Genomic DNA, 57,671 nt, shown 5'->3' with positions numbered 1-57,671 from the left:
AGGATACCCACCCGCGCACCCTCCGCCGCCAGCGCCAGCGCCAGATTCACCGCCGTCGTGGATTTACCCACACCGCCCTTGCCGGACGCTACCGCAATAATATTTTTTACACCGGCAACAGCTTGCTGCGCATTGGCAGCGGGGCTCGCCGAAATCACCCAATCCACATCCACCGACAGCTTCGTCACCCCCTCGACCCGACTCACCGCATGATGAATCGCAGTAGCCAACGTCTGAGCTACGCCCTCAGCGGGATAACCAAGATCGATACTGACCGCAACCTGATCACCCTCCACAGCAATACTATGAATGGCATTCAACTCACCTAGAGGACGCTGCAAGCTAGGCTCCAGCACACCTTCTACAGCGACGCGCAATGCAGCTGAATCGATATGGGTCATGGTAAAAGTCCTCGGAAGAATAACGGGCGGCAGTATAGTGCAATTGAGAAACAGAAATAAGTTGGGATTCTTTAAACAAAAAGGGCATCAATCGATGCCCTTTTTGTTGTGCAACTCATATATCAAAACACCGATCAGACCGTCGCTTCCAGCTCCGCCAAACGTGCCTTGTCCTTCTGGTGATCCTTCGCCAACAGCACATACACCGAAGGCAAAACGAACAGCGTAAAGACCGTACCGATCGCCATCCCGAACACCAACACCAGACCAATCGCATTACGCGCCTCTGCACCGGGTCCGGACGCAAAGATCAAGGGCGCGTGACCGGCGACTGTAGCGATACTGGTCATCAACACCGGACGCAGACGGATAACCGCCGCTTCGCGCACCGCTTCAATCTTGCTCATGCCCTGCTCTTGCATCTTGTTAGCGAACTCCACTACCAGAATGCCGTTGCGCGCAATCAGACCGACCAAAGTCACCAGACCGACCTGCGAATAAATATTCAGTGTGCTGCTGAAACCGTCGGTAAAGAACGGCATGGGCATGGGCATCTTGAAAAAGGTAAACAGCAGCGCGCCGAATATCGCCAATGGCACCGACCCAGCCAGAATCACGATCGGGTCGCGGAAGCTGTTGTACTGTGCCGCCAACACCAGAAAGATCATCAACAAGGCCAACATCAACGCCGGCAGGAACGTATTGCCCTCGCGGTCGAGCTGACGCGACTCGCCGGTGTAATCAATGCTGTAACCTTTTGGCAGAATCTTGGCCGCCTCTGCCTGTAAATATTCCAGGGTTTCACCCAAAGGTTTAATGGTCACACCACTGATCTTCACCGCGTTTAACTGCTGCATCCGATTAATGGTTCGCGGCGCGGTGACGTGGGTCATGGTAGCGATCTGATCCAGGCGAATCATCTGACCATCCGCACCGGTAATATAAAGTTTGTTCAAATCATCCGGCGTTAACCGTTCGACACGTTTAACCTGCGGAATCACTTTATAACTCTGCCCGGACATGTTGAACCGGTTGACATAACCGCCGCCCAACAGAGTACCCAAATCCTGGGTCACGGTTTGCAGGTTCAACCCCAGATCCGCCACTTTTTCACGATCAATACTCAGTTGATATTCCGGTTGATCTACCTTCATATCTATCAGCGTGAACGGGAAGGTGCCACTGGCATTCATCACCTGTTGCAATTGCACCGCATACCCATAGATCTCCTTCGAATCTGCGGTAGAGGCAATGACAAATTCCACCGGGAAATCACCACCACCGGGCAGCGGCGGTGGGGTAATCGGCAGAATGCGCACACCGGAAACATTCGCTAACTTTTGCTGCAGTTCCGGCATGATTTCAAATACGCTGCGATCACGTTCTTCCCAGGGTTTAGCCACCATGCCGGAGAAACCACCGGTAGGGAAATTTATCTGGAACGTAAAATCCGTCTCCGGTACTTCCATGAATATCTGGTTTACCAACTTGCCGTAATAGGAAGATTGATCGAGCGTAGAGTTGGCGGGTGCGTCCACAATACCGAAGATCACGCCCTGATCCTCCATAGGCGCTAACTCCTTGGCGGAAAACATATAGAGCGGGAAACACAACAAGGCAATACCCGCCCAGAACATATAGATGCCTGAACGGTTGTTGAGTGTGACATCCAGTTTTCTGCTGTAGAACTTTTGAAAACGATCAAAAATACCGGCCAAAGGCGCGGTGACTTTTTGATGCGGCTTAAGCATGCGAGAGCCCAGCATGGGTGACAAGGTAATGGCCACAATCGCCGAGATGGTCACCGCACCGGCCAGGGTAATGGCAAACTCGCGGAACAGGGTTCCGGTCAAGCCACCGATCAAACCAATGGGTACATAAACAGAAATCAGGGTGACCGTCATGGCAATAATCGGCCCGCCCAACTCCCGCGCAGCGGTAATGGCGGCCTGGAAAGGTTTCATACCCTCTTCGATATGACGTTCGATATTTTCCACCATCACAATCGCGTCATCCACCACCAGGCCCACGCTCAACACAATGGATAACAAGGTCAGTAAATTGAGCGAGAAGCCAAACACCTGCATGATGAACAAGGCACCCACCAGCGACAGCGGGATGGCAACAATCGGAATAAATACCGAGCGACTGAAACCCAGAAACAAAAAGAGCACCACAACAATAATCAGCAGGGTTTCTGACAGCGTCTTGATCACCTCAATGATCGCCGCATCAATATATTTGGTCGCATCATAAGCCACCACACCACTCAAACCCGTCGGCAATTCCGCCTGAATCGCTGCCATCTCTTTCGTAACGGCTTTCATTACCTCCAGCGAGTTGGCATTAGGGGCAACCCATACCCCCATAAATACGGCTGTCTCACCGCTGAAGTTAACTTCAGCGTCGTAGTTCTCAGCTCCTAGCACCACGTCAGCAATATCACTCAAACGTATGACACCCTCGCCGGTGTTGCGCACAATGAGCTGGCGAAAATCTTCGACATGTTTCAGATCTGTGTCAGCGCGCAAATTAACCTGGGTGTAAGCTCCGCGAGTCTGGCCGATAGCCGCCTGCACATTATTGCTCGCCAGCGCCTGGCGCACCTCCGAGGGAGTAACATTCAGCGCCGCCATCTTTTCCGACTTCAGCCAGATCCGCATGGCGAAGGTGCGTCCGCCGAGTACGTCGGCTCTTTGCACGCCGGCAATGGCCGTCAACCGGGGCTGTACGGACCGCGTCAAAAAGTCGGTGATCTGGTTCTGTTCGAGAATTTTGGAGCTGAAACTTAAGTATGCCGCCGCAAATTGACTGTCGGCGGATTCAATCGTGAGCGCCGGGACTTCCGCCTCCGGCGGCAAATCGCCGCGCACCTGGTTTACCTTGGCACTGATTTCTGTCATCGCACGCAAGGGATCGTAGTTCAGCTGTAAGTGAACATTAATAGTCGACATACCCATGGCGCTTTGTGAGGCGATGTAGTCAATCCCACCCGCCGAAGCAATGGCACGCTCAATCGGTGTGGTCACAAATCCACGCACCAGTTCTGCGTTAGCACCAACGTAGACGGTGTTGATGGTGATCATGGCAACATCACTACGTGGATATTGCCGTACTGACAGCGAGCTACCTGCCTGGATGCCCGCGATAAGAATCAGCAGGCTAACGACAATCGCAATTACCGGCCGCTGAATAAAAATATCTGTGAATTTCATAGATGAGGCTCACCACAGGGCCTGCGAGCTGCAGGCCGATAATCCTTGAAGCCGCACGAGTCAGGACACTCGTGCAAACCGTTCTTGATGTTCAACCCGTTGCGATCAACTGTCCGCTGGTGTCGGTTCCAGTTTAAATTCCGGCGCAGCAATATCACTCACCACCACTGACTGGCCATTAAACAACTTGAAAGCACCCGCACTGACAATCACGTCGCCTTCTTTCAAGCCATCGGCAATCTCAACGAAGTCACCGCGCGCTTTACCCAGACGAACAAATTGCTGGCGCGCCTTGAGGTTGCCGGATTCATCCTTCTCGACGATAAACACGGTATCCCCAAAAGGAGCATAGATAACTGACGTACCTGGCACGACGAGCACCGGCTCGGGGTTGGTAAGAACAACCCGCGTCTCTACCGCCATACCGGGAATAAGTTTGTTATCCGCATTCTCAAGGGATGACTGCACGGTTGCATTGCGGGTGAGGTGATTGATCTCGGCACCAATTGCTGTCACAACACCGTTCACCACAACGTCGGAACCATCACCTACGCGCACTTCAACATCCAGCCCCTTGCTCATGCGTACCAACCAGTGTTGCGGCACTGGAAAATTGACGCGGACACGATTGGTCGCTTGCAGGGAAACAATGTCAGCACCCACTTGCAGGTCCTGCCCCAGGTCGACCTGACGGATACCGAGACGACCGGCAAAGGGAGCGCGTACCACTTTCTTGGCCAGCGTCGCTTGCAGGTCATCCACATCGCCGCGGGCTGACTCAAGTTGCTGTACTGCCGTATCCAGCTCACTTTGTGACACTGTGTTTTTCTGGCGCAGCTGTAGCAGACGTTCGTGATTTGCCTGAGCCAGACGCAGACGTGCTGTCGCAGCACTCAATTGCGCGCGCTCGTTACTGGATTCCTGCTCCAGAAGTACTTCGCCAGCTTTCACATATTCACCAGAGGTAAATGCAATGCGTTGCACTTTGCCCGGAACTTCCGCCGCGATAGTAATACCTTCGTCCGCCTCAACCGTGCCGACAGCGGAATAAATATTCGGCCATTCCTGCATTTCTGCTGCGAAGGTACTGACCGACTCGGGTGGCGGCACAAACGATTCGCCCGCCTCTGCCATGGCCGCAAACTGGCTGATTTTAATACCGGCGATGATGACGAAAATGCAGAAAAGGGTCGCAACTGCGATACCAATTGATTTGACTTTACTCATAGGGAACAACCGTCCAGTGGAGAACAAAATTAATCTGAATTCAGAGGTGACCGTTTCAGAAAAACAGCCCGAAGATCAACCAGACCCTGGTTATCTCGGGGCTTAGCCATTGGTAACACCAACCGCTCAAAAAAGCAGCCGATTGTGGCATAGCCAAGGGTGAAACTGAAATTAACAAATGTCACAAAATGTAATGACCAGAAACGCCACAAACATCGGTAAAAAGCATGCACAGTAGCGAAATGAAAGTGCCGCCGATACAAGCCTCTACAGTCGGGCGGTGATGAATCATAGGGGTTTTTGGCCAGCTGTCCAACCAATATTTACAGCTATTGTTTAAGTTCTTATTAAGGGGCTTAAACATACCTGCAACATACTCGCTTCGACAGCCAGACCATTATCAACATATCTATGTCAGATACTGTCAGTAGGCTTTCAAAAATAGGGGTTTTTCTCCGTTCTGTCATTGCCTGACCAACCGCTATTTGCCAACCTGCTCGATGACGCGCACCCTTCGAATCCCCATGTAAGCTTCCAGGTTTTAGCTCTACATAAGCAGCGGCCTTAAAAACAACTCTTTTTATTACCTGAGCAGCGCCTGCTAGTTGGTGAGCCACACCCACCTCACAGAGAAAAACAGTCGGAGAATTCAGGGAAAGAAAGCCTTGATGACATGATTGGAGACGCAGGTCATTTCAGCGGTGGGACATAAGCAACGAGATAATCCAAGCCATGTCCTTGAACACGCTTGGTGCGCATACAAAATCACGCACGATCCTTTAGGTGTTTTTTTGTTCCGGACGTTCCGATAAAAACTTTTTCATTTTGATTGGCATCACGTTTCATTGGGCGCACAAAATCTATGTACGGGAGCGAACTGATATTTGATAACCAGAACTCTATTCTGGCCTCACATGCATAAACCAAAAGGAGTGCATTATGAGTGTAGGAACATTGTTATTAATTATTGTGATCTTGATGTTAGTGGGCGCCATACCCAGCTGGCCCCATAGCCGCTCCTGGGGATACGGTCCCAGCGGTATTTTAGGTGTTGTTTTGCTGGTGTTGTTGATTTTGTTGTTAATGGGGCGCATTTAGGGTACATCGAAGTAAACGGAATATTGTCTAACTCATCAACCGAGAGGGAAAAACTATGTCAAAGAAATTACTGACTTCATTATTTTTAATTAGCCTGGTTTCTATTTTTACTGGCTGCAATACCATTGAAGGTGCAGGTGAAGATCTCGAAAGTGGTGGCGAAGCCATCCAAAGAGAGTCGCGTGAAGCGCGCGATTAATCATCTCTGCTGCACAAAAAAGCCTCCGCATTGACGGAGGTTTTTTTTGGCTTCTCTTCTTTCGCTGGATTTACCTTGCCATCCACAATCGCTATAGTCACCCTCGTTATTGCCTGAAAATCTTCTCTTACCGATTGTGGATTATGTCAAACAAACCCTTTTCCCAGGCCTGTGAAAACAACAAAGCCCCCATACTCGCGGTATTGCTTCGGCATTTTCAGCAGGCTCGCCATGTACTGGAGATAGGCTCAGGCACCGGTCAGCACGCCGTTCATTTTTCGGCGGCCATGCCGCACCTTATCTGGCAGACGTCTGATCGCGAGGATTACCTTCCCGGCATTAATCTGTGGATCACAGAATACCCTCATACCAACCTTCGTCCGCCGCGCGTTCTCGATGTGACTCAAGCACACTGGCCAAGCGGTTTCGATGCGGTTTTCAGCGCGAACACAGCACACATTATGAGCTGGCCCAACGCGCGCCATATGATTCAGCAGGTTGGCCAGCGCCTGCCATCCGCCGGGCTTTTCGCTCTGTATGGCCCATTCAATTACCAGGGGCGCTATACCAGTGATAGCAATGCCCAGTTTGATCAACACCTGAAAGCCATGAATCCCGAACAAGGTATCCGCGATTTTGAAGCGGTGAATGAAGCAGCCGAAACTGCCGGATTGATGCTGTTGGAAGATAATGCTATGCCCGCCAACAATCGCTTGATCATCTGGCGTAAGCAATGATACGTATCAAGGTATTACGGCAACTACTGCTGATATTTATCGTTCATTATTTTCATTAACTTCGACTCATGCATTACCATGATTCCACTTGTCACCAATCCGGCGTATAGCTTTGACTTTGACAGCAAGCATCGCTTTCCCATGGAAAAATTTCGGTTGCTGCATGATTATTTGCAGGAGCGTGGTATCGCCACAGCCAGCAATACCTTTCGCCCGGGCAAAGCCAAACAAATCGTTCTGGAACTGGGGCATTCCCGGGATTATCTGGAACGTTTTATTCACAACCGACAGTCGCCACAGGAAATCCGGCGCATGGGTTTGCCCTGGAGTGAGGGCTTGATGCATCGCACACTGATCTCACCCAACGGCACCTTGCTCGCCGCGTCCCTCGCCTTGCAACACGGCATTGCCTGCCACCTGGCGGGTGGCACACATCACGCGCATTATGACTTTGCTTCCGGCTTTTGCATCCTGAATGATTTGGCCATTGCTGCGCGCGCCTTGATTGAGCAAGGCAAAGCAGAACGAATTTTGATTTTTGATTGTGATGTTCATCAGGGGGACGGCACGGCGAGTATTCTGAAAGAGCAGCCCAATATTTTTACCTGCTCGATTCATTGCGAAAAAAACTTTCCTGCACGCAAAGCCAAGAGTGATCTTGATGTGGAATTACCGATCGGATTAGGCGATCAGGATTATCTGGATGTTGTGGAAAAAATCCTGCATCGGCTACTAAACGAATTCAAACCGTCTTTAGTGATCTACGATGCCGGCGTTGACGTCTATGAAAAAGATCCGCTCGGGTTGCTTAACATTAGCCTGGAAGGCATACGCAACCGGGAATATCTGGTGCTTGAAATGTGCCAGAAAAAATCCATTCCGGTGGCTACGGTTATCGGTGGTGGTTATGACCGGGATAGATCAGCACTGGCCCGTCGCCACGCGTTAGTTGTGGAAGCCGCAACGGAAATTTTCCGCTAATTTTTATCCTGCGTTTATTGTTAAACACCCTCCTGCCAAACGCCGGTTTGAAGACTTTTTGGCGACCATTCTGTGAACGACCAACGCAGCGGTAGCGCGGCCGGACGATAAACCATGTGCTTCACATCGAGATGCCACAGCCGCTCAGCACCCTTGAATGTCGAAATAATGGAACCGGACAATACCAGTTCTGTTTGTCCGGTGAGTTGCAACAGATCCCCCGTTTCAAAATCAATAAACAGCAACCCCGCGCGGGGATTCACCATAAAATTGCCGAGTGTATTGAAATGAAAATTACCGGAAAAGTCTGGAATCGTAAGGCGATTTTGCTCCACCTGAACGAAACCGGCTCGGCCTCCCCGATGCGAAACATCCACTGAGCGTTTGCCGCTCACCGGATCATCGACATAACTCGCAACAAAAAGCGTATCGGCCTGGCGAATCATCCTGCGCGCAGTCTCATTCAATTCATCCGCAACAAATCGTGAAGGGCGTGATTGATGCTCGTCGCCAACCCAGGAATAATCACGCTTCTGAATGTATTGCGGACAATTACCAAAAGAATGCTCCACCGTCAGCTCAAAACCCTCTTCATCGAGCTGACTAACTACACCGTTGACACGATTACGCCGTCGCGTTTCAAGTTCGATACCTAACATGCCGAGCGCCATACCCTGCTGTATATTGTCACAGGCAGGATCTTCCGCAGGTGGCATCGCATTTACGCGCAAACGACGCGGCTCAGGTGAAACAGCAAAGCCAGGGTGACCGGTCAGGATGCTCGCCCAGGTATCACCTTGAGCATCGACACTACCCATCACCATAAATGGCAACTGCTGGAAAAATTCGCGGTGTTGATCAGGCATATAGTCCCTGATGACACGCGCACCTATCTGTTTCATCTTGTCGGAAACTCCGGCAAGGACGTGCAATTGGCGCTCGCCCGAGTGCCAGGGATCATGACGATCTTCATCGGTCGTTTTCATTGTTCACGCACTCATCAAACCAACAGGAGACTTTTTCATCGCGACAAAACCCGGCAAGGTTTCCACGCGATTCAACCAGGCGCGTACCTGCGGATACTCTTGTAAAGAAACATTGCCTTCCGGTGCGTGAGCGATGTAACTGTATCCGGCAATATCGGCGATGGTCGGTTGATCACCCACCAGAAATGCACTGCGCGATAACTCCAGGTTCATAACTGAAAGAAGCGCATGAGCGGAACTGATAACGTCCTCCGCATTAAAAGGAGCACCAAAAACGGTGATAAGACGCGCTCTTGCCGGACCAAATGCCAAAGGGCCTGCCGCTGCCGACAACCATCGCTGGACTTTTGCCGCACCCACCGCATCTTCCGGCAACCACTTGTCAGGCGCGTAGCGTTTGGCGAGATAAACCAGAATCGCGTTAGCGTCTGCCAGTATCACTCCGTTGTCATCAATGACAGGAACCTGACCAAAACTGTTCAGGTTGAGAAACTCGGGTTTTTTATGTGATCCGTTTGCCAGATCTACCTCAATGAACTCCACCGGGAGTCCCAGCAGCGACAACATCAGCTCAACGCGATGACAATGTCCAGACAACATGTGGCGATAAAGTTTGACAGGTTTGGTTGACATCATTGGCTCCTCAACAAGATGAATTGTCCGAGCCATTGTGGAAGACATTTCTGCTGTAGAGAATGATCAAATTCTGCAAAAGACTATTTCAATCTGTGCAACATATTTCGCAGCCGCCACAATCACGGTGAAAAATGTAACGCGGGATCAGCACGCAGACGGGCTACACAATAATCGACAAACGTGCGCACCCTGGCAGATACTTTCGCGCCGCCCTGATAAACCACATGTACCGGCAAAGCAGGCAGCTCATAATCCTGCAATACAATTTCCAACTCACCTCTCGCCACCTGTCGCGCTACTTGATAAGAGAGCACGCAGGTATAGCCCCAACCGGATATCGCCGCATTAATTGCCGCCTGATTTGCCGTGACCACCAAACGTGATTCCGGCAAGAACGCTGTTGTCCCTCCGTCCACCCTAAACTGCCATTTGGCGAGCAATGGACTATTGGAAATTAACGCCGCGAGCTGCTCACGCAGATCATCAGGATGTTGAGGGCGACCGTGACGTTCCAGAAATTCCGGCGCCGCACAAACCACGCGCCTCACGCTTCCGACACGCAAAGCGTAGAGCCCACTGTCGGGTAAGTGCCCGATACGCAGAGCCACATCTACACCTTCATCCATCATGTTAATCACCCGATCAACCATCAATGCCTTGATGCTGACCTGCGGATGTTCATTGAGATAATCGACCATCAACGGAGTTATATATAACTCACCGAACAAGACCGGCGCAGTGATAACCAATTGACCGCGTGCCAGGGCATAACTGCCGGAGGCGGACTCCTCGGCCTCGGTTAATTCAGCAAGGATACGGCGACAATCCTCCAGATAACGCTGCCCCGTTTCCGACACATAAACGCGCCGCGTCGTGCGCGATAACAATAATGCGCCCAAGCGCGCTTCCAGAGATGCCACCGCCCGCGTGATACTCGCAGCGGACATTCCCATGCGCCGGGCCGCGGCGGCGAAGCTTTCTTCTTCAGCGACGGCGATAAAAACCTGCATTTCCTGAAATCTGTCCAACAAGATTCTCCATCGTGATGATAATTAATGGTCGGGCGCCTTAACTGCCACCCCGGGTATCTGCACCGTATTTTTTCCACGTGTACCTCGCGTCTCGGCCAGGCCGGACCAACTGATATCTCATGGCAAAAATGCTATAGTGCGCCTCCTTTCAGCCAGCTGGATTGTGGGTTATCCCCTGCCAGTGCATGAGCTGACGATTTCAATCGCACCATCTTGTAAAATTCGTGATCTGCACACAACCTTGGATAGATACCCAGACCTATGACCCAAGCTCGTAAAATTCTTGTTACCAGTGCCCTGCCCTACGCCAACGGCTCGATTCACCTCGGCCATCTGGTGGAATATATCCAGACCGATATCTGGGTTCGCTTCCAGAAGCTGCGCGGTGAAGATTGTTTGTATGTCTGCGCCGACGATGCGCACGGCACCGCCATCATGTTGAAAGCTGAGCAGCTGGGTCACAGCCCTGAACAACAAATTGCCAATGTCAAAGCAGAGCACCAGCAGGATTTTGCTGATTTTCTGATTGGCTTTGATAATTACCACTCGACGCACAGTGAAGAAAATCGCGAACTGTCGACGATGATCTATCAACGCTTGCTGGCCAATGGTCACATCGCGACCCGCAGTATCACCCAGGCCTACGACCCGGAAAAAAATCTGTTTCTGGCAGATCGCTACATAAAAGGCACCTGCCCCAAATGTAAATCCGAAGACCAGTATGGTGACAATTGTGAAAAATGTGGTGCCACCTATTCGCCGATGGACTTGATCAACCCCAAGTCAGCGATCTCCGGCGCGACACCGGTTGCGAAAGATTCCGAGCATTTCTTCTTCACCCTGCCTGCGTTCAGCGACTTCCTTAAAGACTGGACCCGTGCCGGCCATTTGCAAGATGAAGTGGCAAACAAGATGGCGGAGTGGCTGGATGCCGGTTTGCAGGAGTGGGATATCTCCCGCGATGCGCCCTACTTCGGTTTTGAAATCCCCGATCAACCGGGTAAATATTTTTACGTCTGGCTGGATGCGCCTATTGGGTATATCGCCAGTCTGAAACATTACGGCGACCAACACGGCATTGATTGGCAGGACTACTGGAAGCCGGATTCCACGGCGGAGGTTTATCACTTTATCGGCAAGGATATCGTCAACTTCCACGCCCTCTTCTGGCCCGCCATGCTGCATTCGGCCAAGTTGCGTACCCCCACCAAAATCTGTGTGCACGGCTTCCTGACGGTTAATGGCACCAAGATGAGCAAATCGCGCGGCACCTTTATTAACGCGCGCACTTACCTCAATCACCTGAATCCGGAATATTTACGTTATTACTTTGCCGCCAAACTGACCAGCGCCGTGGATGATCTCGATTTAAATCTTGAGGATTTTATCCAGCGCGTCAACAGCGATCTGGTGGGCAAGGTGGTTAACATTGCCAGCCGTACTGCCAAGTTCATCAACAATGCGGGCGGCACCTTGTCGACCACGGTTGCTGACCCGGCCCTATGGGAAAAATTCGTGGATGCGGGAGCTGTTATCGCAGCGCATTACGAAGCGCGGGACTTCAGCAAAGCCATGCGTGAAATCATGGCGCTGGCTGACGCTGCGAACGAATACATCGCCACCCAGGAGCCCTGGAAGCTGGCCAAACAACCCGGTCAGGAGCAATACACACTGGATGTCTGCACCCTGGGCATCAACATGTTCCGCGCCCTGCTGACTTACCTCAAACCTGTGCTACCGGCATTAACTGCCAAGGCCGAGGAATTCCTGGGTGAAACCCTGAGCTGGACGGCGCCGGTGCGTTTCCGTGGTGGTGATCAGATCAACGCCTTTGTTCCTTTATTAACCCGCGTTGAAAAAGACAAGGTGGACGCCATGCTCGAAGCCAGCAAAGAAGCCCTCGCCAGCGCCGCACCGAAAGCCAGTGGCCCTCTGGCGGATGACCCGATTGCGGACGAGATTGAGTTTGGCGATTTCGCCAGGGTGGATCTGCGCATCGCGTTGATCGCCAACGCCGAACACGTGGAAGGTTCTGACAAACTCTTGCGCCTGACCCTGGATTTGGGCGGGGAGACGCGCAACGTCTTCTCCGGTATTAAAGCTGCCTATAAACCGGAAGACCTGGTAGGCAAGCTCACCGTGGTGGTTGCCAACCTCAAACCGCGCAAGATGAAGTTCGGTATGAGCGAAGGCATGGTACTGGCCGCAGGCCCCGGAGGCAGCGACTTATACCTGCTTGAACCCCACAGCGGCGCCAAACCCGGCCAACGCGTAATGTAATACCACAACCCGGTAAACGCATTATCGCCACAGGTTTCAAGCATATTCCCAAATAAACGGCGTTTTGGATTGATCCCGCGCCGTTGCTTTACGATAATGCGCCCCTGAAATTTCAGGCGTCAGCCGACAGGTAGAGAATCCATGACCGAATTTGCCGTCATCATGCTCGGCACCATCCTGGTGAACAACTTTGTGCTGGTCCAGTTCCTGGGGCTGTGCCCGTTTATGGGTGTGTCCAACAAACTGGAATCGGCCATCGGTATGGCCGGCGCTACTACCTTTGTGATGACGCTCGCCTCCATCTGTACCTACCTGGTCTTCACCTGGATTCTCGCGCCTTTGGGCCTGGATTACCTGCGCACTATCTCCTTTATATTGGTGATTGCGGCGGTCGTGCAGTTCACCAAGATGTTTATGGAAAAAACCAGCCCATTGCTGTACCGCATCCTCGGGGTATTCCTGCCGCTGATTACGGTGAACTGCGCGGTGTTGGGCGTGGCCTTGTTGAATATCAACAAAACCCACAGTTTCTGGGAATCCACCCTCTACGGATTCGGTGGAGCGGTGGGATTTTCCATCGTATTGATCCTGTTCTCTGCCATGCGCGAACGCCTGGCGGTGGCCGATGTGCCCGTGCCCTTTAAAGGCGCCGCTATCGGCATGATCACTGCCGGGTTAATGTCCCTCGCCTTTATGGGCTTCAGTGGCCTTGTCTAAGCCGGAGATGTAGCACCGATTATGTTTGAACTCATTATCCAGAACCCCATCCTCGCTGCGCTGATCGCCTTGATCGGCTTGGCCGCGTTGTTTGGCGCAATCCTGGGTTTTGCGGCGGTGAAGTTCAAAGTTGAAGGCGACCCTATCGTCGACCAGATCGACAATCTGCTGCCGCAAACCCAGTGCGGCCAATGTGGCTATCCCGGCTGCCGGCCCTACGCCCAGGCTATTGCCGGCGGTGATGCCATCAATAAGTGCCCACCCGGCGGCCAAACCACCATCAACGCCCTGGCGGATCTGCTGGCTGTCCCCGCGCCCACCCTCGACGAAGAACACGGCGAGGAATCCGAAGTCAAGAAAGTGGCGTTTATCCGCGAAGACGAGTGCATCGGCTGCACCAAATGCATCCAGGCTTGCCCGATGGATGCCATCCTCGGTGCCGCCAAGCAGATGCATACCGTGATTGCCGATGAGTGCACTGGCTGCGACTTGTGTGTGGAGCCCTGCCCCGTAGATTGTATTGACATGATTCCGGTGGAAACCGGCGTTAAAGAGTGGAAGTGGGAGTTGCCCGCCATCAACGCCAACATCATCGCCACCGACCGCGATTCGCAGGATCAGCCCACAGGTAAAGCCGCTTAATGACCAGCCTGATCAAAATCCGGGAAATCCCCGGCGGAATTCACCCGCCTGAGCATAAAGCACAATCCTTGCGTTTGCCGCTGGGCTCGGTGCCGCTGCCGCCACAGTTGGTAGTACCGGTCAGCCAGCATATCGGCGAACCGGCCACACCGGTGGTTAATGTGGGTGAGCGCGTACTGACCGGACAGCTGATTGCTGCCGCCAATGGCGTCTTCAGTGCCAATATCCACGCGCCAAGTTCCGGCACTGTAGTGGCGATTGAAGATCGCGTCCTGACACACCCGTCGGGGATGAGCGACACCTGCATTGTGATCGAGACGGATGGCAAGGATGAATGGGTGCCATTGAGTCCCTGCGAGGATTACCACGCACTGGATAAGACGGCCCTGCAAGACAAAATCCGCCTGGCCGGGGTAGCTGGTCTGGGTGGTGCCGGCTTTCCGACAGCGGTAAAACTCAACCCGCGCTCTACGGAAGTGATTGATACCCTGATCATCAATGGCGCCGAGTGCGAGCCCTATATCACCGCCGATGACATCCTGATGCAGACCCGCGCCGAGGAAATCATCGCGGGAACCCTGATGGTCAGCCATTTGCTGCACGAGCCCAAAGACCTGATCATCGGGCTGGAAGACAATAAACCCCAAGCCCTGGCGGCCCTGCAAAAAGCGGCGCAAGGTACACGCATACAAGTGGTGGCCTTTCCGACCAAGTACCCCTCGGGTGGCGCCAAGCAGATCATCCAGATTTTGACCGGGCGGGAAATTCCTACCGACCACCATTCCGCCTACATCGGCGTTATTTGCCTCAACGTCGGCACTGTCGCGGCAGCCTGGCGTGCGGTGCGTTATGGCGAACCGCTGATTTCGCGGGTTACCACGGTAGTCGGTGAAGCGCTGGAGATGCAGCGCAACGTGGAAGTCCGCATCGGCACGCCGATTGACTATCTGCTTGCGCAACACGGTTTTGATACGAAGAAGGCCTCGCGCCTGATCATGGGCGGCCCGATGATGGGCTTTACCTTGCCAATCCCCAGCGTGCCGGTCATTAAAACCACCAACTGCATCCTCGCCCCCACAAAAAAAGAATTGCCTCCTCCACCGCCGGCGCAAGCCTGTATTCGTTGCGGCCTGTGCGCAGATGCCTGCCCCGCCAGTTTGTTACCGCAGCAACTGTTCTGGTATGCGCAAGCGGAAGATATGGAAAAACTGCAAGCGCACAACCTGTTCGATTGCATCGAGTGCGGTGCCTGTTCTTATGTGTGTCCGAGTAATATTCCACTGGTGCAATATTACCGCGCGGCCAAAGGCACGATTCGCCAGCACGAACTGGAGAAAGAAAAATCTGATCGCTCACGCCGTCGGTTTGAATTCCGTCAGCAACGTATCGCAAAAGAAGAAGCGGAAAAAGAAGCTAAACGTCTAGCACGCAAACAGGCCGCTGAAGAAGCAAAACAAAAGCTCGCCGAAAAAGCCGTCGCACCGGCGCCGCAAACTGCTGTTGTCGCCGAGGCCGTAGCCAAAGCTCGCGCCGTGCAGCAAACACCGGAAGAACAAAAAGCCAAACTTGAGCGTATGCTTGCCGCGGCACAAAACAGCCTTGAGCATGCGCGCCAGCCATTAGTACCCAATGAAGAAGGCGCGGTGATTACGCCGGAGCAATTGGAAAAACAACAGGCGCGGATCAAGCAAGCCGAATTAAAAGTCAGTGAGGCTGAGAAAAAACTCGCTGATTTTATGGCGACACAAGACGCTACGCCGGCAACCACGCCCGCCAGTGCCGAAGACCCGGTGGCCGCCGCCATCGCCCGTGCGCAAGCGAAATTAACCATGGCACCGGACGAAAAGTTACGCACGACACTTGAGTCGCTGCAATCGCGTCTTGCCAAAGCGCAGGAAAAGGCCGCCGCTGCCAAAGCCGAAGGCAGCGCTACCGCTGATGCACTGCAGCAAGGCGTAGAAAAACTGCACCAAAAAATTGCCGAAACAGAAGCCGAACTCGCACAACTGACCGCAACAGCAAAGCCGGCAACAGAGATCAGCACACCGCCAGTAGAGCAAAGTGCGGCAGACATCGCCATTGAAAAAGCCAAGGCCAAAGCGGCGGCGCTGGCGAGTATGAGCGATGCAGAAAAACGCGCAGAACAACTGAAATCCCTGGAAACCCGTTTGCAAAAAGCGCGCGAACGTCTGGCCAAAGCCGAAGCGGATAATGATCCGAATATCGAAGCCTTCCGCACCGGCGTCGTAAAACTCGAAGAAAAGCACAAAGACCTGCAAGACGCGTAAACACGTAGGTCGGATTAGCCACAGGCGTAATCCGACAATGACCCAAGATTCAGATCATGCATCGAGATTATTAATGGCGTTTTTGAAAGTTACCTCGCCCCATGCCCACAAAGGGCACTCAACCGGCCATTTAATGCGGCTGGTGATCCTCGCTACCCTGCCGGGCTTTCTCGCGCTAGTGTGGTTTTTTGGGGTGGGTGTAGTGTTTAACGTGTTATTGGCCTGTCTGGCCTGCGTCGCGTTTGAAGCGCTGGCGATAAAACTGCGCGGTCGCCCGGTGATGTTTTATCTGCGCGATTACAGCGCGCTGGTCACCGGGGTTTTACTCGGCCTTTCCCTGCCGCCTTATTGTCCCTGGTGGATTGTGGTTGTCGGCAGTCTCTGCGCCATCATTCTCGCCAAACAACTCTATGGCGGTATGGGTTTCAACCCCTTCAATCCAGCGATGGTGGGTTACGTCATACTGCTGATTTCATTTCCGGTAGAGATGACGCAATGGGCCGCCCCCTCGACCATGCTGGAGGCCGGGGAGGCCCTGCCGGGTGTTATCGATAGCTTGCAAAAAATCTGGTTGGGCACACCGATCGATGGCTATACCGCTGCAACGCCGCTCGATGTCATGAAACAAAATAGCAGCTTGCTGGTTGCTGATGTTTACGCCAATGAACCGGCGTTTAACACCGGAACCCTCGCAGGTGCAGGTTGGGAGTGGGTCAATATCGGCTTTTTGATCGGCGGCATTTTTCTCTTAACCCAGCGCGTATTTACCTGGCACGCGCCGGTCAGCATGCTCGTTGCACTGACGCTGATGGCGGCACTCTTTCACGACGGTGGCAGTTCCAGCAGTGGCGGTTCACCCCTGTTTCATTTGTTGTCCGGCGCCACCATGTTGGGTGCGTTTTTTATCGTAACTGATCCAGTCAGCTCTGCGGTCAGTAAAAAAGGACGGATCATCTACGGCGCCGCTATCGGTATGCTGGTGTTTGTCATTCGCCATTGGGGTAATTATCCCGACGCGGTGGCCTTCGCCGTGCTGTTGCTGAATTTTGCCGCGCCCTTTATCGATTACTACACCTTGCCGCGCACCTATGGCCACACCAAAGCCCGCCGCGCGACCGAGAAGGAGGAATAGATGTTAGGTGCCTCCATCAGCAAAAACAGTTTGTTGCTCGCCATCTTTGCGCTAATAGCAGCCGGCGGCCTGGCTCTGACCAACGAAGGCACCAAGGCGCGTATTCAAAAAGCTGAGCGGGCCGCGCAACAAAAAGCCCTGTTTGAAATTGTGCCGCGCTCACACCATGACAATGATCTGCTGCTGGACACAGTTCCGGTACCGGAGAATGCCTGGCACCTTTTAGGATTGAAAAAAGGCGGTGACATTCATATCGCCCGGCAAAATGGCCAGGTAGTAGCGATGATCATCCCCGCCGTTGCGCCGGATGGTTACAGCGGCGATATCCGCATGATCGTCGGTGTAAACCGGGATGGCTCTGTGGCCGGTGTGCGAGTATTGGCTCACAATGAAACGCCGGGGCTGGGCGATAAAGTGGACTTGAAAAAAAGCGACTGGATTTTATCCTTTAACGGTAAATCCCTGACGGCGCCCGCTCCGGCAGACTGGGCGGTCAAAAAAGACGGCGGCGAATTTGATCAATTCACTGGCGCTACCATTACGCCGCGGGCGGTGGTCAATCAGGTGCGTCGCGTACTGGAATTTGTCGCGACCGAGGATGAAATCTTATCTCTCGGCGCTAAAGCTGAAACGACCAGCAGTGAAACTGCTACCGACACACCAACATCACAGGAACACCCCCATGAGTGACTCCGTCAATTACAAAGAGATCACCCAAAAAGGACTCTGGGGCAACAACCCCGCGCTGGTGCAATTGCTGGGCTTGTGCCCGCTGCTGGCGGTCAGTGGTTCAGTGGTCAATGGCCTCGGTCTCGGTCTCGCCACACTGTTGGTACTTACTTCCTCCAACACAATAGTGTCGCTGATTCGCACCAAGGTCAGTGATGCCGTGCGCCTGCCGGCATTCGTCATGATCATTGCGTCATTAACGACCTGTATTGAATTATTGATGAAGGCGTTTACTTACGAGCTGTATCAAATCCTCGGCATCTTTATTCCTTTGATTGTGACCAACTGTGCGGTGCTCGGCCGCGCGGATGCATTCGCCAGCAAGAACCGTTTACTGCCCTCTATAGTCGATGGTTTCACCATGGGGTTGGGTTTTGCGCTGGTGCTGGTCGCGATTGGTGCGATTCGGGAATTACTGGGCAACGGCACCTTGTTTGTCGATATGCATTTACTCTTTGGTGACATTGCCCGCGATTGGACACTGAATGTGTTCGGCAGTAGCTACCCCGGTTTCTTACTCGCAGTTCTGCCACCCGGCGCCTTTATTGTGACCGGTTTTCTGATTGCGCTGAAAAATCTTATCGACGGTGAAATCAAACGGCGTGCCGAAGCGCGTAAAGCCAAACCGGTTAAAGGCAGCAAGCGCGTGCGCACAACCGGCAGCATTGCCTGATTAACCAGAACCTATCTCAATCACAAGAGGGAATCGTCATGCAGTACGAAGAAGAAATCATGCAAATTGTGAATGTCTACGTTATACCCTGGGGCATTAACATCCTGGTCGCTTTACTGATTTTTTTAATCGGTCGTATCGTAGTAGGCGTTATCAGTTCTCTTATCGGCAAAGCACTTTCTCACACCAAGTGGGATACGATCCTGGTGGAGTTTGTTCAACAACTCGTACGCGCCATATTGCTGATTTTTGTCATCGTAGCCGTACTTGATCAACTCGGTGTCAATACCACGTCAGTGATCGCCGTGCTCGGTGCCGCAGGCTTGGCTATTGGTCTGGCACTCCAGGGGTCGCTGCAAAATTTTGCTGCCGGCTTTATGCTCTTGGTATTTCGCCCGTTTAAATCCGGCGACTTTGTGGAAGCTGCCGGCACCATGGGTGTGGTAGAAAAAATCCATATCTTCTCCACCATCATGCGCACTGGCGACAATAAAGAAGTGATTGTTCCTAACGGCGCTATTTACAGCGGTAACATCATCAACTATTCCGCGCGGCAGACCCGCCGTATCGACATGATATTCGGCATTGGCTACGGCGACGATATCAAGAAAGCGCGCGATGTTATTACGGCAGTGGTAAGTGCTGACGAGCGCGTTCTGAGTGAACCGGAGACGGTGATTGCTGTATCCGAGCTGGGCGCCAGCAGTGTGAATTTTGTGGTGCGTCCCTGGGTAAGGACAGATGATTACTGGCCGGTAAAGTTTGATTTAACAGAGAAGATCAAATTGGCATTTGATGAGAATGGTATTTCTATTCCCTTCCCACAAATGGATGTGCATTGGATCAAGCCTGTTGAGGAAGCGGACTCAAAGAAGGAAGAATAGATCTGTTGCGTTTGTCGGATTACGCCGTTGGCTAATCCGACCTGCGAATCGAATACAAAAAAGCCGCGCGGTGCGCGGCTTTTTATTTACTCGGTATCGTAACCGGAATCATCAAACGCCGGTTGCTCGGGTTCTGCACCACCCAGTGCCGGCAGTAACGCCAACAACATCTCTGGTGGTATTTCAGTATTACCGACTTTCACTACACCATTTTTCAAGGTGGCGTGCATCACGTATTGATCGCCGTCCTGGGTAATGTAGGTATCCATGTATTGGCCAACCATCATCACCAGCGGTGTTTGCATCACAATGGATTCGGAGACATTAATCTTCAGATCACTGTTGACCAGCAGCAGATAATCCAGCGGATCAACAATGCTGTTTATCGTACGGCCATCCGCCAGTGACTGGTAATCTGCTACCCAATCCATCTTCGCGCTACCACCCATAAAGTCGGCGCCCATTGCCAGCTTGAATTGCAATCCTTCCTGCAACGCGATGTTCATCAGCTCTGTCATGGCTTCACTGTTGTTCGCCATGGCCGTTTCCGGATCGGCTTGCATGGTTTTGGCAATCTCGGCCCATTTTCGAATCGCCGCCGGGTCCAGTTGATTAAGCGTGATGTCGTAATGAAGTGCAGTAATTTCCAGCGGACCATTCACCTTGGCAGCGGACAAGCTGACAAAAGTGTCGATCTTTCCATTCACCAGTTTTTGTGTTTGCACAACTTTAATTTGTTCGACGGAACCGCTCACCATGGCAGCGTTGCGGAAGGTAATACTGTCCATCGCCATATTCATGTTGGAAATGTTGACCAGCTCCGAAATATTTTTCACATCGAAATTACCCGTCAACGGCGTCGTGGTGATGTGTGTGCCATCGGCCATTGCAATATCCATTGCACCCACGTCAACAGAACCGGTCATATCCATGGATGTGTATGTTCCATTAACGGTGAGGTTGATACCGTCAACGCTCAATACGTCGCCTTCATCGCTGTAATTAATGGCCGGCACGGTCCAGGTTGAGGTGTAACTGTTGTTGAAATGTCCCAGGGTGACGATTTCGCCAATGCTTTCACCAAAGATGGCCGCCAGTTTCTGATCTGCCTCGGCATCACCAGTAACAATTTCCAATGTCGACACAGAGGAAAACAGTCCTACGCCCACTTTCCCCAGAAATAATAAGGGCCCATGTTGTACGCGAGACTTGCTGGACAAGCTAAAACCGCCAATCGGCAGCCCCATAGTCGAGTAGGTCGCGGTAAATTCCACCTCGCTAAAGAATACGCCGCGCTCATAGCGAGTAAGCTCCAGCTGAACACCCTGCGCTTCAGATTGCTGCTGGCTCAAGGCAAATTGTTGGCGAATATTTTTCTCGCCCTGATAACCGGTATAAAAGGAGGCGCCGGCATACAAAGCGATAACAATTAGAATTCCTGCAAGTTTTTTCATCATCATTCCTTTCGGTGAAGTGAGCGAAAATAGGTTCAAGGATGGGTATTTACCCTTAGGGCCTGGCGCAATTTTACGCCAGCGACGGCGAGACGTTATACCGGAAAAGACCGAAGGGGAAAAGCCATTACCTGAGCGGGAGATGTTTTTTGTGACCCGCTGAACCACGACCGACAAAGGTTACTCGTTCGAGCCAGAAGCGGCCCCATGGCCTACACTCAGATTAGCCTTGACGGTGCCCTGCACTGCTCTTACCCTAATCAGCCTTTTGACCCAGAGTTACCTCGACCATGACTTATTGTGTTGCTATTACTGTTGACGCCGGTTTGGTGTTCTGTTCTGACTCGCGCACCAATGCCGGCGTCGACCAAGTCAGCACCTACAGCAAGATGTACCGCTTCGGCGTTGACGGGCAACGCCAGTTTGTCATCCTCTCTGCCGGAAACCTCGCCACGACCCAGGCGGTTATTTCGCGGATCAAGAAAGACATCAAGGAATTAGCCCCGATCAATCTGGGCAATGTACAGACCATGGACGACGCCGCCGACTATGTCGGTGAGATCAATCGCTCGGAACAGGAAAAGCACAACGCTGGCAACGTAGCCACCTTTGAAGCCAGCTTTATCCTCGGCGGACAGATCTTTGGCGACAAACCGCGCCTGATGCTGGTTTACCCCCAAGGCAACCACATCACCACCTCCACCGACACGCCCTACCTGCAAATCGGTGAAAGCAAATACGGCAAGCCCATCCTGGATCGCATCCTCCAGCCGCAAACCACGCTGGATACAGCAGCCCTCTGCGCCCTGGTGTCCATGGATTCCACCATGCGTTCCAACCTCACCGTCGCGCCTCCCATCGAAATCATGATGTACCAGACGGACAGCTTTGTGTTGCAGCACAACCGTTTTGATGAAGATGATGAGTATTTGCGCGAATTAAAACGTTCCTGGGATGCGCGTATTGCGGAAGCGTTTTTACAATTGCCGGCGGTAAATTGGCCACTGCAAATGAATGATGGGTATGTTCAAAATTAAGACGTGTTCCAATCTGCATGAGGCTGGCTGACGGAGTAGCTTGTGAGACACGCCGTGAATCCATCCCTGGAGGCTCAGCACCGACATCCTGTCGGTGATGGTCTCACAAGCTACTCCGCCAACCAGCCAGACCGTGCCATCTATTACATTTTTAACCAGCGTTTTTTGGACGGGCTTATGGCAAATCCTTCGGATCAAACCATAACTCTGCCCTATCCAGCGGCGTCTCCTCAGACAAGGTCGGGTTGTCGATATAAAACACTTTGCGGTTTTTCATATTGGCCTTTTCGATCACATCTTTCACTTCCGGCGCATTCATAAAAGCTTCATCAAAACTGCCATCGGCGATCGCGCGGTTAAATCCGGTTTCAATATCATGGGCCAATTCCGGATTATTCTTCGAAACAAATAAATAAAACGGCATCTTGTAAGCGACTATCAAATTCTTTTCCACTGCCAGCTCAAGCTCCGGCCGTTGGGCAAGCTCACCAAAGGGTTCATGCACGCCGCGCGGGAAGGCGTCAAAGCGTCCGCCTTCAACCATATAAAACAAACTGGGATATTTATTGGCTTTTATAACGGTAAAGCCATTGGCTTCAAGGATGTTAGTATCTGCCCAGGTCCTACCCTGACCGAAGGTTAATTGTTTCAGATCCTCCAGTGTTTCCACCCGATCAAATTTTGCCTGATCATGTTTGTTGATGATCAGGATGCGATAACCCAGCAAACCTTTAAACAACGGAATACGAATCGGCAAGACGGTGGCTTCCATCTTCGCATCGGATGACGTCCAGGCAAGGTCGAGGTTTCCGCCAATGCGAACTTCTTCATTCACGCGCGCCTGAGTCATGTCATTGGTGCTGATCTCGATGCGGTAGGGCTTGTCGATATAGCGCAAGGCCAGGCGCAGCATACTGATGGCATAACCGGCATTGGGGTCGCTGAAGTTGTTGACACGAATAACCTTTTCGTCGGCGCTGACAGTGGTACAGATCAGCGCAATAAGGAGCATATAACTGACTTTTCTTATCATGTGTCCTGCCTTCTTTTATTGGTATAGGTGTTAAGTGCATAGAAAATGCCCGCTGCGGACAACAACGAGTTTTTTCAATAATTGTAGTATACAAGTGCGCAGGATGTCGTCTGGATGGGCATTAAAGGATATGTCATTCAGATGCGTTATCGGACCGGTCGTAAGCTGTCGGATTACGCCGTTGGCTAATCCGACCTACGGCGAGTGGTGTGGTTATTGCTTGGTTGTTGCTAAATGTTAAGCGCGTAAGCTGCAAATGTGTTTATGCTGTGTTTGGTATAGCCGTGTTTCACTTTGCTGCGTTGCGCAATGGCCAGCATTGGTCAACGCTTAGCGTCGGTGGATATCATCAATATTTCATTGATAAGGTGTTTACTGCACCAGAATAAAGCAGGGAAGAGCCGAACATCAATTATCCAGCCCGTTCCGGGTAACCCTTGTGTTGAGCATAAAGGAAAATCTGTATGGCCATCCGCGTGGCAATTCATCACGAAACAGAATACACATTTGATCGGCTGACAACCTTATTTCCCCATGTGCTGCGCCTGCGCCCGGCGCCCCACAGCCGCGCAAAAATCCACAGCTATTCGCTCAAGGTCGAACCGGCAGAGCACTTCATCAACTGGCAGCAAGATCCCTTCGGCAATTTCCAGGCGCGCCTGGTCTTTCCCGAACAAACCAAACAACTGAAATTCACCGTCGAAGTGATTGCGGACATGACCTCCATCAATCCCTTCGATTTTTTTGTGGAGGAATACGCCGAGTTTTATCCCTTTGCCTACGACGAGCAGTTAAGGCGCGAGTTGGTGCCTTATCTGGAGGTGACCGAATCCGGTCCAAAACTGACGGCTTTGCGCGAAGAGATTTACGATCAGTTAACGGCCAAGGCTCGCGCGGAGACGCCCTGGCTTATCAATGACTTCCTGGTAGCGGTTAATCAACGCCTGCAAGCCGATATTGGCTATGGTGTGCGGCTTGAGCCGGGTATTCAAACCTGCGAGGAAACCCTGACGCTGGCCAAGGGCTCCTGTCGGGATACGGCCTGGCTGCTGGTTCAGCTGATGCGTCATCTGGGGCTGGCCGCACGTTTTGCCTCTGGCTACCTGGTACAGCTGACGTCCGATGTCAAAGCGCTCGATGGCCCCAGTGGACCGGAGCAGGATTTCACCGATCTGCATGCCTGGGCGGAGGTGTTTATCCCCGGCGCCGGCTGGATCGGATTGGACCCCACCTCAGGTTTGCTGACCGCTGAAGGGCATATTCCCCTGGCCTGTACCCCGGACCCGATATCTGCCGCACCGGTCACCGGCGCCACCAGCAAAAGCGAAGTGACGTTCAGTTATCACAATGAAGTCTTCCGCATCCTGGAAGACCCGCGCGTAACAAAGCCCTATACCGAAGAACAATGGACCACCATCAATGCGCTGGGCGCGCTGATCGACCAGAAACTGGAACAGCAGGATGTGCGCCTGACCACCGGCGGTGAACCGACCTTCGTATCGATCGATGATATGGAGTCCGCCCAATGGAATACCGATGCTCTGGGCGCCGATAAACTCAAACTGGCCAAAGACCTGCTGCTGCGTATGCGCAAGACCTTCGCCCCCGGCAGTCTGCTGCATTATGGCCAGGGCAAGTGGTATCCGGGCGAGGAAATACCGCGTTGGGCGCTGGGTTGTTTCTGGCGCACCGATGGCCAGCCTTTCTGGCGCGACGACCGCTACCTGGCAAGAGTTGATAAGGATTACGGTGTTGATCATCAGGATGCGCAGCAATTTGCCGGCGCTTTTTGTGAGCGGCTCGGTGTCAACGCCGAACACCTGATGCCTGCTTATGAAGATACGCTCTACTACCTGTGGACCGAGCAGCAATTGCCGCCGGATGTTGATCCCACCAAAGCCGACCTGAAAGACAGCCTTGAACGGCGGCGCCTCGCCAAACTGCTAACGCGCGGACTCAATTTGCCCACCGGCTTTGTATTGCCTATCGAATGGCATTTTCCCCAACTGCGCTGGATTACCGGCCGCTGGCAATTGCGCACTGATCATCTATTACTGATCCCCGGCGACTCACCGCTAGGCTTACGCCTGCCGCTTGGTTCGGTGGAGTCACCCAGGTATGACGATGACCGCTACCAACCGGAGGCCGATCCTTTGGCGGAACGAGCGCCCTTGGCCAAGGCCGGGCAGGCCTACGTCAAAACCGGCGGAGCGACGCCAAAAAAACAAGCGTTCGCCAACACCCTGGAAGCAGGTTACGCCATCCGCACAGCCCTGTGCTTTGAAACTCGCGAAGGCCGGCTGCATGTTTTTATGCCGCCGCTGACCTACCTCGAACACTATGTGGCCCTGATCGAAGCCATTGAAGACACCGCCGCCGCCCTGGACATACCGGTAGTGATCGAAGGTTATGAACCACCTAAAGACTATCGCCTGAAGAAGTTCCTGATTACGCCGGACCCCGGTGTTATCGAAGTGAATATTCATCCGGTTTCCAATTGGCCGGAGCTGGTTACCAACACCGAAGCGCTGTATGAGGATGCGCGTCAAGCGCGACTCGCCACGGAGAAATTCATGCTCGATGGCCGCCATTCCGGAACCGGCGGCGGCAACCATGTGACCTTCGGCGGCCCTACGCCCGCCGACAGCCCATTTTTGCGGCGGCCTGATCTGCTGCGCAGCCTGGTCACCTTCTGGCAGCACCACCCTGGATTGTCCTATTTATTTTCCGGCTTGTTTATTGGCCCCACCAGCCAATCGCCGCGGGTGGACGAAGGGCGCGATGAAGCCTTGTATGAACTGGAAATCGCTTTCAATCACATGCCCGATGGCATCGTCGATCAGCCTTGGCTGGTAGATCGGCTGATGCGCAACCTGCTGATTGATATCACCGGCAACACCCACCGCGCTGAGTTCTGCATCGACAAACTCTATGCACCCGGCACCGCCAGCGGTCGCCAGGGTCTGCTGGAATTTCGCGGGTTCGAGATGCCGCCCCACGCCCGTATGTCACTGGTACAGATCCTGCTGCTGCGCGCCCTGATCAGTCGTTTCTGGGAGAAACCCTATCATCAGCCGCTGGTACGCTGGGGCACCCTGCTGCATGACAAATTCATGTTGCCGCACTACGTGTGGGAAGACCTGCGCGATGTAGTGAACGACCTCAATCAGCAGGGTTATCCCTTCCAGCTGGAATGGCTGGCGGCGTTTGAAGAGTTTCGCTTCCCTCACTACGGACGGGTACAACTGGACGATATCGCCATTGAATTGCGCTGGGCTATAGAGCCCTGGCATGTGTTGGGCGAAGAAGTTACCAGCTTCGGCACCGCGCGCTACGTGGACTCCTCCGTCGAGCGCTTGCAGGTCAAGGTAACCGGACTCACGCCGGGGCGGTACCTGCTGGCCTGCAATGGCCGACGGGTCTGCCTGAATGCTACTGGCAAGCAGGGTGAATTTGTCGGCGGGGTCCGCTATCGTGCCTGGCAGCCGCCTTCGGCGTTGCACCCCACCATCGGGATACACTCGCCCTTGACGTTCGACCTGATCGATACCTGGAACGGCAAAAGCATCGGGGGTTGTTCTTACCATGTCAGCCACCCCGGCGGACGCAGCTATGAACGCTTTCCGGTGAATGCCAATGAAGCGGAATCCCGGCGCGGCAACCGTTTCTTTGACTTTGGCCACACACCGGGCCCGTTACCGACGACACCGGCAGGGAAAATCTTGCGCGAGTTCTTTGAACATAAACACCCACCGCGCCCTATGGCACCGCCGCCAGAAGAGCCTGCTGGTGAATACCCGTACACACTGGATTTGCGACGCTGACGGTGAGTTGGCCTATGTTGGCTAACGCGCGCTGCTGTGTCGGTTCTGACTACATGGCTGAATCTGTAGCCTGGCCTTGGGTCGAATCGCTACTGCTTGCTCCAAAGGTATTGGGCAAGCATCGATTAACATGCCACAATTCCGCCTACAACATGTATAAAAAGCATACAATGCGAATTGTAACGCCACCGCCGGACAAGCCACATCCAGGTCACTTTATTCATGAATCCGTCAGAGCCGATGAAAGCTGTCACTCACAGCCTTGATTATCCCTTCCTCAACCATGGGGTAGATGAAGCCTATTCGCCGCGCGGCGACATTCGCTCGCATTGGCGCTACCTGCTGGAAAGCATGCAAACCCTCGGCCTGGAAGGGATTGAAGAGCGGCAGATTAAGGCCCAACGCATCCTGCGTGACGACGGCGCTACCTACAAGGTTTATAACGATCCCGCCAATAACCAGACCTGGCAGCTCAATCCAATTCCCCTGCTGATCGACAGTGAAGAATGGAGCCAGGTAGAAAGTGCCCTGGTGGAGCGCGCTGAATTATTCAATCTGATACTTGAAGACGTGTACGGGCCGCGTTCTTTAATAAAACAACGCGTGATTCCGCCAGAGCTGATTTATTCCCACGCTGGCTTTCTGCGGGCGTGCCATGGATTGAAGCTGAAAGGCGAACACCAAATGATCCTGCACGGTGTAGACCTGGTACGCGGACCTGATGGCGCCATGAAGGTCATGGCCGATCGTACCCAGGCACCGTCCGGTGCCGGTTATGCGCTGGAGAATCGCACAGTGATGAGTCGCGTGTTTCCCAGCCTGTTCCGCGATAGCCACGTCCACCGCCTCTCATTATTCTTTGCCCGCCTGCGCCAAAAGCTGCAAGACATTAACCCGAACGGCGGCATCGCGCGCATCGTTGTGTTAACGCCCGGCGCCTACAATGAAACCTATTTTGAACACGCGTACCTCGCCAACTATCTCGGGTTTAATCTGGTTCAGGGCGGTGATCTGACGGTGCGCGACGGTTTTGTGTGGATGAAATCACTGGACGGATTAAAGCGTGTGGATGTGATTCTGCGCCGTGTCGACGATGTGTATTGCGACCCGGTGGAATTAAAAGGCGATTCACAATTGGGTGTCCCCGGCTTACTCGACGCCGCGCGTATGGGCAACGTCGCCATCGCCAATCCACTGGGCTCAAGCGTATTGGAAAATCCAGCGTGGCTGGGTTATCTCCCGGCCATTGCGCGGCATTTACTGGGTCGTGATTTGCAAATGGATTCGGTAAAAACCTGGTGGTGTGGCAATGAGGAAGATCTGGATTACGTGTGCGAAAACCTGCACACGTTACTGATCAAACCCACCTATCGCCGGCCGGGATTATATGAAGTCTACGGTGCAGAACTGGACGAAAAAAAATTGCAGGCGTGGAAAAATCGCATCCGCAAAAATCCGCTGCAATACGTTGCCCAGGAATATATTCCCTGTGCCTATACGCCCACCTGGCATCAAGGTGCTATCCAGCCGCGCGCCACTATCCTGCGCACCTTTGCTGTGGCAAGCGAATCTTCTTACGCGGTATTGCCCGGCGGTTTAACCCGCGTCAATCTCGATTCCACCGAAAAAATTATTTCTAACCAGCGCGGCTCGGTATCAAAGGACACCTGGGTACTGGCCACTGAACCGGAAAAGCTGGTCACCTTGCGCAGCAGCGAAAAATACCAGCCCCAGGAAACCACCAGCGAGCTACCCAGTCGTGTGGTGGAAAATTTATTCTGGATGGGCCGCTATGCCGAGCGGGCAGAATCCGCATTGCGCTTGTTGCGCACGGTGTTTATACAACTGAATAAATCCGAGAGTTTGCCCGATCCGGTGTATCGCTCACTGCTGAGTGCAGTGACCCACGTTACCTATACCTATCCCGGTTTTGCCGCCGAAAATCCCACACTGTTCAGTGATCCGGAACCGGAGATGTTATCCATCCTGCTCGACATGAATCGCGCCGGCAGTGTCGCCCACAGCCTAACGGCGATGATCAACGCGGCTGAGCAAGTCAAGGAACAACTCTCCAGCGATACCCAACGGGTTATCAATGACATTGGCGATGAGCTGCAAGCACTCAATAAGGCATTAACACCCGGCGCCCTTTCCGCTCCGGAAGAAGCGCTTGATCCGCTGGTCACTACCCTGCTGGCCCTCGCCGGTTTAATTCATGAAAGCATGTTGCGCGGCCATGGTTGGCATTTCATCAAGATGGGTCGGCGTATCGAACGCGCCTTGCAGATCGTGAGTTTATTGCGCGCCCTGCTGGTTCCAAAATTCGATGAGTCACCGCAAGACATGCTAATCGAGTCCGCCCTGCAATGCGGCGAAGCCTTGATTCCCTACCGCCGCCGTTACCAAACTGGCATCACCATGGAAAATGGTCTGGAGATGCTGGTGCTCAACAGCAAGAATCCCCGTTCGTTGATTTACCAACTGGAGCAGTTGGAATATCACTTTACCGAGTTGCCCAATACCCATGGCGTACTCACGCGGGAACGCAAGTTATTGCTTGAAGCGACCACAGCCCTGAAGTTAAGTGATGTGACCAACCTGGCCGAAAGTAACAGCGCTATCCGGCAACCGTTGGATCAGTTACTCGCGCGCATTCAATATCTGGTCGGTGCTGCCGGCAAAGAAATCAGCCAGCGCTATTTTGATCACACCCAAAGCCCGCAACTGCTGGTAAAAAATACTGAATGGCAGGATCACCTGTGAAATTTATCGTTCGCCATGTGACCAAATATTCCTACGAGCAACCGGTCAGCAGTTGTCACAATATTGCGTACATGGTGCCGCGCAATACCGCGAGCCAACAACTGGATACCATCGCGATTGCCATATCGCCCACCGCTTCGGTGAGCAATACACGCACCGATTATTTCGGCAATCAACTCTATCAATTTTCCATTGAGCAGGATCATTCGGAGCTGGAAGTGGAAGTCACCAGCCACATTCGTGTGGATGAAATGCCGATTAACCGCAACCTCGACTTCGGCAATACCTGCGCTTACAGCAAACAACGTTTGCATCAAAGTGCTGACCCGGAATGCCTCACGGCGCGCGAGTTTTTGCTGGACTCACCGATGATTCAGCAACACGCCGACCTGGCCCACTATGCCGCCGCGTTTTTTCCTGACGACCGCCCTTTTTTATCTGCGGTAATGGAATTGACGGAAAAGATTTACACCGATTTTACTTACGATCCTGGCTTCTCCGATGTCGCCACACCGCTGAGCGATGTACTGAAACATAAACGCGGTGTCTGCCAGGACTTCGCGCACTTTGCCATCGGTTGCCTGCGCTCGTTGGGCTACCCTGCACGTTACGTCAGCGGCTATCTCGAAACCCTCCCACCACCAGGGCAGGAAAAGCTCGTGGGCGCTGATGCGACCCACGCCTGGTTTGGCGTTTTTTCGCCCGGTGAGGGCTGGTTTGAGTTCGACCCCACCAATAACAAGATGGCGAGTGAGCAACACATCACTACCGCCTGGGGCCGCGACTATTCCGATGTGACGCCGCTCAAAGGCGTTATCTTCGGCGGCGGTAAACAACATACCCTCTCCGTCTCTGTCGACGTTCAACGCCTCGCCGATTAGAATCGCAACCCTGTTCTTCAGTCCCTCACAATGAGACGTTTATGACTCAACCGCTGACCCACCTGGGCGATATGCCTATTGATATTTTTTTGCGCGACTACTGGCAGAAAAAACCCTTGCTGATTCGCAATGCTCTGCCGGATTTTGTATCGCCCCTGGATGGCGACGAGTTGGCCGGCCTGGCCCTGGAAGAAGAGGTGGAATCGCGCCTGGTTGTGGAACATGGCAAGACGCCCTGGGAGTTACGTCATGGTCCTTTCGATGAAAAAACTTTTGCCATATTGCCCGAATCCCACTGGACACTGCTGGTGCAAGCAGTTGATCAATGGGTTCCGGAAGTTCATGAACTTCTGCAGCATTTTCGCTTTATCCCTAACTGGCGCCTCGATGACATCATGATCAGCTATGCGCCGGATCAGGGGAGTGTCGGCCCCCACTTTGATTATTACGATGTGTTTTTATTGCAGGGCGCGGGCAAACGTCATTGGCGTATCGGTCAAATGTGTGATGTTACTTCAGAGCGCGTAGCGGGTACGCCGCTGAATATTCTTAAACACTTTGATGTCGCTGACGAATGGATACTGGAACCGGGTGACATGCTGTACATTCCGCCGGGCGTCGCGCACTGGGGTATTGCCGACGGAGAATGTATCACCTACTCCATCGGCTTTCGCGCGCCCAGCCAGGCCGATATTGTCTGCGAACTGACACAGGATATCGCCAGCCGGTTAACCAACGATCAGCGCTTTCGTGATCCCGATTTAAAAGCCCAGAATAACCCCGGCGAAATCAGTCACGCTGCAGTGGAAAACCTCAAAGACATTCTGCTCGCCCAACTGACCGACGAGAACCTGGCTCATTGGTTTGGCAAGCACATGACCGAACGAAAATATGTTGAAGAAACAGACAGTGAAGAAACGGTCGACAACGACGATTGGCGGGCGGCCATGCGCGAAGAGGAACTCCTGCTCTGGCGTCATCCTGCCGCGCGGTTTGCTTACCATGTCCTGGCGGATAAAACGCTGTTATTTGTGGATGGGCAATCTTTTAGGTGTTCACGGGAGCTGGCCGAAACGCTGTGTCAGATAACAGAAATTGATTGGCCCACCCTGGAACCTTTGCTGGACGACCCACTCAATCTTCCCGTTATGACCGCGTTGATTAACCAGGAAAGCCTGTTACTCGATGAATAAAGCAGCTTGCAAACACCAGCAGGTTTTCTGGTCCGACGCGGAAGCGGTTTTGCGTCATATCCGCACGCGCGTATTCATGGACGAGCAACAGGTTTCCGCCGCAGATGAGTGGGATGGTCAGGATGAAACCGCCATTCATTTTCTGACATCACTGGATAACGGTCAGGCCATTGCAACAGCACGGGTGCTGGTTGAAGCCGATGCGGCAGGCGAATCGCTCTATCATATCGGCCGGGTTGCGGTGTTAAGGGATTATCGCCGAGAGGGTGTTGGCCGCGCATTGATGGCTTATGTTATTGATTGGTGTCTTCAACAATCATCTTCAGCGCGGTTGTACCTCCACGCACAAACCTCGCGCACCGCGTTTTATCAATATCTTGGTTTTGTGCCCCAGGGCACAGAGTTTATGGATGCCGGAATTCCCCATATCACCATGTGGTATCGTCCCGCCCAGTAGCATGGGAGTTTTATCATGAGCCAGACTTCTTCTGTCAGTGATCAATTAATTCTGCTGGAAAATTGCACGGATTTTCAGGAGCACGCCTTGAGCCTGGCGCAGGACGCGCGCCGTCAGATTGCCATCCTCAGTACGGATCTGGATATTGCGGTGTATGACCGTGATGAATTTGTGAGCGCAATATCTCAATTGGTTCGCAACAGCCGCTTCGCTCAAGTGCAAATTCTGGTCAAAAATACCAAGCCTTTAATTGAACGGGGCCATAAACTGGCGCGGCTGTCGCAACGATTATCCAGTAAGGTTCTGTTGCGCAAGCTAACCATCCAGCCAGAAAATGCCGATATGGGTTTTATGTTGCGCGATAACGATGGCTTATTGTTCAAGAACGATGACCTGGTCTTTCGCGGCTTCGCTAATTATGCAGCGGCGGTCGAAGTGAAACGTTTGCGCGAAACCTTTGACTACCTGTGGCAATACGCAGAACCTGAACCCGATCTCCAACTGCTGCACATTTAATGGCTAAAAACAGCGTTTTTTTCGAGGAAAACGCTACTTTCTTGTTGCCGATTCAATTTTTATACTATATATATAGCGTCAACCTTTGTGGTGGGCGCTTTAAGCCTATAAAAACAGGGGTTTTTGAAGACGCTGTCGATAAAACTTTCTGTTTAAACAATGGTCAGGTATTCAATTCAACCCCTCGTTGCATGCAGTTAACCGCTGTATGTTTTACTTGAATAATTAAAAGGAAACCAATATGGCCGCTAAAAAACCAGCCGCAAAACCAGCCAAAGCCGCAGCCAAGCCTGTTGCTAAAAAAGCACCTGCTAAAGCGCCCGTCAAAAAAGTTGCTGCTAAAGCTGCTCCTGCTGTTGTTAAGCCCATTGCAGAGCGCCAGAACAAAACCCAGATGCTGACTCAAATTGCTGATGCAACTGAGCTGAGCAAAAAGCAAGTGCAGTCCGTATTGGACGAGCTGACCAATATCATTGAAGGTCACGTTAAGAAAAAAGGTGTGGGCGAATTCGTTCTGCCAGGTCTGCTGAAGATCACCACTGTGAAAAAGCCGGCGACCAAAGCGCGTAAGGGCATCAACCCTTTCACTGGCGAAGAAGTGATGTTCAAAGCCAAGCCAGCCAGCACTTCTGTTAAAGTGCGTCCGCTGAAAAAACTGAAAGAGATGGCGCTTTAATATCAGCCTGATTTTGGTTAATAAAAAACCCCGCAATGCGGGGTTTTTTATTTATGGCCAGTAGTGTTGTTTGAAAGGCACTTCGTCGTCCGTTTGTCATTAGGGCCTTGGTTTCGAAACCCTCAATTCAGGGATGAATTGAGGGAGCTACAGGGATGTATTCATGCGTTTTCGAAACCAAGTCCCTAACGACAAACGGATCACATAGAGGGGCGGATAATCTCAAAGCCTTCGCCCACTAACGCATTTTGTATACGTTTGATGCGATCTTGCAGTTGTTCAGGGGTGTAATCCAATATATTGGCCTTACCCCAGATCGGCTGTGGCCAGGCAGGATCGTCGGAGAAACGGGCGATGTGATGAACGTGCAGTTGGCGCACTACATTGCCTAAGGCCGCTACGTTCATTTTATGGGCATCGAAGAGACTGGTCATGACTTCTGACAAGCGGCAGGATTCGCGTATCAGTTGCAGTTGGTCTTCTTCGCTGAGATGGTGGATTTCGTATACATCCTCCCGTTCGGGGACGAGGATGCACCAGGGATAGTTGGCATCTTTGCTCAGTAATAACAGAGATAACGTAAAGCGCCCGATGATGACAGAATCCTGCGCGAGTCTGGGGTGAAGTTCAAACATAGCAATTACCTTTTAGCAAAATCGGAATCCTGCCGCCGCATAAATCGACGAATCTGTGAAGATGCCTTCTGTACCGCGCGCATCAAGCACCGTAGAATAAGCGCCTTTGATCCCGAGTGTCACGATGAATTGAGCAGCCGCCTTATGGCATAGACAGGTATCTGTGTGCCAGGTTCGCTGCGCGTCGGGGTCCAACATTCACCTCCCAGTATAGTCATTGAAATAAGAAGCCACGTTTATGCGCGCTACCCGTTTTTTAATTGCCACGCTCAAAGAAACGCCCGCCGATGCAGAAGTGATCAGCCATCAATTGATGCTGCGCGCAGGCATGATTCGTAAACTTGCCTCCGGACTCTACACCTGGTTGCCCTTGGGCTTGCGCGTGCTGCGCAAGGTAGAGCGCATCATTCGCGAGGAGATGGACAAGTCCGGCGCGCAGGAGGTGCTGATGCCAGTGGTTCAGCCCAGCGAGCTGTGGATTGAATCAGGCCGTTGGGAGCAATATGGTCCTGAGCTGTTGCGGATTAATGATCGCCACGACCGCGCCTTCTGCCTCGGCCCAACACACGAAGAAGTCATCACCGATTTGATTCGCAACGAGCTGAACAGCTATAAGCAGTTACCGGCGAATTTTTATCAGATACAGACCAAATTCCGCGATGAAATCCGGCCCCGTTTCGGTGTGATGCGTTCGCGTGAATTTATTATGAAGGACGCTTATTCTTTCCATGCGACCCAGGAATCCTTGCAGGATACTTACGATGTGATGCATCGCACTTACTGCAATATCTTCAGCCGCATCGGATTACAATTTCGGCCAGTACTCGCCGATACCGGTTCGATTGGTGGCGCTTTCTCCCACGAATTCCACGTACTCGCCGCCAGCGGTGAAGATGCAATCGCGTTTAGCAGCGGCAGCGATTACGCCGCGAATATTGAAAAAGCCGAGGCGTTGCCACCGGCATCTGCACGGCCAGCACCCAGCCAGTTATTGCATGAAGTCGCTACACTTCAACAACATACTATCGATGAAGTCAGCGCTTTCCTCAAAGTCTCCCCGTCACAGGTTGTCAAAACCCTGATCGTATTGGGCGAAGCAGAAGCCGGTAAAGAGCAACCCCTGGTCGCGCTGGTATTGCGTGGTGATCATGAGCTCAACGATATCAAGGCTGAAAAATTAACTGGCGTCGCGGCACCGCTCACCTTTGCGCCGGAAGCGCGTATCAAGGCAGAGCTTGGAGTTGGTTTAGGCTCGATCGGCCCGGTGGGTTTGCAAATTCCGGTCATTGTGGACCACGCCGCCGCGCATCTGGCTGATTTCGTATGCGGTGCCAATAAAGATGGTTTCCATTTAACCGGGGTGAATTGGGAGCGCGATCTTCACGTGCCCATGGTGGCAGATATTCGCAATGTGGTGGCCGGTGACGCCAGCCCGGACGGTATGGGTACGCTGGATATCAAACGCGGTATTGAGGTGGGCCATATCTTCCAACTCGGCACCAAATATTCTGAAGCGCTCAAAGCGCGCGTGTTGGATGAAAACGGTAAAGAACAAACCATGATCATGGGTTGTTACGGTATCGGTGTGACGCGTGTCGTCGCCGCGGCTATTGAACAGAATTTTGATGAGAACGGCATTATCTGGCCCGATGCTATCGCGCCTTTCCATGTGGCGCTGATTCCCATCAACATCAGCAAGTCACCGGCGGTCGCGCAAAAATGCGAAGCACTGTATACAGAATTACAAGCTGCCGGCATTGACGTTTTGTTTATGGATGATGAAAAAGCGCGCCTGGGTGTGATGCTGGCCAATACCGAATTAATGGGTATTCCGCACCGCATCGTAGTGGGAGATCGCGGCCTGGAAAGTGGCACCCTGGAGTACAAAGGTCGTCGCGATGCAGATAAACAGGAAATACCCGCCGGTGAAGTCGTAAGCTTCCTGACGAATAAAATCAAGCAGGATTAACGTTGTTTATAAACAGGTTCATCAATACAGATGAACCTGTTTTCTTTCAACAATTATTCCGCAGAAAAATTGTCAAGCTGCATGAATTGCTCCGGCAATAACACCTGATGAGTAATCCGCGCGGCCAATATCGCTCCGTTAAACCAATGCACTTCGTTCATCCGCGCACCGATTGATGTCTTACCGGTTTTGGCAATAGGCAGGTAATCAACCTCCGCCGACAATTCTTTCTTTCCGTTTACAAACGCTGTGAATTGGCGATCCTTATAGGTGATTGCCGCGTGAGTCCATTGTTCCATAGGATGAACCAGACTCGAATCGATCAGCGTGTATTGCGACACCTCGGATTTAATATAAGTGTCCAGATACCACTGACGTTGATCATTCAAACGCAACTCTATAGTAATGCGGCGGTTGGGATTCTCCGGTGCTTCAATATGAAAGAAACGCGGCTCAAGGTTTTCGGGATAGGCGTCGTTGGGTTTAAAGATAATCTCCACAGTAAATTCGCTCGCACCGTCCAGTGGATTATCATCCACCAACAAGCGATCACCATCGCCATCAAACATCACGGCCGTGCCGTAGACGGAGTCCACCAATTGCGGATTGCCTTGTGTTACTACCGGCAGGCCCGCAATCTGCTCAAGAGAATCAATACGCCATAGATATTGTTGCGGCTGGTTGGCGCAACCTGTGCCTACCAGCAAAATACAAAATAGCAATGTTTTTATCGTGGTTGATCTCATAGCTTTCTCTCTTTTTTGTTTTGATTTTCTTTGATGGTGCTTTTTGTGATTAATCGGACTTTGATTTGTCATCGTTATAATAATCCCGATGAGCCTGGTCGAGCTTGCGGCTGACATCACCGGGCGAACCGGTTTTACGAGCCAACAAACTATAGGCCACCGGCACGACAAATAATGTCAGAAACGTGGCCAACAACACGCCAAATATCACCACAATACCAATAACAAATCGGGTTTCCGAACCGGCGCCGCTGGAGATCACCAAAGGCACAGCTCCCGCCACCGCCGTTAAGCTGGTCATTAAAATCGGACGCAATCGCGCTGAAGAAGCCTCCAATAACGCCTGATGAAATTCTACACCGCGATCACGCAACTGGTTAACAAATTCCACAATCAAAATGCCGTTCTTGGCTGCCAGCCCGATCAACATGATCAAACCGATTTGCGAATATAAATTAAACGAGTTGCCTGTGATGTACAGCCCCAACATACCACCGAGAATCGCCAGGGGTACCGTCAGCATGATGACAAACGGGTGAATATAACTCTCGAATTGTGCTGCCAACACCAGAAACGTAATCAGGATACCGAGCAAAAAGATAAACATGACCGAACTGCCGGCGGTTTGAAAATCCCTCGATAAACCTTTGTAATCCACAACCGCAGAATCCGGCAAATGTTCTCGCACCAGACCATTTAGGTAGTCCAGCGCTTCACCCAGCGCCAGCTCTTCGGAAAGGTTTGCCTCTATTGTTAACGAGCGGACTCGATTGTAGCGATTCAAGCGGCTGGCATCGGCCATCTCACGCAACTGCACCAGATTTGCCAGGGGGATCAATTCACCAGAGTGCTCCGAGCGCACGTACATGTTTTGCAAGCTGGTGGTAGTACGCTGCTCATCGCGTTCACCTTGCAGGATCAAATCGTATTCTTCACCATCATCAATGTAAGTTGTAACCCGGCGCGAACCCAACATGGTTTCCAGTGTCCGACCGATGTTGTTGACGCTCACGCCTAAATCCGCTGCACGGTTGGTGTCGATAATGACTTCGACCTGCGGCTTGGTTTCCTTGTAATCCCAGTCGATGCTTTCGAGGCCGGGGTTACTGGCTTCGATTTTTTCTAACATGATATCGCGCCACTCGGCCAACTCATTATAAGAGCCACCACCGATAACAAATTGCACCGGTTTTTGTGTCTGCGAACCGAACCCCTGACGCATTACCGGCGCCGCTGTCACGCCGGGTAAATCGCTGAGCTTCGCGCGGATTTCATCCATCACCACAAATGCGCTGCGTCGCAGACTCCAATCGTTCATCACAGCAATGATAATCCCGCTGTTAAAATTTTCTGCCGTGCCAAAGGAGCGCGGCGAGCGCACCATCAAACGACTTATTTCATTGGTATCCACATACACCATCATGCGTTTTTCAATTTCGTTCATGTACTCTTCCATGTAGGAAAAGCTAGCACCTTCCGGTCCGTTGACCATGACAAAAAATGTACCCCGGTCTTCACGAGGCGCGTATTCGGAAGGAATTAAGCGCGATAGCATAAAAGTCGCAAATAATAATCCAGCAAAAATCACTACCACGAGCTTGCTGCGATTCAGGCAGGCGTTGATCGAACGCGTGTAGTAGTGACGCAGGCACATGGTCCATTCGTTGATTTTATCGACCAGTTTATTTTTATGGTCGTTACGTTTAAGAAACTGGGACGCCAGCATGGGCGAAAGCGTCAAGGCGATGAGCGATGAAAATGCCACAGAGGCCGCCATGGTTATCGCAAATTCGGAAAACAGGCGGCCGATATCACCCTTCAGGAAAACAATCGGCACAAAGATCGCAATCAACACCAGGGTGGTTGCAATAACGGCAAAGCCCACTTCGCGCGTACCGTCGAACGCCGCCAGTAACGGCGGTTTATTTTTTTCTTCCATATGGCGAACAATATTTTCCAGCACCACAATTGCATCATCCACCACCAGTCCGATAGCCAGTACCAGTGCCAACAGCGTTAACATGTTGACCGAGAAACCCAGCACAGCAAGCACCGTAAATGTTGCAATGATAGAAACCGGTACAGCCACCGCCGGCACAAGCATGGCACGCACACTGCCGAGAAACAGATAGATAACCAATACCACCAGAAAAATGGCGATGCCCAGCGTGAGATACACTTCTTCGATCGCGCGTTCAACAAAGATAGAACTGTCATAGCTGTCTTCAATGCCCATGCCATCCGGCAAGTTAGCGACGATGCGATCACGCTCTGCTTTTACACCGCGCGCTACATCAATGGTGTTGGCAGTGGATTGTTTACTGATACCAATCCCGACTTGATTGACGCCATTACCGCGAAACATATTGCGGTCTTCTTCCGTTCCTTTTTCAACCCGCGCTACATCACCCAGACGAATCAGGTAACCATCTTCACCGCGCTGCAACACCAACTGGGAAAAATCCTCAGCGGTGAGATAATTGCGGGCCATGCGCACCGTAAACTGTCGCTCCTCAGATTCGATACTGCCCGCCGGCAGCTCAACATTTTCTGCGCGCAAGGCATCTTCAACATCATTAACGGTCAGGTGGCGCGCCGCCAGTTCACGACGATCCAGCCAGATACGCATGGCGTAACGTTTTTCACCACCAATCCTCACGCGCGCCACACCATCCACCACAGAGAAACGGTCTACCAGATATCGCTGTGCATAATCAGAGAGTTCCGGCGTGGTCATATTGTCACTGGTAAAGTTAAACCACAGGATGACGTCTTCATCTGAACTCACCTTTTCAACTTCCGGTGGTTCAGCTTCGATGGGTAAATTACCCAACACACGGGATACACGGTCACGAATATCGTTTGCCGCCGCGTCCATATCCTGCCCGACATCGAACTGCACCACGATGTTGGAGCGACCATTTTCACTGCTGGATTCAATGTAACGAATGCCCTCCACGCCGGAGATGCGATCTTCAATAACTTTGGTGATACGTGTTTCAACAATGCTGGCTGCAGCCCCGGGATAATCCGTGCGAATCGACACCACTGGCGGATCGATATCAGGGTATTCGCGTAGTGTCAGGCGCTCGAAAGCCACCAAACCAAAGGCGATGAGAAGAATGGAAATAACGGAAGCAAAAACCGGGCGTTTGATCGAGACATCGGAGAGTAGCATGTGGGTTACCCTCAGGATTTAGTTGAATCGATCAGTTCAGATAAACTTTCCTCACCGGTTTCTTCGGCGGTGATATTGATCAGCGTACCAGCGCGAATTTTTTGTAAGCCATGGGTTACCACTTTTTCGTCGGCGTCCAATCCATTGAGGATTTCCACAAAACCGCGCAGGCGTTGACCAATAGTGACCTGACGACGCTCTACCGTAAACGTTTCACCCTGGGGCTGAACCACAAACACAAAATTATCACTTCCCAAAGGGACCAGCGCCGCTTCAGATATCACCAACGCTTCTCGCTTGTTGGCATAGAGGTTAATACTCATCAGCATGCCCTGCTTTAACTCGCGATCATCATTGGGCAACAGGGCTCGTACAGTAATCGCACGGGTCACGGGATCAATCTGATTATCGATGCTGTAGATCTTACCTTCGAATACCTTATCGCCCAGCGCACGGCTCTTGGCCATGATAGGTAAATCAACTTGTAAACTGCGCAGATAAATCGCCGGCACCGTAAAATCAAGTTTCATACGGCTGTCGTCATTGATGGTGGTGATTAAATCTCCGGGGGAAACCAGGGCGCCGACGCTGATATTGCGCAGGCCAACGACGCCGCTGAACGGCGCATCGAGATGCAGGTCTTGCAAACGCGCATCAATAGCAAGGTAACGTGCGTGAGCCGATTCGTATTCACGCATGCGCTGATCAAGCAAGGATTGGGAAGCAGCCCTGGTTTCAACCAGAGAGCGAACCCGCTCCATTTGCTTGCGTGCTTCTTCCATATTGAAACGCGCTTCATCTAACAGTGCCCGCTCCTCGGCGTTAGTCATTTCCACTAACACCTGGCCTTTTTTTACACGCTGGCCGTCATCAAAATTAATATTCGTCACTGTCTTGGTAACGTTGGACGTTAAGCGAATGGATTCATTGGCCCGCAAAGTACCCAGGGCTTCAATGCGACTTTCGAGCGGTTGTGATGTGACGGCCTGAACAATGACATCGACTGCTTTCGTGGTTTGTGCCATCAGGGGTGGGACTAACATCATCAGTGAGCCAAATAAAATAGCTCCCGGCAGGTGCAATCGCATCATCACTTTCTCTCTTATTACCCGATCTGCCTTAGGGCAGGAATCATTTTTGGCGCAGACTCTATCACATCTTTCAGCATGAAATATAAAACATCCATGCCAACCATTTACGCGGTTAAAAGTGGAAAGATTGGGCTGAGAGAGACGACGCCATGCGTTAACGCTGGTTTATCTCGAAAGATTACGCTGATGATGAGACAAGCGATAAGCAGTTAACAATTGTTTACAGTGATATAACACTTGTTAACCGGTTGAAGAGACGGGAGGCCATTGGCCCGATAAACAAACATTTATTCAGTAGCTTTAATTGCCGAGGAGATTTGCGGTTGCGTGAAACCCCGGTATTGAAGAAATCGCATCTGACGCGCCTTTTCTTTCATATCCTGCGGCTCAGAAATACCAAAACGTTTATGCCTTTCCGCAACAGCCAGCTCAAACCAATCCTGGTCGGAAGAATCAAGATATAGATTAATCAAGGTTTCGCTGATACCTTTTTCTTTCAACTCCAAAGCTATGCGTATCGGCCCTTTACCTTGACGTTTGCGCATGATTATAAAAGCTTCTGTATAACGTTCATCGCTTTGAAGATTCTCAGCGGTTAATACAGCGATAACGGCAGCGACATCAGCCCCCTCAAAACGTGGCGCAAGCTTCCGGCGCAATTCATGTGCGGAATGTTCGCGCATTGCCAGCAAGTTCATGGCAGCCAACCTGATATCGGAAGTCGTCTTGTTATCAGCCACGAGAGGCTCGTCCTTATTACATCATTCAAAAAAATGGCCGCAAAGCGGCCATGGGTTTACAAATTTTTCACATTACATTGGTGGAAATTTACTGATAATTTCAACAACCGCGCTGGTCAAAATTTCTCGTTGCTCTTGGGGGGTTAAGCCGCTGCGCAGACGTTTTTCCGATACACCCCGCCAAATAGGCTTTTCCGTTTTCGCATCAACGATATCAACGATCAAACTCCCTTGGTTGTACACGCGAGCCGAGCCGGTGGTGCCGTAAAACAGCGGTGCTGGATAGTAATAACGGTAACCTCTGCCATAGTAGCCATAACCGTAGAGACGATCATAGGTTCCCGGGTCCAGTTTTTCTTCAATAACAATATGATAGTTCACCAGAAAATCAGGTTTGGTATCAGCCGGTGGCTGCTGATAACGCTGACCTAACTCCCGGTCAATAACGGAATGTATATGGCTAAATGTAAAAGGAGAAATGAGGATTTCATCCTTCGTTTCCTGCCGGGCTTCTGCTACGTGGTAGGTTTTCAGGGTAGAAAAGTCATAACCCGAAAGATAATCAGTGACAACATACGGTTTACTTGAGCATGCACCCAATATGGCGAGCGTCAGAAACAAACCAATCAGGTTACTAAAGCGAATCATTTCACACCTCTACTTTACTTTCGGCTTATAGGTTTTAACGGAGTAATGATGAAATCTGATACGCAGCATACCCACCACATTGTCAGCGCGCAACTTATCACTATTTATCGCTTCGCCCCGCTATTCCACCTGAAAATCTGCATAGCCATGTAATCGACAGTAGCTGGATAAAAATTCGACTCTGCCTCAATAGTGAAGTTCAGCCGCACTCAAGGGAGATTCTGAAAGGAACGACGGAAACCAGGCCATCCAAAGCCCGATTTCCGTCACAGACGATTTAAGACATTTCTACTTCATCTTCTGAGTCAGCGCTGGTGCCGAGCGACAACTGCGGTGTGTTAAGGAGTTCGGCCCGAACCTTCTGCTCCAGCTCTTTGGCGATCTCCGGATTTTCCTGCAGAAATTTCATGACATTGTTTTTACCCTGGCCAATCTTATTGCCCTGGTAGCTATACCAGGCTCCTGCCTTGTCAACCATGCCAAGCTTGACTCCATAGTCGACAATCTCACCCATACGGTTGATGCCGCTGCCGTACAGGATCTGGAATTCCGCCTGCTTGAAGGGTGGAGCAACCTTGTTCTTCACCACTTTTACGCGCGTTTCGGAACCGATCACTTCTTCGCCTTCTTTTACAGCACCAATACGGCGAATATCCAGACGCACTGAAGCATAAAATTTCAGCGCATTACCACCAGTAGTGGTTTCCGGGTTACCAAACATAACACCGATCTTCATCCGGATCTGGTTGATGAAGATCACCAGACAGTTAGCATTTTTGATATTACCGGTGATTTTACGCAAGGCTTGTGACATCAAACGCGCCTGCAAACCGACGTGGTGATCACCCATTTCGCCTTCAATTTCCGCACGGGGCGTCAGTGCAGCTACAGAGTCCACAACCAATACATCCACCGCACCGGAGCGCACCAGCATATCGGTCACTTCCAGAGCCTGCTCGCCGGTGTCCGGCTGGGAAATAATCAGGTCTTCCACTTTAACGCCAAGCTTGGCGGCATAAATCGGATCAAGCGCGTGCTCCGCGTCGATAAAAGCGCAGTTACCGCCTTGCCTTTGAGCTTCGGCGATAACCTGTAAAGTCAGGGTTGTTTTACCGGAAGATTCCGGCCCATAAATTTCAATAATCCGGCCTTTGGGCAAACCACCGATTCCCAGTGCTACATCCAGCCCCAGTGAACCCGTAGAAATCGCTGGAATGGCAACCTGCTCCCGGTCGCCCATGCGCATCACAGTACCCTTACCAAATTGACGTTCGATTTGACTCAGGGCTGCTTGTAGCGCCTTTTCTTTATTCGCATCCATCCGACACCTCAACTTAAATGAAAAAATGATCTGAATTTGTGTGGCTTGTTTTGCCAATCTTTTACTTACTACTGGCGAAAGCATACACCAAAAAGCTGTATACGCAAACAGTACTGTTAATTTATTCAGGTTTTTTTGATTGCTCGCCCAACAGCGCCAACAGCCCTTCCAAAGCAATAACAACAGCCTGTTGCTGAATCTGATTGCGATCACCGTCAAGCTGATAGCAGCTTGTTATTGGCTGACCTTTGGCAATCGCCCATGCGAACCAGACCGTGCCGACCGGCTTTTCTGCACTGCCGCCACCCGGCCCGGCGATGCCGCTGACCGCAACCGCAATGTCAGCCCCCGTTAGCGATAAGGTTCCGGCAGCCATTTGGCGCACGACATTTTCACTGACGGCTCCTTCATTCGATAAGGTCTCGCTATCCACACCGAGCAGATGCTGCTTCGCGGCATTGGCATAGGTAACCAGACCATACTCAAACCAGTTAGAGCTGCCGGGAATGGCGGTAATAGCCGCCGCTATACCACCACCCGTGCATGATTCCGCTGTGGCTACACGCCATTGGCGCAGCTGTAGCGCGTCACCCAATTCAGCCGCCAACTGCAGCAGGGGCTTATGATCTGTCATCGGTAAACTCCGCTTAACCTTCGGGAAAGTATGCCAGTGCTGTGTCGAGGGCAAGCATTTTAATGATCTATCAGCGTCAGGCCGAGCGACTTTTCGCTATTTGAAAGCCACTCTCAATAAACGTAAACTTGGCTCCCTTTTTACACGGCACATCCGGCTACCGCAGCCATTCATTTTCTTCTGCTGATACAACACATCCTATGACCATATCGACCCAAGATCTTTCATCACAAACGCCCATGATGCAGCAATATCTGCGCATCAAAGCGCAACACCCCCACGAACTGGTGTTTTACCGTATGGGTGATTTCTATGAGTTGTTTTTTGATGATGCGAAGAAGGCTGCCGATTTGCTGGATGTGACCCTGACCGCGCGCGGTAAGTCCAATGGGGAGCCCATTCCCATGGCTGGCATTCCCTTTCACGCTGCTGATGGCTACCTGGCCAAACTGGTCCGGGCGGGCGTATCAGTGGCGATCTGCGAACAGATCGGTGATCCCGCCACCAGCAAAGGCCCGGTAGAGCGTAAGGTCGTGCGAATTGTCACCCCGGGAACCGTCAGCGACGAAGCGCTGTTGGACTCGCGCCGCGATAATCTGCTGGTCGCGGTACACCAGCATTTGGATACTTTTGGTATTGCCTCGCTGGATATGGCGAGTGGCCGCTTTCTGGTTCTGGAGGTGGAAGGCGTGGATTCGGTGTTAGGTGAGCTGCAACGCCTGAATCCAGCCGAACTGTTGATCAGCGATCATCTCTCCCTGCCCGAACTGACCGAAAACCGCAAAGGCTTGCGCCGACGCGGCCCCTGGGAATTCGAGCTAGAAACAGCGCAGCGCTTACTCATTCAACAGTTCGGCACCCAGGACCTTGCCGGCTTCGGCTGTGATCATCTCCAGGTGGCTATTGCCGCTGCCGGTTGCCTGCTGAGTTATGCCCGCGAAACCCAGCGCACCGCCCTGCCTCACGTACGCAGCCTTGCTCATGAGAATCGTGATGAGGCAGTCATCATGGACGCCGCCACACGACGCAACCTGGAGCTGGATACCAACCTCAACGGCGGCGATGAACATACGCTATTTTCAGTTCTTAATTGCGCAGCAACTAGCATGGGCAGCCGTTTGCTGCGACGCTGGCTTAATCGCCCGCTACGCGACCTATCTACCTTGCTCGCCCGTCAGGCAGCTATCGCCGAGCTGCAACAGAATTATGGCTTTGAGTTAGTCCATGGCATTCTCAAGCGGGTCGGCGATATGGAGCGCATCCTTGGTCGGCTGGCCCTGCGCTCATCCCGTCCGAGGGATTTGTCACGTCTGATGATGTCCCTGGCGACCTATCCGGAGTTGCAAAGCGAACTAAGTGGGGCGCAGTCACCGCATCTGCAACAATTGGTTCGCCAGATCGGTACTTTTCCTGAACTAGTGGATCTGCTTACACGAGCAATCATTGAAAACCCGCCGGTTGTTATCCGCGAAGGCGGCGTTATCGCACCGGGTTATGATGCCGAACTGGACGATCTGCGCAACATCAGCACCAACGCCGGGGATTATCTGGTTGAACTGGAAAGGCGAGAGCGCGAGCGTACCGGTATTCCAACCTTGAAAGTCGGGTACAACCGGGTGCATGGTTATTTCATTGAACTCACCAGTGCACAGTCGGACAAGGCACCCTCCGATTACATTCGTCGCCAGACACTCAAAAATGCTGAACGCTACATCACACCAGAACTAAAAGAATTTGAGGATAAAGCCCTCTCCGCCAAAAGCCGTGCCCTGGCGCGTGAGAAAGCACTTTATGAAGAGCTGCTGGATATTCTGAATGAGCAATTGCTGCCCTTGCAGGACTCCGCTGCCGCCGTATCAGAGCTGGATGTCATCACCACTCTGGCTGAACGCGCCGATAGCCTGGGATTTAGCCGTCCAACCCTCAAGGCTGAGCCCGGCATTCATATCCAGGGCGGCCGTCACCCGGTCGTGGAGCAGGTAACCAGCGCGCCTTTTGTACCCAATGACCTGGTATTCCATGGCGACCGCCATATGCTGATCATCACCGGTCCAAACATGGGCGGTAAATCAACCTATATGCGGCAAGCGGCACTGATTGTACTGCTGGCCCATATCGGCAGTTTTGTCCCTGCGCAGGCGGCTGAAATCGGAGTTGTAGACCGTATCTTCACCCGTATCGGTTCTTCGGATGACCTTGCCGGCGGGCGCTCGACCTTCATGGTGGAGATGACCGAAACCGCTAACATCCTGCACAATGCAACTGACCGCAGCCTGGTACTCATGGATGAGATTGGACGCGGTACCAGTACCTTTGACGGCCTCGCCCTGGCGTGGGCCTGTGCGCGACATCTGGCAGAACAATTACGTGCATACACACTTTTCGCGACGCATTATTTTGAGATTACCAGCTTGCCGGATGCTATTCCTGGCATCGCCAACGTTCATCTGAACGCGACCGAGCACAACGACAACATTGTCTTCCTGCATAAAGTACAGGAAGGCCCCGCTAGCAAGAGTTATGGCCTACAGGTTGCCAAGCTGGCAGGCATCCCCACATCGGTTTTGCGTCAGGCGCAGGACCAATTACATCTTCTGGAACAAGGCGAGCATCCTCATCAACCCGCCAAAACTACTCATGATACTCAGGAACAATCCTCTGCCACGGCACAAGCAGGCGCGCCTTTACAAGGCGGTTTATTTGATGCCATGCCCGACCCGACGGTTGAAGCATTAAAGAAAATTAATCCCGACAATTTGTCACCCCGCGAGGCGCTGGAACAACTGTATCGACTGAAGGAGATTTTGAATAAGGGGAAGTAAGGCTGGCGCTGCCTTAACACTAAAAAATAATCATTCTCATGTGAAGAAGCTCATCAATTTTAGTGATAAGTAAAAGCCTACCAAAATACCCAAAGGGTGTTTAAAATGGCCGCTCTTTTGAAAACGGTAATTTGTGGAGTCACCTATGACTTTTGTAGTTGGGGAAAATTGCATTAAGTGTAAGCACACTGATTGTGTGGAAGTTTGTCCTGTAGATTGCTTCTACGAAGGCCCCAATTTTTTGGTGATCCACCCGGATGAATGTATCGACTGTGCGCTATGTGAACCTGAATGTCCGGTTGACGCCATCTTCTCTGAAGATGAGTTACCCGAAGACCAAGCGGTATTTCTGGAATTGAATGCCGAGTTGGCGGAAGTGTGGCCCAACATCACCGAGATGAAAGACGCCCTGCCCGACGCCGAAGAATGGGATGGCGTGCCCGGTAAATTGCAGCACCTGGAACGTTGATTCCGAAAACAAAAAACCGCGCAATGCGCGGTTTTTTTCTGCCTGTCTTTTCGCTTGCGATAGCCGCTTTTAAAAATCCGGACACCTTGTCGATACATCATCGGCCAAAATAAAAAGGCAGCCTGAGCTGCCTTTTTATTTATTGCCTGGAGTGTTTTATGCGCTGAACAAAGCCTCGCTGTTCAAGCCCTGTTTCTCCATGATGTCACGCAGGCGTTTCAAGGCTTCAACCTGAATCTGACGTACACGCTCACGCGTCAAACCAATTTCATGTCCGACCTCCTCCAGGGTACTCACTTCGTGACCCCGCAGTCCGAACCGGCGCGCCAGAACTTCACGTTGTTTTTCAGTCAGTTCTTCCAGCCAACCATCCAGACTGGCGGTGAGGTCACTGTCTTGCAAGAGTGCAGCAGGATCGGAAACATGAGTGTCGGCAATGGTATCGACAATGGTACGGTCAGATGAAGCACCCACCGGTGTATCAACGGAGGTAACCCGCTCGTTCAATCCGAGCATACGCTCCACATCAGAGACCGGTTTTTCCAGGAGATTAGCGATTTCTTCAGGGGTTGGTTCGTGATCCAGCTTTTGCGCCAGCTCACGTGCTGCGCGCAGATAAATATTCAGTTCTTTTACGACATGAATCGGCAGGCGAATCGTGCGCGTCTGATTCATGATGGCGCGTTCGATAGTCTGGCGAATCCACCAGGTAGCATAAGTTGAGAAACGGAATCCGCGCTCCGGATCAAATTTTTCCACGGCGCGAATCAGACCCAGATTGCCTTCTTCAATCAAATCCAGTAACGCAAGGCCACGATTAACATAACGGCGGGAAATCTTCACGACCAACCGCAGATTACTTTCAATCATGCGTTTACGTGCCGCGTCATCGCCTTTGAGAGCCTTGCGCGCAAAATAGACTTCTTCTTCCGCGCTCAACAGCGGAGAGAAACCAATTTCGTTTAAATAAATTTGGGTAGCATCAAGTGTTTTGTTGAATTTGTCGTCAACGATTCGCTCGCTGGCAACACGTGGGACAGGCTTGGGAAGATCGTCATCATCGTCGTTATCTGCTAACAGGATATCGTTTTCTTCAAAATCGATATCTTGCGCAAGGAACACATCATCACGATCGTATGTGTTGGATTCCCTATTTTCTGTAGTCATTTTTTAGCCCCTTATTTCAGTTTGCTGGTTGGCTTTCGTTGCCTGTTTTTCCAGCGTACACAAGCTGCACCTTGTACTTCCCGTTTAGCAACGGTGGTCGGCTTACGCCTGAACAGGGTGGATTCATTTTAACGCTTGGGCAGGTATTTCATGGGATCTACCGGAGTGCCTTCGCGACGTATCTCAAAATGAAGTTTTACCCTGTCGGTACCGCTTGAACCCATATCGGCAATTTTTTGCCCGGCTTTAACCACATCGCCTTCCTTTACCAACAAATGATGGTTGTGTGCATAGGCACTCAGGTAGGTTTCATTGTGTTTAATGATGAGCAATTTACCGTAACCGCGCAGTCCGCTTCCTGCGTACACGATCTGTCCCGAGGCTGCTGCAAGCACAGGCTGTCCCAAATTGCCGCCGATATCAATACCCTTGTTGAGGCCATTATTGCCATGAAATCCGGAAAGCACTCTGCCCTGGACAGGCCACTGCCATTTGGGCGTGCCAGTTAACAGCGGCGGCTGCGATGTTGAAGTTGTTTTCGGTGTTTTATTTTCCGAACGAGTTGCTGTCGTTGGTCGTGCCGGGGTTGCACGTGGTGGCTGACTCACCGGAGCGGCTTTAGGTCGGGGAACTACCGCCGTTGCACGAGGTGTAGCGGGCGCTGCAACACCCACATCAAGGCGGATCTTCTGACCGGGATAGATGGTATATGGCGGATTGATTCTATTGTGATTTGCTAGTTGCCGGTAATCCAATCCATAGCGCCAGGCAATAGAAAAAAGGGTTTCTCCGCGGCTGACGTGATGTGCGGCCGGATTCTGGATTTTTCGGCTCGGTGGCTGAACACGATCTACCACCTGGGCCGGTTGAGGGGAGCCACAGGCAAGCAAACCCAGGAACATGATCGATATAGCGATCAAGCGACCAAAGATTAACGGCTTTTTGTGGTACCGCTGTAGCATACAAAAACTCAGTCCGGCAGGTTAATTTTTAATCGCCTTTATTAATTTTAGAACTTAATAAAAAAAACTTATTATAAAAATATCTAACTTTTTATTACTCAGTGAGACATAAAAAGGGTCATTTTTCCTGTTTTTCCGAAGTTAAGCTCTAAAAACCCGATTCTCTGGTGAAAATTTTTACACATGTTATTAGATGCGCCATCTCTAACCTCAGCGAGTCGTGCCAGATAAAAGTGGGACAAATTTGACCGGTTCCAGCTTCTGCGTAACAAATTTATCGGTATCGCCATCACGCATCACCAGATGCAATTCCTGCTCTTGCCCCCCCACGGGAATCACTAAAACGCCGTTAGGTGCCAACTGGGCAAGTAACTCATCGGGAACCGCCCGGGGCGCCGCTGTGCTGAGTATGCCATCATAAGGCCCCATCTCTGGCCAACCATATCCCCCATCGGCATGTTTAAGCTGAACATTGCGCAAACCCAATTGGCGCAGTCGATCACGCGCTTTGTCTTGTAGGGGTTTGATACGTTCCACGCTAAAAACCTGACCGACCAATTGCGCGAGGATGGTAGTTTGATACCCGGACCCCGTACCTACTTCCAAAACCTTTTCAAGTTTACCGCCGCTGGCTCCCAACAGGATTTCCGTCATACGCGCCACTATGTAAGGTTGGGAAAGCGTTTGGCCGTAGCCGATGGGTAGCGCGGTATCTTCATAGGCGCGGTGAGAGAGGGCTTCATCCAGAAAGATATGGCGTGGTGTGTTGCGAATGACGTCCAGGACGCGGATGTTGGTAACGCCCTGTTCACTCAGGCGTTGTATCAAACGTTCACGGGTGCGTTGCGAGGTCATACCAATGCCCTCGAAGATCAAACTGCTCACGCTCAGCCCTCACCTTTTTCTGTACCCGGTTCTTTAGCTGACGGGTTCATTGTTATCTGGCTACCACAGCAGCCACCCCAAAATTGGCCAACTATACCATACTCTCACTGCGCTTCAGGTTTTCCCTCGGCAGCCCCAACAAGGTTCGTCGGAGCGGATTGCAGCACTAAAATTTCGCGCAATAGCGCCGTCGCAAATTCACCGCTCCCGAGCGCAAAACTGATCACCAGATGCTGTGCGGTCACACCATCTTCCCAATGCCAGCTCAACGCTTGAGGACGCAATACCAAAGGCCGACGCTCCTGATGCAGGCCGACATGCTCCAGTGCATTACACCACTCAGTCCAATCCTTTAGTGCTTCCTGCTCCACCGCCAAGGTTGCCGATGAACTGGTCAGCCGGCCACGCCCCCAGAGCGGGCCACTGGGCGCAGCTTCAGGATCACCTGACAACAGCATAGACCAATTGCTTTCCTGCACCCGAGCGGCCACAACCAGATTAAATAAATACGAGCGCGCTGCCGACAACACCAGACCACGTTTTTGTTTATCGCGAATCGCTTTGCCGGCAAAAAGCTGTTGCGCCAACACTAAATTATTACCTTGATGACCGAAGCGTTGTTCACCGAAATAATTGGGTACACCTTGGGCACTGATAAGTTGCAGGCGCTGTTCAGTATCGCTCACCGCGGCGGCCTGAACATTGCGCAGCCGAATGACAAATTTATTTTCCTCGTGATCGCCGCGACGCAGTTTGCGCGAATGTCGATGCCGCGCGAGAAGTTGTACCGAATCACTATTCAACAATTGCCAATCAGGTTCCTGTCCCTTGGGTAAATAAACACTGAACCATTGTGTGGTAACGGCATGCCGGTCTTTACGTCCACCATAACCCACATCATTGATGCTGACCTGTGCCAAATGTGCAATCTGCTCCGCAACCCAGGCAGTATTCTCACCGCGCTTGCGAATATGCAAATACACATGTTCACCCTCCTCCTGCGGCTCAAAGCCCAGGACTTCATCCACCTGGAAGTCCTCCGGCAGTAAACGAAAATCACCGACGTGTGTCGGTGAACCGAACGCACAGGGAAAATCCAACGGAAATTGTGCAGACATAACGCAGTAAAACTCTTAAGAAGAAAGTGAATATCAGTATTGAGCGAAGTAATGTAAAAACCGCCGATCCATCCACCAATCGCCAGCATGACTTAAATAACCGACGTGGCCACCGGTCCTGGTCAATTCGAGTGTGAGCAGTGAATGATGTTGTGCTTCGACCAGCGGATAACATGCCGCATTTAAAAATGGATCATTTTGCGCATTAACCAATAACGTGGGTACAGCAATGTTGTGTAGGAAATATTTTGCACTGCAACGAGCATATAGATCTTCCGCACTGGCAAAACCATTCAGTGGCGCAGAAACATAATGGTCGTAATCGCGCAGAGTATTTATCTTGTCGAGTACAGAAAGATCAATAGTGCCGGGAAATTTTTTAGCTTTACGACGCAAGCGCTTTTTCATATCACCGACAAAACGCAGTCGATAAATCATTTTGCTCCAGTGATCCAGGGTTTGCACACAACCGGCCAAATCAACCGGTACCGATGCCGTTGCAGCACAACGAACGCCGCGCGCTTGCGCTTTATCACCTTGTTCACCCAACCATTTCAGTAGGATATTGCCACCAAGTGAATAGCCTGCTAAATAAATTTCACGGTAACCTTGTTGTTCAGCCCAGACCACCATCGCGTCAAGATCTTCGCTGCAACCGGAGTAATACAACTTGGCCAGACGGTTATCAGTTTCTCCACAACCGCGCAGGTTCCAGGCGAGCACATCAAAACCGCTCTTCCGCGCCGCGTGACAAATACCCAATACATAAGGTTGACGCGAACTGCCTTCCAAACCGTGGGTGGCGATCAATAATTTACGCGGCTGGTCGGCGGAAATATCCGCTGTATAAAAATCGGCGGCGAGTTGGTCACCATCCGGGAGATCGATAAAACGAATATTTGTTGACGACGACAGAGGTCGCATAATGACCGGCATCAAGGTTTGCATATGCCCGCCGGGCATCCACCAGGGAGAACGAAATTCAGAATGGATAATGGGCATGGTGGAATATCCTTTTCACGACTGGCATCACAGCTTGGTCAGCAACACAACAGCATACGCGGCAATGCCTTCTTCGCGTCCGGTAAAACCCAAACGCTCTGTCGTGGTAGCTTTAATATTGATCTGGTTCAGTTGACACTGTAAATCTTCTGCCACATGGCCGACCATGTGAGGAATATAATTCGCCATGCGCGGCGCCTGGGCAACGATAGTCATATCCGCATTTTCCAGGCACCAGCCATTGGCTTTTACTTTGCTGTAAACCATGCGCAGTAATGCGCGGCTGTCCGCATTGCGGTATTGCATATCGGTATCGGGAAAATGTTTGCCTATATCGCCCAAGGCTGCCGCGCCTAATAACGCATCACTTAATGCGTGTAAAAGTACATCGCCATCTGAGTGTGCAACCAAGCCGTGATGGTGAGGAATTACTACTCCGCCAATAACAATCTTGTCACCGACACCGAAGGCGTGAACATCGTAGCCATGCCCGATTCTCATATTGTATCTTCCTGTTGCTGCAAGATAGTGTGCGCCAATGCCAGGTCTTCCGGTCGGGTAATCTTGATGTTATCTGCGCGACCTTCAACAACGCGATGGGAATGACCATTGGCTTCCAGTGCGGATGCCTCGTCGGTGATGGCTTGTCCGCTTGCCAGCGCGCTGGCGAGTGATGCGCGCAATAAACCGTAACGAAACAGTTGTGGCGTTTGTGCTTGCCAAAGCTCGCGACGATCCATGGTAGCAATAATAGTCCCGTTTACATCGACCCGCTTGATGGTATCGCTGACCGGCACCGCCAAAATGCCTCCCACCGGATCTTCTGCCAATTCCGCGCACAAGGTTTGAACAAGCGAAAGCGTGATACAAGGTCGCGCGGCATCGTGCACCAGCACCCAGTCTTCGGCGTGCGCCTGTTCCGCCAACGTATTTAATGCATTCAAAACTGAATCGCTGCGCTCAGCGCCACCGTCGACACGGGTAATGCGTGGGTCAGAACTGATCGGCAACTGCGGCCAGTTGTTATCCGTCGGACTGACAGCAACCAGCAAGCCGGATACCGTGGGCAAACAGAGCAGCCGCTCAAGCGTGTGTTCGAGGATTGTTTTACCTGACAGGGTTAAATACTGCTTTGGTATCGCCGCGCCCATACGGCTACCGACACCGGCAGCCGGTACGATAATCCAATAACGCGGTGAGGTATCTGAGTGAGCCATGGAGTGGTTAAGCAAGGGCTGACCGGACTACTGTCGGGGTTCGAGAATCATAAAAAATGTCTCGTCTTTTTTGATCATACCGATGTCATTACGCGCGCGCTCTTCCACACTGTCGAGGCCGGTTTTCAGGTCTTCAACCTCAACCGCAAGAATCCGGTTGCGTTCGCGTAACCGACTATTATCCGCTTGTTGTATCTTGATCTCCCGCTCCAGTCGATTGACATCGGCAAGGCTACCTTCGCTGATCCACAGACGATACTGTAGTGCAGCCAGCAGAATGATCAAAATACCCAGCATCCATTTCATAATGGCGTCAGTTGCTCATGAGTGATGATCGGCAATCTTACACAATTGTGGCGGGGAATAGCACCCGCTGATGATCGACATGTTAAGTAGAAAACAAAAACGGGCCACTGAGGGCCCGTTTTGTATAACAAGGAACAACTTATGCCTTGAACTCTGCTCGACCTTTGTAAGCTGCAGCGGCACCCAATTCGGCTTCAATACGCAGCAGACGGTTGTACTTGGATACGCGGTCAGAACGACACAATGAACCGGTTTTGATTTGGCCGGCAGCGGTAGCCACGGCCAGATCGGCGATGGTAGTGTCTTCGGTTTCACCGGAGCGGTGAGAAATCACAGCAGTGTAACCGGCATCCTGGGCCATCTTGATGGCATCCAGAGTTTCAGACAGCGAACCGATCTGGTTAAATTTAATCAGGATAGAGTTAGCGATCTTTTTATCGATACCTTCTTTCAGGATTTTGGTATTGGTCACGAACAAGTCATCACCAACCAATTGCACCTTGTTACCGATCTTGTTGGTCAGGTCAGCCCAGCCGTCCCAATCGCTTTCGTCTTTGCCGTCTTCGATGGAGATAATCGGGTATTTGTTGGCGAGGTCTGCCAGGTAATCAGAGAACTCGGTGGAGCTGAACACTTTACCTTCACCAGCCAGATCGTATTTGCCGTCTTTGTAGAATTCAGACGCCGCACAATCCAGTGCCAGCGTCACATTGTCACCCAATTTGTAACCGGCTTTTTCCACCGCTTCGGCGATTACTTTCAGAGCTTCTTCGTTAGAGGGCAGGTTGGGCGCAAAACCACCCTCATCACCTACAGCAGTATTCAACCCTTTGTCGTGCAGGATTTTTTTCAGGTTGTGGAAAATTTCTGCGCCCATGCGCAGGGCTTCGGCAAAGGTTTTTGCACCGACTGGCTGCACCATGAATTCCTGGATGTCGACGTTGTTGTCGGCGTGCTCACCACCGTTGATGATGTTCATCATCGGCACTGGCATGGAGTATTTACCGGGGGTGCCGTTCAGGTCAGCGATGTGAGCATAGAGCGGTACGTTTTTAGCAATCGCTGCCGCTTTTGCTGCTGCGAGAGATACCGCCAGAATGGCGTTAGCGCCGAGTACTGATTTATTGTCAGTACCATCAGCTTTAAGCATGGCGTCATCCAATGCGCGTTGGTTCAGTGCATCCATCCCCACCAGCAAACCTTTGATGGTGCTGTTGATGTTATCAACCGCTTTCAACACACCTTTACCCATATAGCGGGACTTGTCGCCATCGCGCAGTTCCAGGGCTTCGCGAGAACCGGTTGAAGCGCCGGAGGGTGCACAAGCTGAACCTGTTGCACCGCTCTCCAGAATGACTTCCGCCATGACCGTGGGGTTGCCGCGGCTATCCAATACTTCAAACGCTTTAATGTCGACTATCTTGCTCATGGTTACTCCAATGTTTCTCTTTAAAAAATTAATAGATTACTTGATGTCCAGGGGAGGAAAGTGTTTTACCAGATCATCAAGCGCTTTCATTTGCGCAAGGAAAGGTTCCAGCTTGTCCAATGGCAGTGCACTGGGGCCATCGCATTTGGCGTTATCCGGGTCGGGATGCGCTTCCAGAAATAAACCGGCAAGGCCCACCGCCATACCCGCACGAGCCAGCTCGGCCACCTGGTGTCGACGACCGCTGGATGCAGCACCCATAGGATCACGGCATTGCAGGGAGTGCGTCACATCAAAGATCACTGGCGCATTATCACTGACCTCGCGCATGGTGCGAAAACCCAGCATATCCACCACCAGGTTGTCATAACCAAAGTTGGTGCCACGGTCACATAAAATAATTTTATCGTTGCCACACTCACGGAATTTTTCCACGATATTTTTCATTTGACCCGGGCTTAAAAACTGCGGCTTTTTAATGTTAATAACCGCATTGGTTTTCGCCATGGCCATGACCAGGTCAGTTTGACGCGCCAGGAACGCGGGCAATTGAATGACATCGCAGACATCCGCTACTGGCTGACACTGGTAAATTTCATGCACATCGGTAATCACCGGAATATCAAAGGTTTGTTTGATTTCCTGAAAAATCTTTAAACCCTCTTCCATACCGGGACCGCGATAGGAATGAATGGATGAACGGTTAGCTTTATCGAAAGAGGCTTTGAAGACGTAGGGAATGCCCAATTTTTGCGTTACGTTCACATAAGCTTCAGCAACCTGCATCGCCATATCGCGCGACTCAAGCACATTCATGCCGCCGAATAACACAAACGGCAAGGTGTTGCCGACGTTGAGCTTACCGATCTGTACTGTTTTTGCTGTCACACTCTTCTCCAATCGCTGAGCGACTCAGGATTTTTTATTCGCCACAGCCGCGTTGACAAAGCTGCTGAACAAGGGGTGTCCATCACGTGGCGTCGAGGTAAATTCCGGGTGGAACTGACAGGCCACAAACCAGGGGTGATCCGGCAACTCCACCACTTCAACCAGGGTGTCATCCGCCGACCAACCGCCGATGCGCAAACCGGCTTTTTGCAATTGATCAACATAATTGTTGTTCACTTCATAACGATGACGGTGACGCTCAACAATCACGTCTGCCCCGTAAATGTCGCGCGCTTTTGACCCGCTGACCAGACGACATTCCTGGGCACCCAGACGCATGGTGCCACCCAGGTCAGAACTTTCATCGCGCTTTTCCACCGCGCCGTCGGCGGTGATCCATTCGGTGATCAAGCCAATCACGGGGTGTGGACTGTTTTTGTCAAACTCGGTGGAGTTGGCGCCCTTTAAGCCCAACACATTGCGCGCGAATTCAATCACGACCGATTGCATCCCCAGGCAAATCCCCAAGTAAGGCACTTTGTTTTCACGAGCGTATTGTACGGCCATTAATTTGCCTTCTACACCGCGTTCACCGAAACCGCCGGGCACGAGGATCGCATCGGCATCCTTCAGAATACCCACGCCTTCATTTTCAACGCGCTCTGCATCAATGTAATTCACATTCACTTTGGTACGCGCGTGAATACCCGCATGGGTTAACGCTTCGTTCAGGGATTTGTAAGCATCGAGCAGA

The 57,671-nt window shown here is 51.9% G+C and carries 50 protein-coding genes (2 of these 50 running past the window's edge); 23 read left to right on the top strand and 27 right to left on the bottom strand.

Annotation, left to right across the window (positions count from 1 at the left end):
• The 3 genes from apbC to CBR65_RS21530 all read right to left on the bottom strand — a co-directional run.
• Window positions 1–401: the 5' end (the start) of an iron-sulfur cluster carrier protein ApbC gene (apbC, locus tag CBR65_RS21540; RefSeq protein WP_087468771.1), read on the bottom strand. 700 nt of this gene lie to the left of the window's left edge; the window shows 401 of its 1,101 coding nt (coding positions 1–401); its start codon is at window positions 399–401; the stop codon falls past the left edge of the window.
• Between the two features lie 134 nt (window positions 402–535).
• On the bottom strand, window positions 536–3,616 hold the full coding sequence (locus CBR65_RS21535; protein ID WP_087468770.1) for an efflux RND transporter permease subunit: 3,081 nt from the start codon (window positions 3,614–3,616) through the stop codon (window positions 536–538).
• Window positions 3,617–3,721: 105 nt separating this feature from the next.
• Window positions 3,722–4,843 carry an efflux RND transporter periplasmic adaptor subunit gene (locus CBR65_RS21530; RefSeq protein WP_087468769.1) on the bottom strand — a complete coding sequence of 374 codons (1,122 nt, stop codon included), beginning with the start codon at window positions 4,841–4,843 and terminating at the stop codon, window positions 3,722–3,724.
• 939 nt (window positions 4,844–5,782) lie between these two features.
• Here CBR65_RS21530 and CBR65_RS21525 point away from each other — a divergent pair.
• The 4 genes from CBR65_RS21525 (at window position 5,783) to CBR65_RS21510 (ending at window position 7,858) form a co-directional block, all read left to right on the top strand.
• Window positions 5,783–5,941: a DUF3309 family protein gene (locus CBR65_RS21525; RefSeq protein WP_087468768.1), complete on the top strand. Its 159-nt coding sequence runs from the start codon at window positions 5,783–5,785 to the stop codon at window positions 5,939–5,941.
• Window positions 5,942–5,996: 55 nt separating this feature from the next.
• A complete protein-coding gene (locus CBR65_RS21520; RefSeq protein ID WP_087468767.1) occupies window positions 5,997–6,140 on the top strand; it encodes an entericidin A/B family lipoprotein in 144 nt (47 codons plus the stop codon).
• A 143-nt stretch (window positions 6,141–6,283) separates the two neighbouring features.
• Window positions 6,284–6,877 carry a DUF938 domain-containing protein gene (locus tag CBR65_RS21515; protein WP_087468766.1) on the top strand — a complete coding sequence of 198 codons (594 nt, stop codon included), beginning with the start codon at window positions 6,284–6,286 and terminating at the stop codon, window positions 6,875–6,877.
• A 78-nt stretch (window positions 6,878–6,955) separates the two neighbouring features.
• Entirely contained in the window at window positions 6,956–7,858 is a 903-nt protein-coding gene (locus CBR65_RS21510) for a histone deacetylase (protein ID WP_087468765.1), read from the top strand.
• Window positions 7,859–7,878: 20 nt separating this feature from the next.
• Here CBR65_RS21510 and CBR65_RS21505 read toward each other — a convergent pair whose 3' ends face one another.
• From CBR65_RS21505 to CBR65_RS21495, 3 genes are all read right to left on the bottom strand, one after another.
• On the bottom strand, window positions 7,879–8,844 hold the full coding sequence (locus tag CBR65_RS21505) for a pyridoxamine 5'-phosphate oxidase family protein (protein ID WP_087468764.1): 966 nt from the start codon (window positions 8,842–8,844) through the stop codon (window positions 7,879–7,881).
• A gap of 3 nt (window positions 8,845–8,847) precedes the next feature.
• A complete protein-coding gene (locus CBR65_RS21500) occupies window positions 8,848–9,477 on the bottom strand; it encodes a glutathione S-transferase family protein (protein ID WP_087468763.1) in 630 nt (209 codons plus the stop codon).
• Between the two features lie 122 nt (window positions 9,478–9,599).
• On the bottom strand, window positions 9,600–10,511 hold the full coding sequence (locus tag CBR65_RS21495) for a LysR family transcriptional regulator (protein WP_198300838.1): 912 nt from the start codon (window positions 10,509–10,511) through the stop codon (window positions 9,600–9,602).
• A 261-nt stretch (window positions 10,512–10,772) separates the two neighbouring features.
• Between CBR65_RS21495 and metG the strand changes: the two genes are divergently transcribed.
• From metG to CBR65_RS21455, 8 genes are all read left to right on the top strand, one after another.
• Window positions 10,773–12,791: a methionine--tRNA ligase gene (metG, locus tag CBR65_RS21490; RefSeq protein WP_087468761.1), complete on the top strand. Its 2,019-nt coding sequence runs from the start codon at window positions 10,773–10,775 to the stop codon at window positions 12,789–12,791.
• A 141-nt stretch (window positions 12,792–12,932) separates the two neighbouring features.
• Window positions 12,933–13,508 (top strand): electron transport complex subunit RsxA, encoded by a 576-nt coding sequence (gene rsxA, locus CBR65_RS21485; protein WP_087468760.1) that lies wholly within the window; start codon window positions 12,933–12,935, stop codon window positions 13,506–13,508.
• A 21-nt stretch (window positions 13,509–13,529) separates the two neighbouring features.
• Window positions 13,530–14,150 carry an electron transport complex subunit RsxB gene (rsxB, locus tag CBR65_RS21480; protein WP_087468759.1) on the top strand — a complete coding sequence of 207 codons (621 nt, stop codon included), beginning with the start codon at window positions 13,530–13,532 and terminating at the stop codon, window positions 14,148–14,150.
• Window positions 14,150–16,438, top strand: coding sequence for an electron transport complex subunit RsxC (gene rsxC, locus CBR65_RS21475; protein ID WP_087468758.1), 2,289 nt, complete (start codon window positions 14,150–14,152; stop codon window positions 16,436–16,438). Before rsxB ends, rsxC begins: the two co-directional genes overlap by 1 nt.
• Before the next feature lie 73 nt (window positions 16,439–16,511).
• Window positions 16,512–17,570: an electron transport complex subunit RsxD gene (gene rsxD / locus CBR65_RS21470; protein WP_087469210.1), complete on the top strand. Its 1,059-nt coding sequence runs from the start codon at window positions 16,512–16,514 to the stop codon at window positions 17,568–17,570.
• Window positions 17,571–18,260 (top strand): electron transport complex subunit RsxG, encoded by a 690-nt coding sequence (rsxG, locus tag CBR65_RS21465; RefSeq protein WP_087468757.1) that lies wholly within the window; start codon window positions 17,571–17,573, stop codon window positions 18,258–18,260. It begins immediately after the preceding gene.
• Window positions 18,253–18,972 (top strand): electron transport complex subunit E, encoded by a 720-nt coding sequence (locus CBR65_RS21460; protein WP_087468756.1) that lies wholly within the window; start codon window positions 18,253–18,255, stop codon window positions 18,970–18,972. Before rsxG ends, CBR65_RS21460 begins: the two co-directional genes overlap by 8 nt.
• A gap of 38 nt (window positions 18,973–19,010) precedes the next feature.
• Window positions 19,011–19,856 carry a mechanosensitive ion channel family protein gene (locus tag CBR65_RS21455; RefSeq protein ID WP_087468755.1) on the top strand — a complete coding sequence of 282 codons (846 nt, stop codon included), beginning with the start codon at window positions 19,011–19,013 and terminating at the stop codon, window positions 19,854–19,856.
• 86 nt (window positions 19,857–19,942) lie between these two features.
• Here CBR65_RS21455 and CBR65_RS21450 read toward each other — a convergent pair whose 3' ends face one another.
• Window positions 19,943–21,310: a DUF945 family protein gene (locus tag CBR65_RS21450; RefSeq protein ID WP_157672183.1), complete on the bottom strand. Its 1,368-nt coding sequence runs from the start codon at window positions 21,308–21,310 to the stop codon at window positions 19,943–19,945.
• 290 nt (window positions 21,311–21,600) lie between these two features.
• On the opposite strand from CBR65_RS21450, the gene CBR65_RS21445 reads away from it, so the two are divergent.
• Window positions 21,601–22,347 (top strand): peptidase, encoded by a 747-nt coding sequence (locus CBR65_RS21445; RefSeq protein WP_087468753.1) that lies wholly within the window; start codon window positions 21,601–21,603, stop codon window positions 22,345–22,347.
• 175 nt (window positions 22,348–22,522) lie between these two features.
• Here CBR65_RS21445 and CBR65_RS21440 read toward each other — a convergent pair whose 3' ends face one another.
• Window positions 22,523–23,380 carry a diguanylate cyclase gene (locus CBR65_RS21440; protein WP_087468752.1) on the bottom strand — a complete coding sequence of 286 codons (858 nt, stop codon included), beginning with the start codon at window positions 23,378–23,380 and terminating at the stop codon, window positions 22,523–22,525.
• 464 nt (window positions 23,381–23,844) lie between these two features.
• On the opposite strand from CBR65_RS21440, the gene CBR65_RS21435 reads away from it, so the two are divergent.
• The 7 genes from CBR65_RS21435 to CBR65_RS21405 all read left to right on the top strand — a co-directional run bounded on the left by CBR65_RS21435 (window position 23,845) and on the right by CBR65_RS21405 (window position 33,690).
• Window positions 23,845–27,204 (top strand): DUF2126 domain-containing protein, encoded by a 3,360-nt coding sequence (locus CBR65_RS21435; RefSeq protein WP_087468751.1) that lies wholly within the window; start codon window positions 23,845–23,847, stop codon window positions 27,202–27,204.
• A 222-nt stretch (window positions 27,205–27,426) separates the two neighbouring features.
• Window positions 27,427–29,967 (top strand): circularly permuted type 2 ATP-grasp protein, encoded by a 2,541-nt coding sequence (locus tag CBR65_RS21430; protein WP_087468750.1) that lies wholly within the window; start codon window positions 27,427–27,429, stop codon window positions 29,965–29,967.
• Window positions 29,964–30,848, top strand: a complete 885-nt coding sequence (locus tag CBR65_RS21425) for a transglutaminase family protein (protein WP_087468749.1) — start codon at window positions 29,964–29,966, stop codon at window positions 30,846–30,848. Before CBR65_RS21430 ends, CBR65_RS21425 begins: the two co-directional genes overlap by 4 nt.
• 41 nt (window positions 30,849–30,889) lie before the next feature.
• Window positions 30,890–32,041 (top strand): cupin domain-containing protein, encoded by a 1,152-nt coding sequence (locus tag CBR65_RS21420; protein WP_087468748.1) that lies wholly within the window; start codon window positions 30,890–30,892, stop codon window positions 32,039–32,041.
• On the top strand, window positions 32,034–32,498 hold the full coding sequence (locus CBR65_RS21415) for a GNAT family N-acetyltransferase (protein WP_087468747.1): 465 nt from the start codon (window positions 32,034–32,036) through the stop codon (window positions 32,496–32,498). The genes CBR65_RS21420 and CBR65_RS21415 overlap by 8 nt, the downstream gene beginning before the upstream one ends.
• A 15-nt stretch (window positions 32,499–32,513) precedes the next feature.
• Window positions 32,514–33,014 (top strand): hypothetical protein, encoded by a 501-nt coding sequence (locus tag CBR65_RS21410; RefSeq protein WP_087468746.1) that lies wholly within the window; start codon window positions 32,514–32,516, stop codon window positions 33,012–33,014.
• Window positions 33,015–33,255: 241 nt separating this feature from the next.
• Window positions 33,256–33,690, top strand: a complete 435-nt coding sequence (locus tag CBR65_RS21405; protein ID WP_087468745.1) for an HU family DNA-binding protein — start codon at window positions 33,256–33,258, stop codon at window positions 33,688–33,690.
• A 200-nt stretch (window positions 33,691–33,890) separates the two neighbouring features.
• Here the strand turns inward: CBR65_RS21405 and CBR65_RS21400 are convergent, their stop codons facing one another.
• Window positions 33,891–34,325: an HIT domain-containing protein gene (locus tag CBR65_RS21400; protein ID WP_087468744.1), complete on the bottom strand. Its 435-nt coding sequence runs from the start codon at window positions 34,323–34,325 to the stop codon at window positions 33,891–33,893.
• A 238-nt stretch (window positions 34,326–34,563) separates the two neighbouring features.
• On the opposite strand from CBR65_RS21400, the gene CBR65_RS21395 reads away from it, so the two are divergent.
• Window positions 34,564–36,294 (top strand): proline--tRNA ligase, encoded by a 1,731-nt coding sequence (locus CBR65_RS21395; RefSeq protein ID WP_087468743.1) that lies wholly within the window; start codon window positions 34,564–34,566, stop codon window positions 36,292–36,294.
• 53 nt (window positions 36,295–36,347) lie between these two features.
• Here CBR65_RS21395 and CBR65_RS21390 read toward each other — a convergent pair whose 3' ends face one another.
• From CBR65_RS21390 to CBR65_RS21360, 7 genes are all read right to left on the bottom strand, one after another.
• Window positions 36,348–37,040 (bottom strand): LamG domain-containing protein, encoded by a 693-nt coding sequence (locus CBR65_RS21390; protein ID WP_087468742.1) that lies wholly within the window; start codon window positions 37,038–37,040, stop codon window positions 36,348–36,350.
• A gap of 49 nt (window positions 37,041–37,089) precedes the next feature.
• A complete protein-coding gene (locus CBR65_RS21385; protein WP_087468741.1) occupies window positions 37,090–40,218 on the bottom strand; it encodes an efflux RND transporter permease subunit in 3,129 nt (1,042 codons plus the stop codon).
• 11 nt (window positions 40,219–40,229) lie between these two features.
• On the bottom strand, window positions 40,230–41,309 hold the full coding sequence (locus CBR65_RS21380; RefSeq protein ID WP_232461276.1) for an efflux RND transporter periplasmic adaptor subunit: 1,080 nt from the start codon (window positions 41,307–41,309) through the stop codon (window positions 40,230–40,232).
• 287 nt (window positions 41,310–41,596) lie between these two features.
• Entirely contained in the window at window positions 41,597–42,049 is a 453-nt protein-coding gene (locus tag CBR65_RS21375; RefSeq protein WP_198300837.1) for a regulatory protein RecX, read from the bottom strand.
• A gap of 72 nt (window positions 42,050–42,121) precedes the next feature.
• Window positions 42,122–42,697, bottom strand: coding sequence for a DUF4136 domain-containing protein (locus CBR65_RS21370; protein ID WP_087468739.1), 576 nt, complete (start codon window positions 42,695–42,697; stop codon window positions 42,122–42,124).
• Window positions 42,698–42,974: 277 nt separating this feature from the next.
• The gene (gene recA, locus CBR65_RS21365) at window positions 42,975–44,018 is read right to left on the bottom strand and encodes a recombinase RecA (protein ID WP_087468738.1); all 1,044 of its coding nucleotides are present in this window, start codon (window positions 44,016–44,018) and stop codon (window positions 42,975–42,977) included.
• Between the two features lie 121 nt (window positions 44,019–44,139).
• The gene (locus CBR65_RS21360; protein ID WP_087468737.1) at window positions 44,140–44,652 is read right to left on the bottom strand and encodes a CinA family protein; all 513 of its coding nucleotides are present in this window, start codon (window positions 44,650–44,652) and stop codon (window positions 44,140–44,142) included.
• Between the two features lie 200 nt (window positions 44,653–44,852).
• Between CBR65_RS21360 and mutS the strand changes: the two genes are divergently transcribed.
• Complete coding sequence (gene mutS, locus CBR65_RS21355) at window positions 44,853–47,474, top strand: DNA mismatch repair protein MutS (RefSeq protein WP_087468736.1); 2,622 nt, start codon at window positions 44,853–44,855, stop codon at window positions 47,472–47,474.
• A 145-nt stretch (window positions 47,475–47,619) separates the two neighbouring features.
• Window positions 47,620–47,943 (top strand): ferredoxin FdxA, encoded by a 324-nt coding sequence (gene fdxA / locus CBR65_RS21350; protein ID WP_087468735.1) that lies wholly within the window; start codon window positions 47,620–47,622, stop codon window positions 47,941–47,943.
• A 156-nt stretch (window positions 47,944–48,099) separates the two neighbouring features.
• Here the strand turns inward: fdxA and rpoS are convergent, their stop codons facing one another.
• The 11 genes from rpoS to CBR65_RS21295 form a co-directional block, all read right to left on the bottom strand.
• A complete protein-coding gene (gene rpoS / locus CBR65_RS21345; protein WP_087468734.1) occupies window positions 48,100–49,110 on the bottom strand; it encodes an RNA polymerase sigma factor RpoS in 1,011 nt (336 codons plus the stop codon).
• A 128-nt stretch (window positions 49,111–49,238) separates the two neighbouring features.
• A complete protein-coding gene (locus CBR65_RS21340) occupies window positions 49,239–50,072 on the bottom strand; it encodes a peptidoglycan DD-metalloendopeptidase family protein (RefSeq protein ID WP_198300836.1) in 834 nt (277 codons plus the stop codon).
• A gap of 210 nt (window positions 50,073–50,282) precedes the next feature.
• Window positions 50,283–50,927, bottom strand: a complete 645-nt coding sequence (locus tag CBR65_RS21335; RefSeq protein WP_087469207.1) for a protein-L-isoaspartate(D-aspartate) O-methyltransferase — start codon at window positions 50,925–50,927, stop codon at window positions 50,283–50,285.
• Between the two features lie 134 nt (window positions 50,928–51,061).
• Window positions 51,062–52,075: a tRNA pseudouridine(13) synthase TruD gene (gene truD, locus CBR65_RS21330; protein WP_087468733.1), complete on the bottom strand. Its 1,014-nt coding sequence runs from the start codon at window positions 52,073–52,075 to the stop codon at window positions 51,062–51,064.
• Between the two features lie 33 nt (window positions 52,076–52,108).
• The gene (locus tag CBR65_RS21325; RefSeq protein WP_087468732.1) at window positions 52,109–53,077 is read right to left on the bottom strand and encodes a YheT family hydrolase; all 969 of its coding nucleotides are present in this window, start codon (window positions 53,075–53,077) and stop codon (window positions 52,109–52,111) included.
• Window positions 53,078–53,104: 27 nt separating this feature from the next.
• Window positions 53,105–53,578 (bottom strand): 2-C-methyl-D-erythritol 2,4-cyclodiphosphate synthase, encoded by a 474-nt coding sequence (gene ispF, locus CBR65_RS21320; RefSeq protein ID WP_087468731.1) that lies wholly within the window; start codon window positions 53,576–53,578, stop codon window positions 53,105–53,107.
• A complete protein-coding gene (gene ispD / locus CBR65_RS21315) occupies window positions 53,575–54,294 on the bottom strand; it encodes a 2-C-methyl-D-erythritol 4-phosphate cytidylyltransferase (protein ID WP_087468730.1) in 720 nt (239 codons plus the stop codon). The genes ispF and ispD overlap by 4 nt, the downstream gene beginning before the upstream one ends.
• Before the next feature lie 27 nt (window positions 54,295–54,321).
• The gene (gene ftsB, locus CBR65_RS21310; RefSeq protein WP_087468729.1) at window positions 54,322–54,600 is read right to left on the bottom strand and encodes a cell division protein FtsB; all 279 of its coding nucleotides are present in this window, start codon (window positions 54,598–54,600) and stop codon (window positions 54,322–54,324) included.
• Between the two features lie 139 nt (window positions 54,601–54,739).
• A complete protein-coding gene (eno, locus tag CBR65_RS21305) occupies window positions 54,740–56,029 on the bottom strand; it encodes a phosphopyruvate hydratase (protein ID WP_087468728.1) in 1,290 nt (429 codons plus the stop codon).
• A 36-nt stretch (window positions 56,030–56,065) separates the two neighbouring features.
• Entirely contained in the window at window positions 56,066–56,917 is an 852-nt protein-coding gene (gene kdsA, locus CBR65_RS21300; RefSeq protein ID WP_087468727.1) for a 3-deoxy-8-phosphooctulonate synthase, read from the bottom strand.
• Between the two features lie 24 nt (window positions 56,918–56,941).
• Window positions 56,942–57,671, bottom strand: the 3' end of a protein-coding gene (locus tag CBR65_RS21295) for a CTP synthase (RefSeq protein ID WP_087468726.1). 896 nt of this gene lie beyond the right edge of the window; the window shows 730 of its 1,626 coding nt (coding positions 897–1,626); its start codon lies off the right edge, out of view; the stop codon is at window positions 56,942–56,944.

Origin of the sequence: Cellvibrio sp. PSBB006 (genome assembly GCF_002162135.1) — a bacterium.
Classification (GTDB): domain Bacteria; phylum Pseudomonadota; class Gammaproteobacteria; order Pseudomonadales; family Cellvibrionaceae; genus Cellvibrio.
Note: the sequence above shows the minus strand (reverse complement) of the source record. Positions and strands in the feature narration are given on the sequence as shown.

Coding starts and splice junctions, on each gene's coding strand:
- CBR65_RS21535 (WP_087468770.1), bottom strand. CDS start 3,616: ATGAAATTCACAGATATTTTTATTCAGCGGCCGGTAATTGCGATTGTC.
- CBR65_RS21530 (WP_087468769.1), bottom strand. CDS start 4,843: ATGAGTAAAGTCAAATCAATTGGTATCGCAGTTGCGACCCTTTTCTGC.
- CBR65_RS21525 (WP_087468768.1), top strand. CDS start 5,783: ATGAGTGTAGGAACATTGTTATTAATTATTGTGATCTTGATGTTAGTG.
- CBR65_RS21520 (WP_087468767.1), top strand. CDS start 5,997: ATGTCAAAGAAATTACTGACTTCATTATTTTTAATTAGCCTGGTTTCT.
- CBR65_RS21515 (WP_087468766.1), top strand. CDS start 6,284: ATGTCAAACAAACCCTTTTCCCAGGCCTGTGAAAACAACAAAGCCCCC.
- CBR65_RS21510 (WP_087468765.1), top strand. CDS start 6,956: ATGATTCCACTTGTCACCAATCCGGCGTATAGCTTTGACTTTGACAGC.
- CBR65_RS21505 (WP_087468764.1), bottom strand. CDS start 8,844: ATGAAAACGACCGATGAAGATCGTCATGATCCCTGGCACTCGGGCGAG.
- CBR65_RS21500 (WP_087468763.1), bottom strand. CDS start 9,477: ATGTCAACCAAACCTGTCAAACTTTATCGCCACATGTTGTCTGGACAT.
- metG (WP_087468761.1), top strand. CDS start 10,773: ATGACCCAAGCTCGTAAAATTCTTGTTACCAGTGCCCTGCCCTACGCC.
- rsxA (WP_087468760.1), top strand. CDS start 12,933: ATGACCGAATTTGCCGTCATCATGCTCGGCACCATCCTGGTGAACAAC.
- rsxB (WP_087468759.1), top strand. CDS start 13,530: ATGTTTGAACTCATTATCCAGAACCCCATCCTCGCTGCGCTGATCGCC.
- rsxC (WP_087468758.1), top strand. CDS start 14,150: ATGACCAGCCTGATCAAAATCCGGGAAATCCCCGGCGGAATTCACCCG.
- rsxD (WP_087469210.1), top strand. CDS start 16,512: ATGGCGTTTTTGAAAGTTACCTCGCCCCATGCCCACAAAGGGCACTCA.
- rsxG (WP_087468757.1), top strand. CDS start 17,571: ATGTTAGGTGCCTCCATCAGCAAAAACAGTTTGTTGCTCGCCATCTTT.
- CBR65_RS21460 (WP_087468756.1), top strand. CDS start 18,253: ATGAGTGACTCCGTCAATTACAAAGAGATCACCCAAAAAGGACTCTGG.
- CBR65_RS21455 (WP_087468755.1), top strand. CDS start 19,011: ATGCAGTACGAAGAAGAAATCATGCAAATTGTGAATGTCTACGTTATA.
- CBR65_RS21450 (WP_157672183.1), bottom strand. CDS start 21,310: ATGAAAAAACTTGCAGGAATTCTAATTGTTATCGCTTTGTATGCCGGC.
- CBR65_RS21445 (WP_087468753.1), top strand. CDS start 21,601: ATGACTTATTGTGTTGCTATTACTGTTGACGCCGGTTTGGTGTTCTGT.
- CBR65_RS21440 (WP_087468752.1), bottom strand. CDS start 23,380: ATGATAAGAAAAGTCAGTTATATGCTCCTTATTGCGCTGATCTGTACC.
- CBR65_RS21435 (WP_087468751.1), top strand. CDS start 23,845: ATGGCCATCCGCGTGGCAATTCATCACGAAACAGAATACACATTTGAT.
- CBR65_RS21430 (WP_087468750.1), top strand. CDS start 27,427: ATGAATCCGTCAGAGCCGATGAAAGCTGTCACTCACAGCCTTGATTAT.
- CBR65_RS21420 (WP_087468748.1), top strand. CDS start 30,890: ATGACTCAACCGCTGACCCACCTGGGCGATATGCCTATTGATATTTTT.
- CBR65_RS21415 (WP_087468747.1), top strand. CDS start 32,034: ATGAATAAAGCAGCTTGCAAACACCAGCAGGTTTTCTGGTCCGACGCG.
- CBR65_RS21410 (WP_087468746.1), top strand. CDS start 32,514: ATGAGCCAGACTTCTTCTGTCAGTGATCAATTAATTCTGCTGGAAAAT.
- CBR65_RS21405 (WP_087468745.1), top strand. CDS start 33,256: ATGGCCGCTAAAAAACCAGCCGCAAAACCAGCCAAAGCCGCAGCCAAG.
- CBR65_RS21400 (WP_087468744.1), bottom strand. CDS start 34,325: ATGTTTGAACTTCACCCCAGACTCGCGCAGGATTCTGTCATCATCGGG.
- CBR65_RS21395 (WP_087468743.1), top strand. CDS start 34,564: ATGCGCGCTACCCGTTTTTTAATTGCCACGCTCAAAGAAACGCCCGCC.
- CBR65_RS21390 (WP_087468742.1), bottom strand. CDS start 37,040: ATGAGATCAACCACGATAAAAACATTGCTATTTTGTATTTTGCTGGTA.
- CBR65_RS21385 (WP_087468741.1), bottom strand. CDS start 40,218: ATGCTACTCTCCGATGTCTCGATCAAACGCCCGGTTTTTGCTTCCGTT.
- CBR65_RS21380 (WP_232461276.1), bottom strand. CDS start 41,309: ATGATGCGATTGCACCTGCCGGGAGCTATTTTATTTGGCTCACTGATG.
- CBR65_RS21370 (WP_087468739.1), bottom strand. CDS start 42,697: ATGATTCGCTTTAGTAACCTGATTGGTTTGTTTCTGACGCTCGCCATA.
- recA (WP_087468738.1), bottom strand. CDS start 44,018: ATGGATGCGAATAAAGAAAAGGCGCTACAAGCAGCCCTGAGTCAAATC.
- CBR65_RS21360 (WP_087468737.1), bottom strand. CDS start 44,652: ATGACAGATCATAAGCCCCTGCTGCAGTTGGCGGCTGAATTGGGTGAC.
- mutS (WP_087468736.1), top strand. CDS start 44,853: ATGACCATATCGACCCAAGATCTTTCATCACAAACGCCCATGATGCAG.
- fdxA (WP_087468735.1), top strand. CDS start 47,620: ATGACTTTTGTAGTTGGGGAAAATTGCATTAAGTGTAAGCACACTGAT.
- rpoS (WP_087468734.1), bottom strand. CDS start 49,110: ATGACTACAGAAAATAGGGAATCCAACACATACGATCGTGATGATGTG.
- CBR65_RS21340 (WP_198300836.1), bottom strand. CDS start 50,072: ATGCTACAGCGGTACCACAAAAAGCCGTTAATCTTTGGTCGCTTGATC.
- CBR65_RS21335 (WP_087469207.1), bottom strand. CDS start 50,927: ATGACCTCGCAACGCACCCGTGAACGTTTGATACAACGCCTGAGTGAA.
- truD (WP_087468733.1), bottom strand. CDS start 52,075: ATGTCTGCACAATTTCCGTTGGATTTTCCCTGTGCGTTCGGTTCACCG.
- CBR65_RS21325 (WP_087468732.1), bottom strand. CDS start 53,077: ATGCCCATTATCCATTCTGAATTTCGTTCTCCCTGGTGGATGCCCGGC.
- ispF (WP_087468731.1), bottom strand. CDS start 53,578: ATGAGAATCGGGCATGGCTACGATGTTCACGCCTTCGGTGTCGGTGAC.
- ispD (WP_087468730.1), bottom strand. CDS start 54,294: ATGGCTCACTCAGATACCTCACCGCGTTATTGGATTATCGTACCGGCT.
- ftsB (WP_087468729.1), bottom strand. CDS start 54,600: ATGAAATGGATGCTGGGTATTTTGATCATTCTGCTGGCTGCACTACAG.
- eno (WP_087468728.1), bottom strand. CDS start 56,029: ATGAGCAAGATAGTCGACATTAAAGCGTTTGAAGTATTGGATAGCCGC.